The sequence below is a fragment of the Acidovorax sp. GW101-11A03 genome (genome assembly GCF_059424825.1).
Window position 1 is genome coordinate 1 of the sequence record NZ_JBWKZU010000038.1, and the last position, 55,769, is coordinate 55,769.

Genomic DNA, 55,769 nt, shown 5'->3' on the forward strand with positions numbered 1-55,769 from the left:
TTGACGGCTTCCAATTGAGGAGGTGTTACCCATGTTCCCGCACACCTGTTTCCCATGTGTCCGGTCTGAACAGGCGAAGCAAAAGAAAGTGAGTCGCCTGCCGGGGCGACAACCCGGCTCCCGCCCTCAATCCGAGCATGCTTTTCAAACCAGCACGCCAAGGCTTCGACAAGCTCAGACCGAACGGGTCCGCAAGAACAAAGAACTACAAAAATAATAGCTGCCAGCGCTTTATAGATAAGCGCTAGCAGCCAAAATCACCAAAAAAACTACTGCGACACCTGCGCCAACTTCAAAGCAGGCTGATCCCCCCACCCGCCTCCGAGCGCCCGAATCAACCCCACCGTCGCCACATACTGCGCAGTCCGCACCTGCAGCTCCTGCCGCCGATTGCGCAACTCGCTGCGGCGCGCGTCCAGCAACTCCAGCTGGCTCACCAACCCATTGCGATACCGCACATCCGACAACTGCGTGGCCCGCCGCGCGGCCGTCACCGCCCGCCCTTGCGCCTCGGCCTGGCCGGATAACAGACGCAGCGAGGTCAGCTGATCCTCCACGTCACGAAACGCGTTCAGCACCTGCCCCCGATGGTCCGCCAGCGCAGCCTCCAGGCGCGCCTTGGCGCCTTCGATCTGGGCATCACGCTGGCCGCCGTCAAAGATCGGCAGCGACAGCAGCGCACTCACGCCCCAGGCACGGGCCGACCACTTGAACAGATCGCCCAGCTCCGGCGACGCATGCCCCGCATTGCCCGTGAGCGTGACGGCCGGGAACCACGCCTTCTGCGCCACGCCCACACGGGCTTGCGCGGCCAGCACGGCGGCTTGTGCGGCCGACACATCGGGCCGGCGCGCCAGCACCGTGCCGGGCACACCGGGGGGAATCACCGGCAACGCAGCATCGCCCGTCGCGGGCGGCAGCACGAAGCCGCTGGCCACCTCGCCCGCCAGCACGGCCAGCGCGTTGGTGAGCAGGGCCTGCTGGCGCTGCAAGGCCAGGGCATCGGATTCGGTGGCGGCCACTTCGGTCTGCACACGGGCCACGTCCAGCTCGGCCACATCGCCGGCTTGCAGGCGGCGCTGTGTCAGGCGCAGGGTGTCCTGGTACGCGGCCAGACTCTCTTGCACCAGCACCTGCTCGGCCTGCACGGCGCGCAGCTGCAGGTAGGTTTGCGCCACATCGGCCTGCACCATCAGGCGCGTGCTTTGCAGCAGGGCTTCGCGCGCATCGGCGTCCAGCCGTGCGGCGTCGCTGGTTTGCGAGAGGCGGCCGAACAGATCCAGCTCGTACGAGGCATTGAGCCCCGCCGTACCCAGCGTGGCGGGGGCTGCGCTGCCCGTGGTGGCAGCGCCCGCCTGGCGCGTCACACCCGCCGAGGCGCCCACTTGCACCGAGCGTGCGGCGTCGGCAGAGCGCAGCAGCGTGCGCGCCTCGGCCAGCCGCGCAGCGGCCTGCTGGATGCTGGTGTTGGCCTGGCCCGCGCGCTGCACCAGGTCGGCCAGCACCGGGTCTTGAAAGCCCAGCCACCACTCGCCGCGCGGCTGCGCCTCGGCGGGGGCGGTGATCGTCCAGGGGGCCGTGGGCAACGCATCGCCTCCTGCCGTGAAGCTGGCGGGCACGGGCACGCCCGCATGCGGCGCGGGGGCCACGGGCTGGGTCATGCAACCGGCCAGCACCAGGGCGGCGGCCAGAGGCGCCAGCAGGCTGCGCTTGCGCACTGCGAGGGCGCTGTCGGTGGAGTGGTTCTTCAGTAGCAAATCGGTCATGGTTGGTCTCCTGCCCCGGCCGCTGCGCCCGCTGCATTCGGCAGCGCAGAGTGCTTGGCGGGGGCCACAAAGATGTTTGTTGTCACCGTGGTCAGAAGCATCACTCGTGCTCCTTGCGCGGCGCGGCCAGCACGGGGTGGGCCGTGCCACCGGTACCCGGGGCGTGCGAGATAGGCGCCACATGCGCGCCATGCTCCACCAGCGGGCGATTACCCGCCAGCTTGCGCAGCAGCACATAGAACACGGGTGTGAGGAACAGGCCGAAGGCCGTCACCCCGATCATCCCGGCGAACACCGCCACGCCCATGGCGCTGCGCATCTCAGCGCCCGCACCGGTGGACAGCACCAGGGGCAGCACGCCCATCACGAAGGCCAGCGAGGTCATCAGGATGGGGCGCAGCCGCAGGCGGCTGGCCTCAATGGCGGCCTGCACGGGGGTGCGCCCGGCAAACTCCAGTTCGCGCGCAAACTCCACGATCAGGATCGCGTTCTTGGCCGACAGCCCCACCAGCACGATGAGCCCGATCTGCGTGAACACGTTGTTGTCGCCGTTGCTCAGCCACACGCCGGTCATGGCCGCCAGGATGCCCATGGGCACGATCAGGATGATGGCAATCGGCAGCGTGAGGCTTTCGTACTGCGCGGCCAGCACCAGGAACACCAGCAGGATGGCCAGCGGGAACACCAGCACGGCGGAGTTGCCGGCAAGGATTTCCTGGTAAGTCAGCTCGGTCCACTCGAAGGTGATGCCCTGGGGCAGCGTCTCCTTTGCGATGCGCTCGATGGCTGCCTGGGCCTGGCCCGATGAATAGCCAGGTGCGGGGCCACCGTTCACGTCCGCCGCCAGGTAGCCGTTGTAGCGCATGGCGCGCTCGGGGCCAAAGCTCGGCTCCATCTTCATCAGCGCCGACAGCGGCACCATCTCGCCGGTGCTGGAACGCACCTTGAGCAAGCCCACGTCCTCGGCCCGCGCCCGGTAGGCTGCATCGGCCTGCACACGCACGCTGTAGGTGCGGCCAAACTGGTTGAAGTCGTTGGCGTAGAGGCTGCCCAGGTAGATCTGCAGCGTGTCGAAGATGTCCGTCACGGGCACTCCCAACTGGCGCGCCTTGGTGCGGTCGATGTTGGCGTACAGCTGCGGCACGTTGACCTGCCAGCTGGTGAACAGGCCAGCGAGCTCCGGCGTCTGGTAGGCCTTACCCATGAAGGCCTTCACGGCGTTGTCCATGGCTTCGTAGCCCAGCGAGGCGCGGTCTTCGATCTGCAGCTTGAAGCCGCCCGTGGTGCCCAGGCCCGCCACCGGCGGCGGCGGGAACATGGCGATGAACGCATCCTGGATGCTGCCGAACGCCTGGTTCAGCTGGCCCGCCACGGCGCCGCCGCTCTGGTCGGCGCGGGTGCGCTCGGCAAAGGGCTTGAGCGTGGCGAACACGATGCCGGAGTTGGAGCTGTTGGTGAAGCCGTTGATGGACAGGCCGGGAAAGGCAATCGCGTCTTCGACGTTCGGGTTCTCCTTCATGATCTCACCCATGCGGCGGATCACGTTTTCGGTGCGGTCCAGCGTGGCGCCATCCGGCAGCTGCGCAAAGCCGATCAGGTACTGCTTGTCCTGCGCGGGCACAAAGCCGCCGGGCACGATCTTGAACAGGCCCATGGTGGCACCCACCAGCGCGAGGTAGATCACGAACATCAGCGCCTTGCGGCCGATGACGCGCTTGACGCCGCCGCTGTAGGCCTCGGAGCCGCGATGGAACAAGCGGTTGAAGCCGCGGAACAGCCCGCCGAACACCTTGTCCATGCCGCGCGTGAGCGCGTCCTTGGGCTCGTCGTGGCCCTTGAGCAGCAGTGCTGACAGCGCGGGCGACAAAGTCAGCGAGTTGATCGCCGAGATCACCGTGGAGATCGCGATGGTCACCGCGAACTGCTTGTAGAACTGCCCCGTGAGGCCGCTGATGAACGCCAGCGGCACAAACACCGCCACCAGCACCAGCGCGATGGCGATGATGGGGCCGGACACCTCCCGCATGGCCCGGTAGGTGGCCTCGCGCGGGGTCAAGCCGGCCTCGATGTTGCGCTCCACGTTCTCGACCACCACGATGGCGTCGTCCACCACGATGCCGATGGCCAGCACCAGCCCGAACAGGCTCAGCGCATTGATCGAAAAGCCCAGCAGGTGCAGCACGGCAAACGTACCCACCACCGACACCGGCACCGCCAGCAGCGGGATGATGGAGGCACGCCAGGTCTGCAGGAACAAAATCACCACCAGCACCACGAGGGCAATGGCTTCGAGCAGCGTGTGGATCACGGACTTGATCGACGCACGCACGAACTGCGTGGGGTCGTACGCAATGCGGTACTCCACGCCTTCGGGCATGCTCTTCTGGATCTCGTCCATGGTCTTGCGCACGTTGGACGAGATGTCGAGCGCGTTGGAGCCCGGGGCCTGGAACACGCCCATGCCCACAGCCGGGTCGTTGTTGAGCAGCGAACGCAGCGAGTAGTCGGCCGCGCCCAGCTCCAGGCGGGCGATGTCGCGCAGGCGTGTCACCGCACCATCCGCACCGGTCTTGACGATGATGTCGCCGAACTCTTCTTCGGTCTGCAGGCGGCCCTGCGCGTTGATGGACAGTTGCAGGTCCACGCCCGGCAGGCCGGGCGATGCGCCCACCACACCTGCAGCCGCCTGCACGTTCTGGCCGCGGATGGCGGTCACCACGTCGCTGGCCGAAAGGCCGCGCTGCGCGACCTTCTGTGGGTCAAGCCACACGCGCATGGAGTAGTCGCCGCCGCCAAAGATCTGCACCTGGCCCACGCCCTGGATGCGCGCAAGGCGGTCCTTGACGTTGAGCACCGCGTAGTTGCGCAGGTAGTCGATGTCGTAGCGGTTGTTGGGCGAGACCAGATGGACCACCATGGTCAGGTCCGGCGCGCTCTTGACGGTGGTGACGCCCAGGCGGCGCACTTCCTCAGGCAGGCGCGGCTCGGCCTGCGAGACGCGGTTCTGCACCAGCTGCTGGGCCTTGTCGGGGTCGGTGCCGAGGGCAAACGTCACCGTGAGCGTCATCACGCCGTCGGTGGTGGCCTGGCTGCCCATGTAGAGCATGCCTTCCACACCGTTGATGGATTCCTCCAGCGGCGTGGCCACGGTCTCGGCGATCACTTTGGGGTTGGCGCCCGGGTACTGTGCGCGCACCACCACGGAGGGCGGCGCGACTTCAGGGTACTCGGAGATGGGCAGACCGCGCAATGCGATGAGCCCCCCGAGGAAGATGAGCACCGACAGCACCCCGGCAAAGATGGGGCGGTCGATGAAAAAGCGGGACAGGTTCATGGGTGCAAATTCCTGGTGTCCAGCGCGCTCAGGCGGCTGGCGACTTGACGGCGTTCTTGGCTTCCTTGCGATCACCCGCAATCTCGGCCTTGGCGGTCATGGGTACAGGCTGCGGCGCCACCACGGCACCGGGGCGCACGCGCTGCAGGCCATTGACGACGATGTTCTCGCCCGCCTTGAGGCCCGAGGTGACCACGCGCAGGCCGTCAATCGGCGCGCCCAGGGTGACCTCGCGGTACTCGGCCTTGTTGCCCTCGCCCACCACCATCACGAACTTCTTGTTCTGGTCGGTGCCCACGGCACGTTCGTTGATGAGCAGCGCCTGCGTGTTGCGGGCCTGGCCCATGCGGATGCGAGCGAACTGGCCGGGGATGAGCGAGCCGTCTTCGTTGTCGAACACGGCGCGCACGCGCACGGTGCCGCTCTTGGCATCGACCTGGTTGTCGATGAGCTGCAAGCGGCCGGCGTGCGGCGTACCGCCCGTGGTGCCGGTGCCCATCTGCACGGGGATGCGCTCGATGAGCTGGCGGGCGCTGTTGCCGCGCTGGCCGCTTTGCAGGTCAGCCAGGGCCTTCACCACGATCTGCTCATCGGTGTCGAAGCTCGCGTAGATCGGGCTCACGGACACCAGCGTGGTCAGCACGGGGGCGCCCGCACCGGCCGCCACCAGGTTGCCCACGGTGACTTCGATGCGACCCACGCGGCCCGCCACCGGGGCGCGCACCTGTGTGTACGAAAGGTTCAGCTTCGCGGTCTGCAGCGCGGCCTGGGCGGCGCGCAGGTTGGCATCAGCCTCGCGCTGGGCATTCAGGCGCTCGTCGTGCTCCCGCTGGGCGATGGCTTTTTCTTCGAGCAGGCGCGTGGCGCGCTCCAGCTCGCTGCGCGTGTACGACAGGCGGGCCTGTGCGGCCACCACCTGGGCTTCGGCACGGTCCACCTCGGCGGCGTAGGGGGCGGGGTCCACGGTCACCAGCAGGTCGCCCTGCTTGACCAGCGAGCCTTCGCGGAAGTGCACGGCCTGCACGGCCCCCGACACGCGCGGGCGCACATCCACGCGCTGCACGGCTTCGAGCCGGCCGGAAAACTCGTCCCAGAGGGCGATGTCTTTTTGCAGCACGGCTGCCACCGACACGGGCATGGCGGGGGGTGTGGCGCCTTCGCCGTTGGCCTGGGCCGCAGGCGATTGGAAAACAAGGATCAAAGCGGCCACTGCGGCCGTCACGGCGGTGGCAATGGTGGCCAGGCCCAGAGGGCGGTTCTTGAAGAGCGGGTTGGAGTTCATGGTCATTTCAATCAAACGTAAAGGCCGCCTTGGCGGGCAAGCCAATGAAGGTGTTCTTGCTGCCAGACTGCGCCCCACAGTGGGGTGACAGACGCCAAGGCAGCGGGCGGTGGGGCAGTCTCGGCATTGACACGGTGAGAGAGTCAAGCCCCCTGACCCGACGCCCCCAGTGGGTACGCGCCAGCCTTGGAAACTCAGACGCGGTGGTGCTGCGGGTTGTGACAGCCAAAGCGGCAGGCCCCAGAGAAGCGCAAGGTGTGGTTCATGCTGTTATTTCCTCCATATCGTTGACATCAATGACTCCTGCCCGCCGTCCTGCCCCTCGCGGGCACGGCTTGCAGAAAACGCAGGCAAAGCCTCTCCCTCCGGCTCGGCAAGCCGGAAAAATCAGCGTTGAAAACCAGGGTCTTGGTAGCAGGGCCGCGGTATCAAACCTCAACCTGCGTTGAGGTCATCCACGTTCAGCGACCCAAGGGGTTTGATCCCATGCTCAGGAAGGCACCGGACATCGGGTGGCTTCAAAGAACTGACGGAGCTGCTCTTGCGCACCCGCAGCACAAGGGCATTCGTGCTCACCGGTCTGCAGCAGGGCATCGGGCCACTGCGGGTTCTTGGAGAACACATGGCGGGTGACCGGCAGGCCTGCAGCCTCCAGCCGGGCCGCGTATGCCAGCGCCTCGTCATGCATGGGGTCGGTGTCGCCCACCAGGATCAGCGTGGGTGGCAACCCCGCCAGGCGCTGTGCACCGGCCGGCACGGCATAGGGGTGCTCGGCATCGCGCGGGCAGCGCAGAAAATTACGCCAGCCTTCGGTCCACTTGCAGCCGGTGGAGTCGCCCGTGGCTTCGCGCAGCGAGGCAGTGCCCACACAGGGGTCCAGCATGGGAGACAGCAGAATCTGCCCGGCCAGCGGCGGGTGCGACTGGTCGCGCGCCATCAGGCTCACGGCCGCCGCCAGATTGCCCCCCGCTTCTTCGCCCGCCAGATAGACCAAAGCGCCCTGCCCACCGAGCTTGGTGCGGTTGCGGTGCACCCACTTGAGCACGTCGTACCCCGTGTCCACGGGCTGCGGAAACGGCGTGAGCGGATAGGCCACCGACACCACCACCGCCCCTGCCCCTTCCAGCAACGACGCCACGGTGCAGCCGTTGTCCAAATCGCCCGAGGTGAAGGCGCCGCCATGAAAATGCACGACCACGGGGGACGCTTGTCCCGCCTTCTTGCGGCCATACATGCGCACGGCCACGTCCTGCCCCTTGCCCACCTCAATGGTGGAATCGGTGCAAACGGACGCTGCGGCCTTGGAGGCGGCAGAGGGCTGCGGTGTGGAGGATGGCGAAGAAGGGCGGTCGGGCTGCATGGCAGGTACCCAGTCAGTAGGTGGAAGGTCGGTTGACGATGGATGAAATGTAGTGGCTTGGGCCTTTTGGATAAACAGGTCAAACACCACCGCACTGTTTCCAAAAGCTCAACAATCAAACACCGGCTTGCGTGTGAGAATTCCCTGGAGCGTGTTGATGGCCTTTTCATGGTGCCCGTTGCCCCATCACAGTGGCAGGTGCAAGGCGCAGACCGCAGCTGGGCCGGTGGCCCTGCGAGGATCTGCAACGCCGCAAGTGCCACTGTGATGGGGCAACCCTTCGGGCAAAGCGGTAGCAAGCCGCACTCGTTGTTGCGTGCCTTGCCCAGGCCGAAAGCATGGGCTGCGGCACGCGCCTAGATTGCGGCTTGCTACCGCTTTGCGGGCACCATGAAAAGGCCGTCAACACGCTCTTGGCACCCACTGGTCGGTGCTGCAGTTTCAGATTCAAGGAGAAGCCATGGACCAGATACAGGCCATGCGCATATTCGTGCGGGTGGTGGAGGCCGGCACGTTCACCCGGGCCGCGGATTCGCTTTCGCTGCCCAAAGCCACCGTGACCAAGCATGTGCAGGCGCTGGAGGAGCGACTGCGCGTGAAGCTGCTCAACCGCACCACGCGCCGCGTGACCGTGACGCCCGATGGCGCGGCCTATTACGACCGCACCGTGCGGCTGCTGACGGACCTGGACGACATCGAGGCCAGCATGACCAACGCGCGCGCCAACCCGCGCGGGCGCCTGCGCATCGACGTGGGCACCTCGGTGGCGCAGTTGCTCATCATTCCGCACCTGGCGGAGTTCCATGCCCGCTACCCGGACATCCAGGTGGACCTGGGCGTGAGCGACCGCATCGTGGACCTGATCAGCGACAACGTGGACTGCGTGATCCGGGGCGGCGAGCTGAGCGACCAGTCGCTGGTGGCTCGGCGCATTGGCAACCTGGAATTCATCACCGTCGCGTCGCCCGACTACCTGGCACGCAAGGGCACGCCCTCACACCCGCTGGAGATCGAGGAAAAGCACACCAGCCTGCTGTACTTCTCGCCCCACTCCGGCCGGCACTACCCACTGGAGTTTCGCCAGGGCACTGAATCCATCGACATCTCGGGCCCCTACCAGCTGAGCGTGAACGAGGCCAACGCCTATGTGGCTTCACTGGTTGCCGGACTGGGCATTGGTCAGGTCACCAGCTATCAAGCCGAGCGGCACCTCCAAAACGGCACGCTGGTGCAACTGCTGCCAGAGTGGACCCAGCCCCTGCTGCCCGTGTATGTGGTCTACCCGCCCAACCGCCACCTGAGTGCCAAGGTGCGCGCCTTTGTGGACTGGGCGGCCGAGCTTTTTCAGCGGGAAGAACACCTGCAACGCAAAGCCTGACGCGCCCTGAGCAGCTTCGCGTCATCCCCCTGAAGGGATGCCTCCCGTGGCCACTCGGTGGCCCCGGGGGACATGTTCACGATTTCAGTCTGTATGCTTGGAGCCATGAGCACTCCAGAGACCCCGCCACCCGCCCCACCGGCCAACAAGCCCGCCCAGCCGCGCAATCCCCTGCACGGCGTGACACTCGAAGCCATGGTCGTGGGCCTGGCCGACTACTTTGGCTGGGATGAGCTGGGGCGGCAGATTCCCATCCGCTGCTTCCAGATCGACCCCAGCGTGGGCTCCAGCCTCAAGTTTTTGCGCAAGACCCCATGGGCGCGCGAAAAGGTGGAAAGCCTCTACCTCTTCATGCTGCGCGACCAGCGGCGCAACGCGCAGGACTGACCCAGTCCCCGCGCCGCCCCCCTTTCTGGGATGTCTCAGTCGCCGGACGTCACCAGAAAATCGCGGCTGATCCCGCCACCCAGGTCGTTCACCCGGTCCAGGAACTGCGTGAGGAACGCGTGCAGGCCGGTGGCCAGGATTTCGTCGATGCGGCCATATTGCAGGTCGGCCAGCAAGCGCCCTGCCCTGCGGCTGGTCTCGGCAGACTGGCCGTTGGCCAGCACGGCGAGGTTGTCCACCACCTCGCGCAGACAGGCGTGCAGCGAACGCGGCATGTCGCGGCTCAGGATCAGCAGGTCGGCCACGCGGCCGGGCGTGATCACGTCGCGGTAGACCTTGCGGTACACCTCGAACGCCGACACGCTGCGCAGGATGGCGCTCCAGTGGTAGAAGTCGCTCTCCTGGTTGCGGTCGCTGGGGCGGCCGAAGAAGTCGTTCTTCACAGCGTGGAACTTCACATCGAGCAGGCGCGCCGTGTTGTCCGCCCGCTCCAGGAAAGTGCCCATGCGCAGGAAGTGAAACGCCTCGTCCTGCAGCATGGTGCCCAGCACCACGCCACGCGACAGGTGCGAGCGGTACTTCACCCACTCAAAGAACTGGCCCGGGTCGCGCTCGAAGGCGCCGCCTTCCAGCTGGCGGTGCAGCTCCAGCCAGGTCTGGTTCTGCGTCTCCCACACCTCGGTGGTCAACGCACCGCGCACAGCCCGCGCGTTCTCGCGCGCAGCACGCAGGCACGACAGGATGGACGAGGGGTTGTTGCCGTCGCGCACCATGAACTCCAGCACATTGGCTGGCGTCACTTCGCCATGTTTGGCGGTGTAGGCAGGGATCAGCTCGCTGATGGACAGCAGGCCCTCCCAGCCTTTTTGCGCCACGTCGGCGGCCTGGGGCAGCAGGGAAGTCTCGTAGCTCACGTTGAGCATCCGGGCGGTGTTCTCTGCCCGCTCTGTATATCGGGACATCCAGAACAGATGATCGGCAGTGCGGCTCAGCATGTTCAGAGGCTCCCTTGCGATTGACTCTGCGACTGGCCTTGGCCCTGCGACTGAGATTGGGTTTGCGACTGGGATTGCACGGCCTTGGGTTGCGCTGCAGGCGTAACTTCGCCCAGCACCCAGGTGTCCTTGGTGCCGCCGCCCTGCGACGAATTCACCACCAGAGAGCCCTCCTGCAGCGCAACGCGCGTGAGGCCCCCAGCGGCCATCTGTACCTCGCGCCCACTGAGTACGAAGGGGCGCAGGTCGATGTGGCGCGGGGCAATGCCACTTTCCACATAGGTGGGGCAGCTGGAGAGGCTGAGCGTGGGCTGGGCGATGTAGCCCGACGGGTTGGCAATCAGCGCGCGGCGGAAGTCCTCGATCTCGGCCTGGGTGGCGGCCGGGCCGATAAGCATGCCGTAGCCGCCCGCGCCGTGCACTTCCTTGACCACCAGGTCCTTGAGGTTGGCCAGCACGTGCTGCAGGTCGTCCTGCTTGCGGCACATCCAGGTGGGCACGTTTTTCAGGATGGGCTCTTCGCCCAGGTAGAAGCGGATCATCTCGGGCACGTAGGGGTACACCGATTTGTCGTCGGCCACGCCCGTGCCCACCGCGTTGCAGATGCCCACGTTGCCCGCGCGGTAGGCCTCCATGAGGCCGTAGCAGCCCAGCGTGGAGTTGGGGCGGAAGACCTGTGGGTCGAGGAAGTCGTCGTCCACGCGGCGGTAGATCACGTCCACCCGCTGCAGGCCGCGCGTGGTGCGCATGTACACAAACTTGTCCTTGACGACCAGGTCCTGTCCCTCGACCAGCTCCACGCCCATCTGCTGCGCGAGGAAGGCGTGCTCGAAGTACGCGCTGTTGTGCATGCCCGGCGTGAGCACCACTACCGTGGGCTCGTCGGCAGCCGCCGGGGCACTGGCGCGCAGGGTTTCGAGCAGCATGTCGGGGTAATGCGCCACCGGCGCCACCTTGTGCAGGCTGAAAAGTTCGGGGAACAGCCGCATCATCATCTTGCGGTTTTCGAGCATGTAGCTCACGCCGCTGGGCACGCGCAGGTTGTCTTCCAGCACGTAGTACTCGCCGTTGCCCTGGGCATCGGGGGCGCGCACGATGTCGATGCCTGCGATGTGCGCATAGATGTTCTGCGGCACATGCAGCCCGGCCATCTCGGGCCGGTATTGCGCGTTGTTCAGGATCAGGTCGGCGGGCACGATGCCCGCGCGGATGATGTCCTGGCCGTGGTACACGTCGTGGATGAAGCGGTTGAGCGCCGTGACGCGCTGCACCAGGCCTTGCTGCATGCTGGCCCACTCGTGGGCCGGGATGATGCGGGGGATCAGGTCGAACGGAATCAGCCGTTCGTTGCCTGCGCCGCCCTCGTCCTTGGCGCCGTACACGGCGAAGGTGATGCCCACGCGCCGGAAGATCATCTCGGCTTCGGCCCGGCGGGCCTGCATCACGTCAGGGGGCTGTTTGCTCAACCATTGCGCGTAGCGCTTGTAGTGTTCCCGCACATCGCTGCCATCAAACGGCAGCATGGCGTACATCTCGTCAAATTTCTGCATGAACGGGCCTCCTGCAAACAGGATAGCAAGTTGTGCGCCCACCCCCTTGGCAACAGCCCCTGGCGCTACTGCGCCATGCTTTCGCAATCAATCGCTCCGTGGCACCATGCTGTGCTGCCAGTAACGGCGGCCGGTGTCGCGTTCACACGCCACCGCATCGGGGGCCGCAGAAACCCAGGTGGCGGCCCCGCAGCGGGACGACTCCACCACGCGGATGTTGCGCTCGCGGTAGCGCTGCAGCACATCGGGCGCCGGATGCCCGAAGCGGTTGCGGTACCCAGCCTGCACCAAAGCGGTGCGCGGCCGCACAGCCTCCAGCAAAGCGGGCGAGGACGACGTCTTGCTGCCGTGGTGGGGCACCAGCAGCAGGTCGGCCTGCAGCGCCGCCCCCCGTGCAACCAGGGCCTGCTCCTGCGCGGCCTCGATGTCCCCCACCAGCAAAACCGAGGGTGCCTGCGCCCCGGCGGCCACCACGCGCAGCACGCAGCTCAAGGTGTTGGGGCGTGGTGGGCGGGGTGCCGGGGCACCATCCCCCGCCAGCGGGTGCAGCACCTCGAAGGCCACACCATCCCACTCCCAGCGCTGGCCTGCAAGGCAGGGTCGGGCGGGCCGCAGGGCCTGCAAGCCGTGGTCGGCCTCAATGGAGCCGGTGAGTTGGGCCCCCGGCTGCTGCGCCAGCACCGCCGCTGCGCCGCCCGTGTGGTCGGCATCGCGGTGGCTGAGCATCAGCACATCCACCCGCTCGCCCAGTGCGCGCAGCAGCGGCACCAGCACACGGTGGCCTGCGTCGCTCTCACGGCTGAAACGGGGCCCCGCGTCGTACAGCAAGCTGTGGGTGGCTGTGCGCACCAGCACCGCGTTGCCCTGGCCGATGTCGGCCGCCAGCAGCTCAAACTGGCCCGGCGCAGGCCGCGCAGGCTGCCACCAGAACACCGGCAGCAGCAAAGGCAGCGCCAGCAACCGCAGGCGCCACGGCAGCCGCATGGCCAGCAGCGCACCACCTACCACGGCGGCCACGCCCGCCCACAGGGGTGCGGCAGGTAAAAACAGCACCGCCCCAGGCCACTGCGCCAGCCACTGCAGCCAGGCCGTGAGGGGCCACAAGCTCCAGGCCGCCAGACTCCACAGCGGCGCCCACACCACGCCGCCCAATGCCAGCGGCGTGACCACCAGCGTCACCCACGGAATCGCCACCAGGTTGGCCACCAGCCCCACCACCGACACCTGGCCAAACAACAGCAGGCTCAGGGGCGTGAGTGCCAGCGTGACCACCCACTGCTCACGAAAAAGTGCATAAAAATGCCCCTTTGCGCCTGTCCCATATGCCTTTTCAGCTATCGGATTGGTAGCAAACAGCACACCCACGGCCACAAAACTCAGCCAAAAGCCTGCCTGCGCCAGCGCCCAGGGGTCTGCCACCACCACGGCGGCACAGGCCAGCAGCCACACATGGGGCCAGGGCCAGCGCCGCCCGCTCCACTGCAGCAGCGCCACGGTGCACAGCATGATGACGGTGCGCTGCGCGGGCACACCCCAGCCGCTGAACAGCGCATAGGCGCTGGCCAGCACCACCCCCGCCAGCAACGCCGCCGATGGCGCAGGCACCCACAGGCACAGGCGCGTGGAGCGCCGCCACAGCGCCCGCACCACCCCGGCCGCCAGCCAGGCAAACAGCGTGATATGCAAGCCCGAAATGCTCATCAGGTGGGCTACGCCCGTGGCGCGAAACATGTCCCAGTCCGCACGGTCGATGGCGCGCTGGTCGCCCGTCACCAGGGCCGCCACCACGCCTGCGATGCGGGCGCGGCCGGGGTCGCTGGCTTCGTCTGCGCCCCGGCCCAGGCGGTCCAGGATGGCATCGCGCACGCTTTGGCGCGCCTGCTCCACGGGGTGCTGCCAGGTGGTGGCCTGGCGGCGTGGCGGCTCGTCCTTGGGGCCTGCGCGCACGTAGCCGGTGGCCTGTACGCCCTGCTCCCAGGTCCACAGCTCAAAATCGAACCCATGGGGGTTGCGCAGGCCGTGGGGCGCCTTCAGCCGCACCGTCATCTCCCAGCGCTCGCCCGCGCGCACCGGGGCGGGTTGGCGCTGCAGGTCCACCGCATCACCCGCATCGCGCATGAAGGCACCGCCATACCAGGCGACCTCGATCCGGGGCGGCAACTGCACCAGGTTGCCCTGCAGCCGCGCAGACAGCACCTCCAGGCGCAGCCGGGTGCCCGCCTCGTTGGTCTGCGGCATGGCCGACACCACCCCGGTCACGCGGATGTCCTGCCCCTCCAGCGCCGGGTCCAGGCCCTGCTGCAGATACGCCGTCGCGCGCAAGCCGCTGACCGCCGCCATGGCCATCGCCCCGGCCAGCAGCACCAGCAACGCCGCCACCGCATCGCGCCCCCCGGAATGGCGCCCCGCCTCCGGGCGGCGGGGGCGGCTGGCGGCAACCCCGCACCAGCCCACCACCAGCGCGGCGCACAGCAGTGCGGCGTAGGCGCCAGCGCTCCACAGGCCGGGTTGCTGCAACTGCAGCGCCGCCCCCGCCACCACCCCCAGCAACAGGACGGGCAGCCGCCAAGGCGCCACGGGCTGCGGCCAATCGAGCTCCCCGGCCACACCCTCGGGGTGGGGGAAGGTGGTGGCATTAGAGGCGCTTATGGCGGGCATGGGCTGATGCTAATGCCGCACTGGCCCCGGGGCGGCTGGATTCGGCGCGCGCTGCTGTGTAACACTCGTCCCCGACCCGGCGCGGGGGTCCGCCCCGCCCTCTTCACTCCATTCACTATCTCTCCACCACCCACTCCAATCCGAGGAAGACCATGAGCGTTTACGACAAGCTGAAAGAACTCAACATCACCCTGCCCCCCGTGTCGGTGCCTGCCGCCGCCTACGTGCCCTATGTGCAGACCGGCAATCTGGTGTTTCTGAGCGGCCACATCGCCCGCAAGGACGGCAAGCCCTGGGCTGCACAGTTTGGCCGCGACATCGGCACCGAAGAAGGCAAGGCCGCCGCGCGCGCCGTGGCCATCGACCTCCTGGGCACCCTGCATGCCGCCACCGGCGGCGACCTGAACCGCGTGCAGCGCATCGTGAAGGTGATGAGCCTGGTCAACTCGACAGGTGATTTCACCGAGCAGCACCTGGTGACCAACGGCGCCAGCGAGCTGCTGGGCCAGGTATTTGGCGACAAGGGCGTGCACGCGCGCAGCGCCTTTGGCGTGGCGCAGGTGCCCATGGGCGCCTGCGTGGAGATTGAGCTGATCGCTGAGCTTGCTTAACCCCCTGAGTCGCTGCGCGCCTTCCCCCTGAAGGGGGACGCTCCCGGCGCGGCGGGGCGGCCCTTGCGCGGGAGCGCTGGCCTGTGGCGTGCCAGTTGCAACCGCCGCGCTGGGGTTTAGAACGACTCCCAGTCCTCATCCGCGCCCTGGGCAAGTGCTGGTGCCTTGGCCTTGGCAGGCGTGGGTTTGCTGCCCGCAGGGGCTGCCTGGGCGATGCGCTGGGCGGCCGGTTTGCCTGCCATGGCGGTCTTGGCGGGCGCTGATGGCACGCGTGGGGCCTGGGGCGCTGGCTTGTGGGCTACATGCACGGGCGGCGCCACCCCGCCATAGGCCGCCCCGTTGACCTTGAACACCGACACCACCTGCGCCAGGTGTTCGGCCTGCTCGCGCAGGCTCTGGGCGGCGGCAGCGCTTTCTTCCACCAGCGCAGCGTTCTGCTGGGTCATCTGGTCGAGGTTGCCCACGGCCTGGTTGACCTGCGAAATGCCTGCGCTTTGCTCGGACGACGCGGCCGTGATCTCGCCGATCATGTCCGTCACACTTTGCACCGAGCGCACGATGTCGTTCATGGTCGTGCCCGCATCGGCCACCAGGCGGGTGCCGGTTTCCACCTTCTCCACCGACGCGCTGATCAGCGTCTTGATCTCCTTGGCCGCCTCGGCGCTGCGCTGCGCCAGGCTGCGCACTTCGCTGGCCACCACGGCAAAACCCCGGCCCTGCTCGCCCGCACGGGCGGCCTCCACGGCCGCGTTCAGCGCGAGGATGTTGGTCTGGAACGCAATGCCATCAATCACGCCAATGATGTCCGATATCTTCTTGCTGCTGTGGTTGATGTCTTCCATGGTGGAGACCACCTGCGTCACTACTGTGCCGCCCCGCTGGGCCACGCCCGTGGCGCTGGCAGCCAGGGTGCTGGCCTGGCGCGCGCTGCTGGCGCTTTGCGCGATGGTGCTGGTGAACTCCTCCATGGCCGCCGCCGTCTGCTGCAGGTTGCTAGAGGTCTGCTCGGTGCGTGCCGACAGGTCGTGGTTGCCGGTAGCGATCTCGGCGCTGGCAATGGCAATGCTGTCGGTGCTCTGGCGCACCTGGTGCACCATGCGCCCGAGCGATTCGCTCATCGCGTACTGCGAGCGCAGCAGATCGCCAAACTCGTCGCCGCGCGTGACCGCGCCCTGGGCGCTCAGGTCGCCCGCAGCAATCTTGGCCGCCAGGTCGTTGGCCTGCGCCAGAGGGCGCTGGATGCTGCCGATCAGGTAATAGGCCCCGGCGATGATGGCCGCCAGCAGCACGGCCACGGCCACGGCCGCGATCTTCACGGTGAGCATGCGGGACGCGGCCATCTCGGCAAGGCGCGCCTCGGCCGTGCTCTGCTGCAGCTCCACAAAGTCGCGCAGGGTCTTGATGTAAGCGGCCACGGCCGGGTTGTAGGTCTGCTTGACCAGGGTCACGGCCTCGTCGGCCTTGCCATCGGCCTTTAGCTGGCGGGCCTTGCCGCGCAGGTCGATCATGGTCTTGCGCGCCTCGGCAATCTTGGCCATCTGCGCCTTGTCGGCATCGGACAAGGCCAGGCTCTCCAGCGATTTCTGCACCTCGGTGATCTGCGCCGAGGTGGCGGCAATCACGTCCTTGAACTCGGCCTCGACTGCCGGATCGCTGCTCACGATCATCGCCTGGGTGCGCGCGGCATTGGTCTCCGTCAGACCCGCCCAGCGGATCGCGGTGCTCACGCGGGTCTGCATCTCGCGCGACACAACATCGGCCTCGGCCTGCACCTTGGCCGACCGGTAGGCAGAAAAACCCACCACCCCGGCCAGCATGACCACGATAAAAATGACGGCGAGCCACAGCTTCTGGGCGATGCGGATGCGTTTGAACATGATGGTCTCCTGTCGTTATGGGCGGCCCTGGCACCTGGATGCCTTGGTGCCTGCTTGTCTGGCTGGCGGGCCCGGAAATTGGCGGCCTCACCGCTCCCGACCCCACCGGCATGCGCGGGATCCGGGCGAGCGGCCACAGGCCAGCACAGACATTCGCTTACATATGGTGCGCCTGATCGGGCATTTCGTCCAATCCGTAGCAACCCGTGGAAACCGCAGCCCATGAAAAAAGCCACCCGGAGGTGGCTTCTTCGTCAGGCCTGGGGCTTACTCCACCCGCGTCACCGCTGTGGGCTTGAAGCCCAGGTCCGCCGCCTTGCCCTTTCGGCCGCGTGCGGCACGGGCATTGTTCAGGCTGCGGATCTCCAGCGTCTCATCCCGCTGCTTGCCGCCCCGGCCCACGCCGTCCAGGCGAATGCTGCGGGTGTAGGCCGCCGCGCCTGCCAACTGGTCCTTGTCTTCCAGGTCGATCAGCATCAGCCCCCGGCCGCCGTTGGCCATGGTTTTCAGCTCGGTGATCTCGAACGTGAGGATGCGTCCGCCCGTGGACGCGCAGGCCACATGCGTGGCGGGCACCACCGGCTTGCTGCCTGTGCTGCCTGCGGCGTGCGAAGGCACGCACACGGTTTCGCCCTCGCCCAGGGTAATGAAGGCCTTGCCGCCCTTCTGGCGCGACACCATGTTCTCCACCGCCGCCAGGAAGCCGTAGCCGCCCGAATTGGACAGCAGCAGCGAGGCGTTGGCGGGCCCCGCAAAGTAGTGCAGCAGCTGCGTGCCGGCTTCCAGCTCAATCAGCGTGGTCACCGGCTGGCCGTCGCCGCGTGCGCCGGGCAGCAGCGACACCGCCACCGAATAGACGCGGCCGTTGCTGCCAAAGGCCAGCAGGGTATCGACCGTGCGGCACTCGAACGTGCCGTACAACCCGTCGCCCGCCTTGAAGGCAAAGCTGGCGGCCTCGTGACCATGGCCGGTGCGGGCGCGTACCCAGCCTTTTTGCGAGACGACCACCGTCACCGGCTCGTCCACCACCTTGACTTCGGCCACAGCCTTCTTTTCGGCCTGGATGAGTGTGCGGCGTGCGTCGGCAAAGGTCTTGGCGTCGGCCTCGATCTCCTTGACCATGGTGCGGCGCAGCGAGCCGGGGTTGTTCAGGATGTCTTCGAGCTTGCCCTGGCTTTCGCGCAGTTCTTTCAGCTCCTGCTCAATCTTGATGGCTTCGAGCCGCGCAAGCTGGCGCAGGCGGATTTCGAGGATGTCCTCGGCCTGGCGGTCGCTGAGGTTGAAGCGTGCAATCAACGCGGCCTTGGGGTCCTCGGCCTGGCGGATGATGGCAATCACCTCGTCGATGTTGAGCAGCACCAGCTGCCGCCCTTCGAGGATGTGGATGCGGTCCAGCACCTTGTTCAGCCGGTGCTGGCTGCGGCGGGTGATAGTGGTCTGGCGGAAGGCGATCCACTCTTCCAGCATCTGTCGCAGCGACTTCTGCACCGGCTTGCCGTCCAGGCCCACCATGGTGAGGTTGATGGGCGCCGAGGTCTCCAGGCTGGTGTGGGCCAGCAGCGCGGTGATCAGCTCCTGCTGCGGGGTCTTGCCGGTCTTGGGCTCGAACACCAGGCGCACGGGCGCGTCCTTGCTCGACTCGTCGCGCACCACATCCAGCACAGCCAGCATGCTGGCCTTCAGCTGCGTCTGCTCCTGCGTCAACGCCTTCTTGCCCGCCTTGACCTTGGGGTTGGTGATTTCTTCAATCTCTTCCAGCACCTTCTGCGTGCTCACGCCCGGCGGCAGTTCGTTGACCACCAGTTGCCACTGGCCGCGCGCCAAGTCTTCGATCTTCCAGCGCGCGCGCACCTTGAGGCTGCCACGGCCCGTGCGGTAGGCGTCCGCAATGTCGCCGGGGCTGCTGATGATCTGGCCGCCGCCGGGGTAGTCGGGTCCGGGCACGATGGCCAGCAGCTCGTCCTGGCTCAGCGAGGGCGTCTTGATGAGCGCCACACACGCATCGGCAATCTCGCGCAGGTTGTGGCTGGGGATTTCGGTGGCCAGGCCCACGGCGATGCCGCTGGCGCCATTGAGCAACGCAAACGGCAGGCGAGCGGGCAGCTGGCGCGGCTCCTCCGTGCTGCCGTCGTAGTTGGGCATGAAATCGACCGTGCCTTCGTCGATTTCGTCGAGCAGCAGGCTGGTGATGCGCGACAGGCGCGCTTCGGTGTAGCGCATGGCGGCGGCGCCGTCGCCGTCGCGGCTGCCGAAGTTGCCCTGGCCGTCGATCAGGGGGTAGCGCTGGGCAAAGTCCTGCGCCATGCGCACCAGCGCGTCGTAGGCCGACTGGTCGCCGTGGGGGTGGAAGCGACCCAGCACATCGCCCACCACACGGGCGCTCTTGACCGGCTTGGCGGCAGTATTACGCGTGGGGCCGCTGTAGCCCAGGCCCATGCGGTCCATCGAATACAGGATGCGCCGCTGCACGGGCTTGAGGCCGTCGCACACATCGGGTAATGCACGGCCCTTGACGACCGAGAGCGCGTATTCGAGGTAGGCGCGCTGGGCGTAGCCCGCCAGGCCCAGGGAGTCGCCCCCGTCATCGCCTGCGGTCGTGAAATCAAGAGTGGGTTGGTCGCTCATTCGTTAGCGCTCATTCGTTCGGAATCGTCGGTAAGGGTTCAAACGCGGTCTGCGGCGCGTTGCGGGTCTGTGCCACCTGGGTGGGCGGCAGGTTGCCCCGGTTTTGCGCGCCGCCCGACAGCTCCATGCGCACACGGCCCGGCAGGGCGCGTTGTGTCTGCACGGGTGCTGGCGGCTTGAGCTGGGCATACAGGCCCAGCACGGTGCGCACATAGTTCTGGGTTTCCTTGAAGGCCGGGACCTGGTTGCCCGCCTTTTGCACGGCGCCCTCGCCCGCGTTGTAGGCAGCCACGGCCAGGTCCATGCGGCCGGGGAACAGGTCCAGCAGATGCCGCAAATAGCGGGTGCCGGTGGGCACGTTCACGGCGGGGTCGGCCAGCTTTTGCTCCACCGTGCGCTTCTTGTCCGCACTCACGCCAAAGCGGCTGGCCGTGGCGGGCATCACCTGCATCAGGCCGATGGCGCCCTTGGGCGACACGGCGGTGGCGTCAAAGCCGGATTCAGTGGCGATCACGGCCTGCAGCAGCTCGTAATCCACACCGTGCTGAGTGGATGCAGCGCGCAGGTGGTGCTTGACGCGCTTGTAGTCGGGCGCAATGTCAAAAAACGCCAGCAGGCGCGCGCCCGCTGCAGGCAGCGCATAAGGCATGGGCGACGCATTGGCCGGTGCATCGCGGGTGGAGTCAAAGTCATTGCCCCGGAAAAACAGCTGGTAGCGCGCATCGACCTGCTCGGCCGCAAAGTGCGTCACGCCGCGCTCGTCCACATGCGCCCACAGGTCTGCATGGGCGAATTGCTGCACAAAACATAGCAACAAACCCAATACAGATGCGCGGAAAGCACTGTTTTTATTCATATTTTTGCCACAGACAGCCAGTGGAGGCGTCGGTTCGGTCACACCTTCCTAGATGTCGATCTCGACCGCGTCGCCATGCAGCTCCATCAGCTCGCGGCGCGCGGCGGCTTCGCCCTTGCCCATGAGCTTGGTGATGAGGCCTTCGGTGGCGGCAAAGTCCATGTCGCCCAGCTGCACGGGCAGCAGGCGGCGGGTGTCGGGGTTGAGCGTGGTTTCCCACAGCTGCTCGGCGTTCATCTCGCCCAGACCCTTGAAGCGGCTGATCTGGCATTTCTCGCGGGGCACGCCGTCTTTTTCGGCCTTGTCCAGGATGGCGGCCAGCTCGCCGTCATCCAGCGCATACATCTTGACGGCGGGCTTCTTGCCCCGGGCGGGCACGTCCACGCGGAACAGCGGCGGGCGCGCCACGTAGATGTGGCCGGCTTCGATGAGCTTGGGGAAGTGGCGGAAGAACAGCGTGAGCAGCAGCACCTGGATGTGCGAGCCGTCCACGTCCGCGTCGGACAGGATGCAGACCTTGCCGTAGCGCAGGCCGCTCAGGTCGGGCGTGTCATTGGGGCCGTGCGGGTCCACGCCAATCGCCACCGAGATGTCATGGATCTCGTTGTTGGCAAACAGGCGGTCGCGCTCCACCTCCCAGGTGTTGAGCACCTTGCCGCGCAGCGGCAGGATGGCCTGGCTTTCCTTGTCGCGGCCCATCTTGGCGCTGCCGCCGGCCGAGTCGCCCTCGACCAGGAACACTTCGTTGTGCGCGGTGTCGCGGCTCTCGCAGTCGGTGAGCTTGCCGGGCAAAACGGCCACGCCGGAGCCCTTGCGCTTTTCGACCTTCTGGCCCGCCTTCTGGCGCGTCTGCGCGGCCTTGATGGCCAGCTCGGCGAGCTTCTTACCGTATTCAACGTGCTGGTTGAGCCACAGTTCGAGCGCGGGGCGTACAAAGCCGCTGACCAGGCGCACCGCGTCACGCGAGTTCAGGCGTTCCTTGATCTGGCCCTGGAACTGTGGGTCCAGCACCTTGGCCGACAGCACATAGCTGGCGCGCGCGAACACGTCTTCGGGCAGCAGCTTGACACCCTTGGGCAGCAGGCTGTGCAGCTCGATGAAGCTCTTGACGGCGTTGAACAGGCCGTCGCGCAGGCCGCTTTCGTGCGTGCCACCCGCGCTGGTGGGAATCAGGTTGACGTAGCTCTCGCGCATGGGCTGGCCGTCTTCGGTGAAGGCCACAGCCCAGGCGGCGCCTTCGCCCTCGGCAAAACTTTCGTTGTTGCGGTCGGCAAAACCCTCGCCCTCAAACAACGGGATCACCGGGTCGCCGTTCAGCGTCTGCATCAGGTAGTCGCGCAGGCCGCCCTTGTACTGCCAGGTTTGTGTGTCGCGCGTCTTTTCATTGACCAACTGCACCGTCACGCCCGGCATCAGCACCGCCTTGCTGCGCAGCAGGTGGGTGAGTTCGCCCATGGGCAGGGCGCTGGATTCGAAATACTTCGCGTCGGGCCACACGCGCACCGAGGTGCCCTGCTTGCGCTCGCCCGCCTCCAGCGGGCGGGCCACCAGGGGCTCGATCACATCACCGGCCGCAAACACCAGGCGCGCCACCTTGCCCTCGCGGTAGCTGGTGGCTTCCAGCCGAGTGGCCAGCGCGTTGGTGACTGACACACCCACGCCATGCAGGCCGCCGGAGAAGCTATAGGCGCCGCCCTTGCCCTTGTCGAACTTGCCCCCCGCGTGCAGGCGGGTGAACACCAGCTCGATCACCGGTGCGTTTTCCTCGGGGTGCATACCGTAGGGGATGCCCCGGCCATCGTCTTCGACGCTCACCGAGCCATCGGCATGCAGGGTGACGCGGATCTTCTTGCCATACCCGGCGAGCGCCTCGTCGGCGGCGTTGTCCAGCACCTCCTGGATGATGTGCAGGGGGTTGTCGGTGCGGGTGTACATGCCCGGGCGCTGCTTGACGGGCTCCAGGCCCTTGAGCACGCGGATCGAACCTTCGGAATATTCGCTGGCGGATGCAGAAGACGGTTTGGCAGACATAGCGGCGGATTGTAGTGCGGCAGGCGCGGCGAAGCTGGATAAAAAACCAGTTATTGGCAACCCTTACGGCGACTGTATTGGTCGCGGGTGTATCAGCGCGTTTCACGCAATCTGGCTACATTCCTGCGCATGCATATGAATACTCCCAAACTGTCCATGTTCCAGGTGCTGGCCTGCGGTGCGGCCATCGTGACACTGTCCATGGGCATCCGCCATGGCTTTGGCCTGTGGCTGCTGCCCATCACGCAAGAGATGGGCTGGACGCGCCAGTCGTTCGCGCTGGCCATCGCCATCCAGAACCTGTCCTGGGGCCTGATCGGCATTTTTGCGGGCATGGTGGCCGACCGGTTTGGTGCGTTCCGCGTGCTCATGGGCGGTGCCGTGCTGTATGGCCTGGGCCTGGCAGGCATGGCGCTGTCGCCCACGCCCACGCTGTTTGCACTGACGGCAGGCGTGCTGATTGGCGCCGCGCAGGCGGGCACCACCTATGCCGTGATCTATGGCGTGCTGGGGCGGCAGATTGCGCCCGAAAAGCGCTCCTGGGCCATGGGTGTGGCGGCGGCCGCGGGCTCGTTCGGGCAGTTCCTGATGGTGCCGGTCGAAGGCTGGCTCATCGCGGGTCTGGGCTGGCAGCAGGCGCTGCTGGTGCTGTCGATGGCCGTGTTGCTCATCGTGCCCCTGGCCTTTGGACTGCGCGAGCCGGGCTTCCAGGGCGTGGCGCCGGTGAAGCGCGAGCAAACCATCTTGCAGGCGCTGGGCGAGGCCTTCCGCTACCCCAGCTTCAACCTGCTGATGGCGGGCTACTTTGTGTGTGGCTTCCAGGTGGTGTTCATCGGCGTGCACATGCCCAGCTACCTCAAGGACCATGGCCTGTCGCCCCAGGTGGCCAGCTATGCGTTGGCGCTGATCGGGCTGTTCAATGTGTTCGGCACCTATATTGCAGGCGCGCTGGGTCAGCGCATGCCCAAGCGCCACATCCTTGCCTTCATTTACTTTGCCCGCGCGGTGGCGATCAGCATCTTCTTGCTGGTGCCGCTGTCACCACTGTCGGTGTACGTGTTCTCGGCGGTGATGGGCGCGCTGTGGTTGTCCACCGTGCCCCCTACCAACGCGACCATTGCGCAGATCTTTGGCGTGCAGCACCTGTCGATGCTGGGCGGCTTTGTGTTCTTCAGCCACCAGATCGGCAGCTTCCTGGGGGTGTGGCTGGGCGGCTATCTGTATGACGCCACGGGCAATTACGATATCGTCTGGTACATCGCCATCGGCCTGGGCGTGTTTGCCGGGCTGGTGAACCTGCCCGTCAAGGAAAGCCCCATCCAGCGTTCCGCCCCGCAGCCCGCCTGACCGGACCGCCTGATTGACCCACCATGCACCAACCATCTCCGCCCCCCACACCTCGGTCGCGCGCCCTGCGCTGGCTGGGCGGGGCCGTGGCCGTGTTGCTGTGCCTGGCGGTGTTTGGCATGTACACCATGCCCGAGTTCATGGTGATGCTCGCCGACCAGATGTGGGCCTGTTTCTGACGGCCACATCGGGTGATTTCAAGGCTTTTTTGGGCCTTTGCGCGCGCTGAAAAAGCCTTTATAGCTATAAATTAAATAGCACCATGCATGGCACTGAAGCTCCCTCCGCATGGGTCCGACGCTGGGCCCACCTGATTCCCCCCGGCAGCACGGTGCTGGACGTGGCCTGTGGCGCGGGCCGCCACCTGCGCTGGCTGCGCAGCCTGGGGCACCCGGTGGTGGGCGTGGACCGATCCGCCGAGGCCCTGGCCGCCTGCGACGGCCTGGGCGAGCTGCTGCTGGCAGACATCGAGAACGGGCCCTGGCCCCTGGCAGGGCGCCAGTTTGGCGCCGTGGTGGTCACCAACTACCTTTGGCGGCCGCTGCTGCCCACCATCGTGGACAGCGTCGCCGCCGGTGGCGTGCTGGTCTACGAGACCTTTGCCCTGGGTAACGAAACCGTGGGGCGCCCTGCGCGGCCCGAGTTCCTGCTCGCACCCGGCGAGCTGCTGGGCGCCTGCCAGGGGCTGCGCGTGGTGGCCTACGAAGACGGGTTCCTGGACGAACCCGCGCGTTTTGTGCAACGCATCACGGCCGTGCGGGAACTCCCGCGGCCTGGCGAGCCTTCCCGGCATCTTTTGTCCATCGCGGCTAGTTAGAATGCCCTTTTACCGTTTTTCACTGCGGACATGACCTCTTCCTCCGTGCCTCTTACCGGCAGCATCGTCGCCCTCGTCACCCCCATGCACGCGGACGGCAGCGTGGACTACCCCACCCTGCGCAAACTGATCGACTGGCATATCGCCGAAGGCACCGACTGCATCGGCGTGGTGGGCACCACGGGCGAATCGCCGACGGTCAATGTCGAAGAGCACTGCGAGATCATCCGCGTAGCCGTCGAGCAGGCCGCCAAGCGCGTGCCCATCATGGCCGGCTGCGGCGCCAACTCCACCGCTGAAGCCATCGAGCTGGCCAAGTTCGCCAAGAAGGTCGGCGCCGACAGCCAACTGCAGGTCGTGCCTTACTACAACAAGCCCACGCAAGAGGGCCAGTACCAGCATTTCAAGGCGATTGCCGAAGCCACGGGCGACCTGCCCATCGTGCTGTACAACGTGCCCGGCCGCTCGGTGGCCGATATGCAGCACGACACCGTGCTGCGCCTGGCCCAGGTGCCCGGCGTGATCGGCATCAAGGAAGCCACCGGCAACATCGAACGCGCCCAGTGGCTGATCCGTGACGTTCCCCAGGGCTTTGGCGTGTATTCGGGCGACGACCCGACCGCCGTGGCCCTGATGCTGTGCGGCGGCCACGGCAACATCAGCGTGACGGCCAACGTGGCCCCGCGCCTGATGCACGAACTGTGTGTGGCCGCCCTGGCAGGCGATGCACGCCGCGCCATGGAAATCCAGTTCAAGCTGATGCCCGTGCACAAGAACCTGTTCGTCGAAGCCAACCCCATCCCGGTCAAGTGGGCCATGGCCCGCATGGGCCTGTGTGGTGGCACCATGCGCCTGCCCATGACGCCGCTGACCAGTGGCAACGAAGCCGTTGTCGAAGCTGCACTGCGCAGCAGCGGCCTGCTGGCCTGATCCAACCCGGGCCACGCCCGGCTCCCTGAGACACTTCTTCCCGAGGATTTCCGCGTGAAAGCTGCTACCACCCGCCTGAGCCTGCTGGCCCTCGCCATGGCCCTGTCCGCCTGCGCCGCCCTCGAAGGCGACAAGATCGACTACAAGAGCGCCGCCAAGGGCTCGACCCTGGAAGTCCCGCCTGACCTGACACAGCTGTCGCGCGATTCGCGCTATGCCGTGCCAGGTGGCCCGGTATCGGCCGCCGCCCTGCAGGCGGGCCAGGCCGCGCAGCCCTCCGGCACGGCCAACGCCGCCGCCCTGCAGCTGGGCGATGTGCGCATCGAGCGCGACGGCAACCAGCGCTGGCTGGTGGTCAACCGCCCCGCCGACAAGCTCTGGGAGCCCGTGCGCGACTTCTGGCAGGAAAACGGCTTCAACCTGACCCAGGCCGAGTCCAACGTCGGCATCATGGAAACCGACTGGGCCGAAAACCGCGCCAAGCTGCCGCAGGACTTCATCCGCTCCACGCTGGGCAAGATGCTGGATTCGCTGTACTCCACCGGCGAACGCGACAAGTTCCGTACCCGCCTGGAGCGCAATGCCAATGGCGGCACCGAGATCTACATCAGCCACCGCGGCATGATCGAGGTCTATGGCACCACCACCAAGGACAACACGGTGTGGCAGCCCCGCGCCTCCGACCCGGAGCTGGAAACCGAATTCCTGCGCCGCCTGATGGTCAAGCTGGGCGTGAGCCAGGAGCAATCCCGCGCCATTGCCGCCGCCCCGGCGCCGCGCGCGCAGACAGCGCGCATGGCCACCGTCAACAACCAGCCAGTGGTGCAGCTGGACGAGGGCTTCGACCGCGCATGGCGCCGCGTGGGCCTGGCGCTGGACCGCACCGGCTTCACGGTGGAAGACCGCAACCGCAACGAAGGCACGTACTTCGTGCGTTATGTGGCCCCCAACGCCGACAAGAAGGAACCCGGCTTCTTCGGCAAGCTGTTCAGCAGCTCCTCGGCCGCCACACCTCCGCTCAAGTACCGCATCGTGGTGCGCAGCCAGGGTGAGTCCACCACCGTGTCCGTGCTCAACGCAGCAGGCGCCCCCGAAACCTCGGCCAATGCCGAGCGCATCGTGCGCGTGATCACCGACGACCTGAAGTAACAAACCAGGGCGCTCCCACACCACCACCCTGCCCTGGGCTCCCGGCCCCTGGCAGGGTGTGTTTTTTGAAGCCGCCGTCCGCCCCCGCCCACCACTATTCCATGCTGCGCTTCAAGAATCTGGGCAGCGGCAGCACGGGCAACGCCACCGTGGTCGAAGGCTGCAGCGGTGGGCACACCCACCGCCTGCTGATCGACTGCGGGTTCGGCATCCGCCAGCTGCAAGCCCGGCTGGCCCAGGCCCATCTGCAGCCTGAAGACCTCGACGCCGTTTTCATCACCCATGAACACTCCGACCACATCGGCTGCGCCCAGGCCCTGGCCGTGCGCTACCGCATTCCGGTGTGGATGAGCGAAGGCACCCATGCAGCCCTGGGGTTCCCGGACTTCGACGGCTTGCTGCATGTCGCGCGTGACATGCAAGCCGTGGACCTGGGCAGCTTCCAGGCCCTGCCCTTCACGGTGCCCCACGACGCCCGAGAGCCGCTGCAGCTGCGCTGCTCCGACGGCAACGCCCACCTGGCCGTGCTGACCGACCTGGGGCACGCCAGTGTCCATGTGCTGGAGCAGCTCCAAGGCTGCCATGCCCTCCTGATCGAGGCCAATCACGACCCCGGCCTGCTGCAGGCCTCGCGCTATCCGCCCTTTCTGAAGCGCAGGGTGGGCGGCCCCTACGGCCACCTGGCCAACGCCGCCACGGCCGAGATCCTGCGCGCGGTGCAACACGCGGGCCTGGGACAGGTGGTGGCCGCCCACCTGAGCGCACAAAACAATGCCCCTCGCCTCGCGCAAGAGGCCCTTGCCGCAGCACTGGGTTGGCTGGCCGAGGACATCATCGTGGCCAGCCCCACCCAGGGGACCGACTGGCTGGGCGTGGGCGATAGCGCCCCGAGCCGCTGACCAGGCTTGGCCAGGGGCGGTCAATCCCCCACCACAGACAACAAAAGCAAAAAAAAGCCCCGGACCTTGCGGTGCGGGGCCGTGACACAGGCCGACACAGGGTCAGCCCGGAGCCTGCAGCGATTTACTTGGCTGCGGAAGCGCCGGTAGCGGCGGTGGCAGCAGCGTCAGCAGCGGCCTTGGCAGCGTCGGCAGCTGGAGCAGCGGCGGCGTCAGCAGCAGGAGCGGCGGCAGGGGCTGCAGCTGCGTCGGAAGCGGCAGGAGCGGCTGGTTCGGCGGCAGGAGCGGGCGCAGCGGCAGGAGCTTCCACGGGTGCGGGAGCAGGTGCTGGAGCGGGCTCTTCCTTCTTGCCACAAGCGGCGAGTGCAGCAGCAGCGATCAGGGCGGCCAGAACGAGAGAGTTCTTCATTTCGATTTTCCTAGTTGGACAGACAGAATCTTGAAAAGCCACGGCGTCAGGCCCTCGGAAGCCCTGGTACGCATTGGCACAAAGCGTTGATTTGCACCTTTTTGGCGCAACCATTGATTATATTGATTTTTAGTCAATACTGACTAACACTGACGAAAGCTTTACACCAGCTTGACTTCGCGCATGGGACGCGAAGCCGTGGTGGCCTTGCCACACAGCAGCCCGCCCTGCCCGCCCCATCCGGGCTGCTTGCAACGCGGCGGTCTACAGGCCCAGCGTGGTCGAGGGAAACCCAGGGGTGCTCTTGCTGCGCACCCATTCATTGAGCGACTCCCGCAACAGCACCCGGCGATCGGGCTCGCTGCCCGACACCCCCACGCAGCGCTCCGGGTCAAGCCGGTGCATGACCCACTGCGGCGACCACAGAGCGCTGGGCAGGTCCAGGGGGTCGGCCGCCGGGCTGCGGCGGCAAGTGATGATGTGGTCCCAGGTGCCGCGCCAGCGCACAAACCGGGCATGGCGCCGGATCACGTCGTCATAGCTGCAGGCCAGCATGGTGAAACGTCGGCCGCTGTGGGCCCAGGCCTGCAGGGATTCGACCACGCCGCGCTCGCCCAGCGGCCAGTCGTGGAAATGGGCATCGCTGATCACAATCTCCTGCCAGCCATCCCGCGCCGCCGTGGCGAAGGCATCGCGCACCATCTGCTGGAACGCGTCCCGGCCACTGAACCGCCCGGTGGGCAGGTCGTGCAGAGGCTCGGGCGAAGGGGCTGCCATATCGGTCATCACGGACTCCTGATCAGTGGCTGCCCGTCCAGACATGGGCCCAGCCTGCATCGCACCAGGAGGACAGCAGCTCCAGCGCATCGTCGCTAGCGCGGGCCAGCTCGCGCGCCGTCAGCTGGCGCTCGTCAGCCAGACGCCGCATCAGCGTGGCATCGCGCCCGGCGGCGCGGTAGCTTTCGCCATTGATGAAGATGTGCTGCGCGTCGTACATCATGCGGCTCTTGCGGTCCAGGCGCACGCCTTCCAGCATCACGCCCGCATCCCCGGGCTCGAACCACACGCTGGGCTTTGGCTCGGTGAGGTATTCACCGAGCGCGCGCTCCAACACCAGGGGCTGTGCCAACGCGCGGGCGAGCGCCTCGCGCGCAAACTCATACAACCCTGCCGGAATGTGAGCAGGCTGCGCAACGGCCTCCTGGCCAGCATCCCGATAGAGCAGCGGTTTGTCCTCGTCGGCATCCCCGGCATCTTCCGCCAGACGCACCAGCAGTTCCTGGGCCAGCTCTGCACGCGCCGGGGCACGGAAACCGATGGAATAGGTCATGCACTCACCTTCGGCAATGCCGTCATGGGCATAGCGTGGCGGCAAGTACAGCATATCGCCCGGCTCCAGCACAAACTCTTCTTCCGGTTCGAACTGCGCCAGCACCTTGAGGGGAATGTCGTCGCGCAGCGTCAAGTCCTTCTGGCGGCCAATGCGCCAGCGGCGCTTGCCATGGGCCTGCAGCAGAAAGACGTCGTAGCTGTCGAAATGCGGCCCCACGCCACCGCCATTGCTGGCATAGCTGATCATGAGATCGTCCAGCCGCGCCTCGGGCACAAAACGAAACTGCTGCATCAGCGCATGGACCGCATCGTTGTGCAGATCCACCCCTTGCACCAGCAAGGTCCAGTCGGGTTGCTGCAATGCAGGCAACGCACGGCGGTTGAAGGGGCCGTGGCGCAGCTTCCAGGTACCCTTGACCAATTGCACCAGGCGCGACTCCACGCCTTCCTGGGCAGCCAGAGCAAACAGCTCGGAACGCAACACGGGCGGCGCAAACCGGGGGATGGCCTGGCGCACCAGCAGCGGCTTTTTCTGCCAGTGGCGGCGCATGAATTGCGCGGGGGTGAGGCCACCGAGCAGGGAAAGGGGTTGCTGGATATCCATGGAAAAACAGGGCCCCTGGGCGGGGCGGTTGGTCAAACTGCGACAATTCTCCTATGGAAATTACCCAACAATGTGTGGTCGCTCTGACCTGGACGCTCAAGGACACGCTGGGCGAAGAATTGGATGTGCTCGATGAGCCCGTGGAGTTTTTGGTCGGCGGCGACGATCTCCTGCCCCGCATCGAAGAGGCGCTGCAAGGCCACGGCCCTGGTGCCAGCCTGGCGCTGCACCTCGAACCCGAGGATGCGTTTGGCGACTTCAACGACCAGCTGCTGTTCCTGGAACCCCGTGCGTTGTTCCCCGCAGAAATCGAAGAAGGCATGACGTTTGACGGGATGGCCCTGCCGGAAGGCTGCAACCCGGATGCCCCCCGCACCGCGCTCTACACCGTGGCTGAGATCTACCCTGAACATGTGGTTCTGGACGGCAACCACCCTCTGGCGGGCATCGCCCTGCGCCTGCAGCTCACCGTACAGGCCGTACGCGAAGCCACCGAGGAAGAAATTGGCCGCGGCACAGCCGGTACGGGCTTCTTTCGCGTGCAACCCCAGGCGCCCGGCAGCTCAATGCTGCACTGAGCCTCCTGCGGCAAGGCTCCCATAAGTACACGGGCGCTCTGAAGAAATTCACAGCGCCCGTTTTCCTTCAGCCCTTCAACTCAAAGGCGCGAGATCTGGCCGTTGTACAGGCGCACGCGGTCACCAATGCGCAAATCGCCTGGGCTGCTCACGTCGTACACGCGGTAGCCACCCTGGTCCAGGTGGATGGACAGGCGGTAACCCTGCACGTACTCCTGGTTGTTGCGCCCCTCAATGGCGTTGCCAGCCACGGCGCCGCCGAGCACGCCCACCGCCGTGGCGGCCGCACGGCCCGAGCCCTTGCCCACCTGGTTGCCCAGGACACCGCCAACCACGGCACCGAGCACGGCCCCTGCGCCAGAGGTTTGCCCCTGAGAGCGCCCCTGCATCACCTCGATGTTCGACACGCGGCCATACTCGGTACCCACTGGGTTGTTGGGGTAGGCCGGTGCGGTCTGGTAGCCGCTGGAATAGCCCCCCGAATACTGGGGAGCGGGCGCCGGGCGGTTGTGGCCACAGGCGGCCAAAGATCCAGCCAGGACAACCACGCCAGCAATGGCGAGAGGGCGGCGGGTGAATTGCAGCATTTCAATCTCCTGAAGTCATGAGAGCCAGTCCGGGGCAAACTGCCAAAGCTACATACACAGCAGGCACCCCAGACACATGGTTGATTGGAACAACGCGGCAGGGTTCTGCCGCGTAGACACATGGCCCCATGCCGTGTCGGTAACAGAGACGCAAAAAAGTAAGCGCCGTCTTACAAATGCCGCGCCAACCCGGTGGCGCCGTGGACGTCAGGCCTTGCCCGTCGAGCCGTAGCCGCCTTCACCCCGCTCGGTGGCCTCAAACTCGGTGACGATGTTGAACTGCGCCTGCACCACCGGCACGATGACCAGTTGGGCCAGGCGCTCCATGGGCTCCAGCGTGAAGGCCACATTGCTGCGGTTCCAGGCGCTCACCATGAGCTGCCCCTGGTAGTCGCTGTCGATCAAACCCACGAGGTTGCCCAGCACGATGCCATGCTTGTGACCCAGGCCGGAGCGCGGCAGGATCAGGGCGGCGTACCCCGGGTCCTTGATGTAGACGGATATGCCGGTGGGCACCAGTTGCCATGCATTGGGCTGCAAGGTGAGCGGCGCATCAAGGCAGGCCCGCAAGTCCAGCCCAGCGCTGCCGGGCGTGGCATAGGTGGGCAATTGGTCCGCCATGCGCGGATCCAGAATCTTCACGTCAATCTTCACGGTTGTTTCTTCTTTCCAGTTGTGCGCTGCTGGGCCACTTGCCGCAGACGCTCCTGCAAGGGTTCCACGCCTGACGCGACCCCGGGGGCTGCGGATGATAGGGCCTTGGGAGCCACTTCCATCAAACGCCCCAGCCCCCACCAGATGGCCGCCATGACCGCCAGCCCCGGCAAAGACCCTTGGCTGAACATGAACAACGCCACCCCGTGCAACGCAATCAACACCAGCAGCACGGCGCGCACCGCACGCACAACACCCAGCAAAGGCTTCAGAACCAGCGCGAGATCCGGCGGAACCGACTGGGACACCGGGCGCCCCCCAGCTGCCGCAGCGGGCTTCTGGGCGGCAGTGGAGCCAGGCGCTGGAGTCTGCGTGCCTCGGACAGGTGCTGGCGCAGTCAGCCGCTCCACATAACGCGCAAAGTCGCCATCGGGCGGCGTGTCCCATTCAGGCTTGGTAGCACCAGTCTTCATACAGCCTCCCGGCAAAGACCCCTACGACCCCAAAGGCGGCAATCGCGCCGCAATCTCCCCCATCAGCTGCTGGGCCAGCACGCGTTTGGAGGCCCGGGGCAGCTCGCGGTGCCCCTGAGCGTCCACCAGCAACAAGGCATTGTCATCCTGCCCGAAGGTGGCCGGGCCGATGTTGCCCACCAGCAGGGGCACCCCCTTGCGCACGCGCTTGGCCGTGGCGTGGGCCAGCAGGTCATGGCTTTCGGCCGCAAAGCCCACGCAGAACAGGTCGCCCTGCAGGGCATGTGATGACTTGGCCACCGTGGCCAGGATGTCCGGGTTCTCGACAAACTCCAGGCTCGGTGTCTGGCCTGAGCCGTCTTTCTTGATCTTCTGTGAGGACTGGCTGGCAGGCCGCCAATCCGCCACGGCAGCCGTGGCAATGAACACCGACGCCGCCTGCACATTCCGCTGCACGGCCGCCAGCATCTCCTGGGCCGACTGCACATTCACACGCTGCACCCCACGGGGCGTAGGCACATGCACGGGCCCGGCCACCAGTGTGACATCTGCGCCCGCCTCGCGGGCGGCACGCGCAATCGCAAAGCCCATTTTTCCGCTCGACAGGTTGGTGATGCCCCGCACCGGGTCGATGGCTTCAAAGGTGGGGCCCGCCGTCACCAGCACCCGGCGCCCGGCCAGCGTCTTGGGGGTGAAGAAGGCGATCAGCTCCTCCAGCAGCTCCTCGGGCTCCAGCATGCGGCCATCGCCCGTTTCGCCGCAGGCCTGGTCGCCATTGCCCACGCCCAGCACCACGGCACCATCTTGCGCCACCTGGGCCAGGTTGCGCCGGGTGGCAGGATGGGCCCACATTTCGCGGTTCATCGCCGGGGCCAGCAGCAGGGGCACCGATTGCGCCGGGCGGGCCAGGCACAACAGGCTGAGCAACTCGTCCGCCCGCCCCTGTACCAGCCGCGCGATGAAATCTGCGCTGCAGGGCGCAATCAGGATCGCATCGGCCTCACGGCTCAGGTTGATGTGGGGCATGTTGTTCGGCTCACGGGCATCCCATTGCGAGCCATACACGGTGCGGCCCGACAGGGCCTGCATGGTCACCGGCGTGATGAATTGCGCGGCCGCTTCGGTCATCACCACCTGCACGGTGGCCCCTTCCTTGATGAGCTGGCGGCACAGATCGGCTGCCTTGTAGCAAGCCACGCCCCCACTCAGACCCAGAACAATGTGTTTGCCAGCAAGCTCATTCATGGGGCGAATTTAGCAGACGGGGGTGACCCTCCCCCCGGGGGTGTCGCCGGGGTGCCATCTATAATCCCAATTTCCCACCACCAAAAAAGACATGACCAAATTTGTCTTCGTCACCGGCGGTGTGGTGTCTTCCCTCGGTAAGGGAATCGCCTCAGCCTCCCTTGCCGCGATCCTCGAATCGCGGGGACTCAAAGTCACCCTCATCAAGCTTGACCCCTACATCAACGTAGACCCGGGCACCATGTCGCCGTTCCAGCACGGCGAGGTGTTTGTGACCGACGACGGCGCAGAAACCGACCTGGATCTGGGCCACTATGAGCGTTTCATCGAAACGCGCATGAAGAAAACCAACAACTTCACCACGGGCAAGATTTACCAGTCTGTGCTGGAGAAGGAGCGTCGCGGCGACTACCTGGGCAAGACCGTGCAGGTCATTCCCCATGTCACCAACGAAATCCAGGAATTCATCAAGCGCGGCGCCGGCATCGGCACGCCCGATGCCGTGGATGTGGCCATCGTCGAGATCGGCGGCACCGTGGGCGACATCGAATCGCTGCCCTTCCTCGAAGCGGTGCGCCAGATGAGTTTGCGCATGGGCCCGAACAACGCGGCCTTCGTGCACCTGACCTACCTGCCCTGGATCGCGGCAGCGGGCGAGCTCAAGACCAAACCCACCCAGCACACGGTGCAGAAGCTTCGCGAGATCGGTATCCAGGCCGACGCACTGCTGTGCCGTGCCGACCGCCGCATCCCTGAAGAAGAGCGCGCCAAGATCTCGCTGTTCACCAACGTGCCCGAATGGGGCGTGATCAGCATGTGGGACGTGGACACCATCTACAAGGTGCCTCGTATGCTGCATGAGCAAGGCCTCGATGGCCTGATCTGCGACAAGCTGCGCCTGAACACCCCGCCCACCAGCCTCAAGCGCTGGGACGACCTGGTGTATGAAACCGAACATCCCCAGGGAGAAGTCACCATTGCCATGGTGGGCAAGTATGTGGACCTGTCGGACAGCTACAAGTCCGTGAACGAAGCCCTGCGCCACGCTGGCATGCGCAACCATGTGCGCGTGAAGATCGACCATGTCGATTCCGAAACCATCGACAGCGCCGACGCAGCCGCCAAGCTGGCCCAGTACGACGCCATCCTGGTGCCCGGCGGCTTCGGCCAGCGTGGTGTGGAAGGCAAGATCGCCACGGCCCAGTTCGCCCGCGAGCGCAAGGTGCCCTACCTGGGCATCTGCCTGGGCATGCAGGTGGCCACCATCGAGTACGCGCGCCATGTGGCAGGCCTCGCCAACGCCAACAGCACCGAGTTCGACCCCACCACGCCCCACCCCGTGATCGCCCTGATCACCGAGTGGAAGGACGCTGACGGCACCATCAAGACCCGCGACGAGAACTCCGACCTGGGCGGCACCATGCGCCTGGGCGCACAAAGCTCGGATGTGTCCAAGGACACGCTGGCCCACAGCATCTACGGCGACGTGGTGACCGAACGCCACCGCCACCGCTACGAAGCCAACGTGAACTACCTGGACCAGCTGCGCAAGGCGGGCCTGGTGATCTCGGCACTGACGCAGCGCGAGCAGCTCACCGAGATCGTGGAGCTGCCGCAAAACGTCCACCCCTGGTTCATCGGCGTGCAGTTCCACCCCGAGTTCAAGTCCACGCCCTGGAACGGCCACCCGCTGTTCAACGCCTTCATCAAGGCGGCCGTGGAACACCAGCAAGCCGCGAAAAAAGCCTAAGGGGACCTCACCATGCAGCTGTGCGGATTCGACGTTGGCCTTCAACATCGCTTTTTTCTGATCGCGGGCACCTGCTCCATTGAAGGCCTGGAGATGTCACTCGACGTTGCGGGCCAGCTCAAGGAAGCCTGTGCGCCGCTGGGCATTCCGCTGATCTACAAGGGCTCGTTCGACAAGGCCAATCGCTCATCGGGCACCAGCAAGCGTGGTGTGGGGCTGGAAGTCGGCCTGAAGATCCTCGACGAAGTGCGCCGCCAGCTGCAGCTGCCCATCCTGACCGATGTGCACGACACCTCGCATGTGGCCGAGGTGGCCAGCGTGGTCGATGTGCTGCAAACGCCTGCCTTCCTGTGCCGCCAGACGGATTTCATCCGTGCGGTGGCGCAAAGCGGCAAGCCGGTGAACATCAAGAAGGGCCAGTTCCTTGCGCCCTGGGACATGAAGAACGTCATCGACAAGGCCCGGTCTGCAGCGGCCGAAGTAGGCCTGTCGGAAGACCGCTTCCTGGCCTGCGAGCGCGGTGTGAGCTTTGGCTACAACAACCTCGTGGCGGACATGACCAGCCTGGCCGAGATGCGCAACTCCGGCGCACCCGTGGTGTTCGACGTGACCCACTCGGTGCAAAAGCCTGGCGGGCTGGGCGCCGTGAGCGGCGGCGCGCGCGATATGGTGCCGGTGCTGGCCCGCGCCGGTGTAGCCGTGGGCGTGGCAGGCCTGTTCATGGAAACCCACCCCCGCCCCGCCGAAGCCTGGTCGGACGGCCCTAATGCCGTGCCGCTCAAACACATGAAGGCGCTGCTCGAAACGCTGGTGGCGCTCGACGAGGTCACCAAGAAAAACGGATTCCTCGAAAACAACTTTGGAGCTTGAGACATGAGCAGTGGTTACGTCATCGCATCCGTCACCGTCACCAACCCTGAGCAGTACGAAGAGTACAAAAAGTGGAGCACGCTGGCCATGCAGGCGCATGGTGCAGAGGTGTGCATTCGCGGCGGCAAGGTGGAAGTGCTGGAAGGCGACTGGAACCCCGGCCGTACCGTGCTGCTCAAGTTCCCGAGCTTCGAGGCCGCGCGCGCCTTCTACGACACCCCCGAGTACCAGAAAGCCAAGGCCGCCCGTGAAGGCGCGGCCATCATGCGCATGGTGTGTGTCGAAGGCGTCTGAGAAAGCGATGACTTGCTCACGCTGGTCGGGTTGTACCCGGTTCGTACCTGCAGACTGATTCCACTATCAAATCAGTAGCATAAAATGACTACAGACGCGCCCGAACGGCCATTTTTCCATTTGGCCTGAACACGCAAAGCCCGTCCGCCCGTCTGAATGAATTTCAAAAACCTCAAGGAAAATCATGAGTGCCATTGTTGACATCGTAGGCCGCGAAGTACTGGACAGCCGCGGCAACCCCACCGTCGAATGCGACGTGCTGCTGGAATCGGGCGTGATGGGCCGCGCCGCCGTGCCCTCGGGTGCCTCCACCGGCAGCCGCGAAGCCATTGAAATGCGCGACGGCGACAAAAGCCGCTACCTGGGCAAAGGCGTGCTCAAGGCCGTGGAGCACATCAACACCGAGATCAGCGAAGCCGTGCTGGGCCTGGATGCCTCCGAGCAGGCCTTCCTGGACAAAACCCTTATCGACCTCGACGGCACCGAGAACAAGAGCCGCCTGGGCGCCAACGCCATGCTGGCCGTGTCGATGGCCGTGGCCCGCGCCGCCGCCGAAGAATCCGGCCTGCCCCTGTACCGCTACCTCGGCGGCATGGGCAGCGTGCAATTGCCCGTGCCCATGATGAACGTGATCAACGGCGGCGCACACGCCAACAACAGCCTGGACCTGCAAGAGTTCATGATCATCCCCGTGGGCGCCCCCACCTTCCGCGAAGCCGTGCGCTGGGGTGCCGAAGTGTTCCACGCGCTCAAGAAGATCATCCACGACAAGGGCATGAGCACCGCCGTGGGCGACGAAGGCGGCTTTGCCCCCAGCGTCGAGAACCACGAAGCGGCCATCCGCCTCATCCTGCAAGCCATCGAAGCGGCGGGCTACACGGCCGGCGAGCAGATCGCCCTGGGCCTCGACTGCGCCGCCAGCGAGTTCTACAAGGACGGCCACTACGTGCTGGAAGGCGAAGGCGGCCTGAAGCTCACCGCCCAGCAATGGACCGACATGCTGGCCGCGTGGGTGGACAAGTACCCCATCATCAGCATCGAAGACGGCATGCACGAAGGCGACTGGGACGGCTGGAAGCACCTGACCGAACGCCTGGGCGACAAGGTGCAGCTGGTGGGCGACGACCTGTTCGTGACCAACACCAAGATCCTGAAGGAAGGCATCGACAAGCGCATTGCCAACTCGATCCTCATCAAGATCAACCAGATCGGCACGCTGACCGAAACCTTCGCCGCCATCGAGATGGCCAAGCGCGCGGGCTACACCGCCGTGATCTCGCACCGCTCGGGCGAAACCGAAGACAGCACCATTGCCGACATCTCGGTGGGCACCAACGCAGGTCAGATCAAGACCGGCTCGCTGAGCCGCTCGGACCGCATCGCCAAGTACAACCAGCTGCTGCGCATCGAGGAAGACCTGGGCGACATCGCACAGTACCCAGGCCGCGCTGCGTTCTATAACCTGAAATGAAGCTCCCCCTGAGCCGCTTCGCGTCGCCCCCCTCTCTTGCGGGAGGGGGACACACCCGGTGTCCCGGCCAAGCCGGTTCCACGGGTGCACTGGCGTGCAGCGCGCCCAGAACACAGGCATGGCCCGGTGCTGACGGCCCGGTGGCGCAGCACCGCGCAAGGGACTGAACCGCCACCATGGTCTCCCGCATCGTCCCCGTCATCCTGCTGGCCTTGTTGGGGGCGCTGCACGCCCAGCTCTGGCTGGGGCGGGGCAGCGTGCCGCGCGTGAACGAGATGCAGCGGCAGATTGATGCCCAAAAGGCGGCCAATGACCATGCCCGCCAGATCAATGCCCGCCTGACCTCCGAGGTCCACGACCTCAAGGAGGGGCTGGACATGGTGGAAGAAAAAGCGCGCAGCGAATTGGGCATGGTCCGGCCCAACGAGGTCTACGTGCAGTTCACGCCCCGCTGAGCGGCTGAACCGTCTTTTTTCCAGCGCGGCACTGGCTGCCAAGCCCGCCTCCTCGCGCTCCGCTGTCCGTGCCCACGCCCCCCGCCCTCTTGCCCTCGATTGCCTTGTTGGGTGCCCCACACACGGGCGCCGAGGCACTGGCCCGGGCGCTGCGGGCGCGCATCCCGCCTGAATCGGCGCAGATTGTGGTGGTGCCAGCCGTGCTGGCCGCCCCGCCACAGGCGCAACCCGCGCTGCCCGCAGCCACACTCACGTTGCTGATGGGCCTGGACCTGCCCTGCCCAGCCGAAGACCGCGCTATCCAGGAAGCCTTCGACGCGCAGCTGCGCGGGGCCCTGCAGCTTGCTGGCGTGACCTATCGGGTGATCTACGGGCAGGATCGCACGCGGGTTGTCAATGCACTAAATGCTATTAAATTTATAGCATCAAATGCTTTCCAAATAGACGGAGAAGGGGTATTTGACGTAGAAAACGGGATGCGCGCTCAGCGGCTGCGCGCCTGGAACTGCGAAAAATGCAGCGACCCTGTCTGCGAACACCGCCTGTTCACCTCCCTGGTGGACCAGCGGCAAGCCCGCCCGGACTGATCCTTCAGGCCCTCAGCCCTCAGCGGGCGTTGATCCCGTCCTCTGCCAGTGAGCGCACCAGCCCGCGCTGCATTTCCTTCATCAGCAGCACCACCTGGCTGGAGCCATAGCGGTAGCCGCCGTTGAGCACCTGCACCGCTTTGTCCCATTCGCCTTGCTGGGCCAGCTCGACCAGGATGGCGGCCTGCTCATGGAAATACTGATAGCGCGCCACCAGCAACGGAAACGCGGGTTGGTCGCCCAGCACCTCGCCCCCCACGCCCTGCAGCCAGCGGCCCAGCACGCTGTGGTCCACACGGCGTATCAGGGCCGGGTCCAGCCCGACGGTGGTGCGGCCCTCCAGGTAGTCCATCAGGCGGGCTTTCCAGCGTTCATGGGCGTTGATGGCGGCGTCGATGTCCAGGGTGGCCAGCAGGCTGTCGCCACGGCGCGAGTCGAGCGCTGCGGCGCTGTCGAACAGCACCTGGGCGGGTGCGGCAGCAACAGCCGGAACGGCACGGCGGACTCCCAGAAAGCGACGCAGTAACTCCATGACACCCTCGGAACAGGTTTTCTCAGATTCATCAGCGGCGATATGCCGCTGCCACAGCGCACGCGGCGCCCCTGCCCCGCGCTGCAGCCGGAACAGGCGCCGCGCGATGGCCCATGAATCTTAGGCGGGGATGGAAAAATCGAATGTCAACGATGGTCAGCCATGCAAGGACCCTGCAGGCGGCCTCTGCACACTTGCAGAAGGCTGTTTGACTGCCCCTGGGACTTACTGGATGCCTGTGGGCCCCGGCGGCTGGCTGGCGGCGGGCGAGACAAAAATCTGCGCGGCATCCACCGCATCAAACCGGTACTGCTGGCCGCAGAACTCGCAGCCCACCTCGATGTCATCGCGCTCGGCCAGGATGCTCTCAGCCTCTTCGGCGCCCAGGTTGCGCAGCATGTTGCTGACGCGCTCGCGGCTGCAGGTACAGGCAAACCGCGGGCCGCTGGCGCCCTGCTGCGGCTCGAAGCGCAGCAGCTTTTCCTCCCAGAACAGGCGGCGCAGGATCGTGTCCACATCCAGCGTCAGCAGCTCTTCGCGCGTCAGGCTGGCTGCCAGGTGCGCAATGCGGTTGTAGTCCTCGTTGTGGCCGATCTGGTCTTCGTTCTCGCGGTGTGAGAGGCCCGCAGCCAGGTTGCCCTCGCCCTTGATGGGCATGCGCTGGATCAGCAGGCCTGCGGCCACCTGGTCGTTCGCGCCCAGCACCAGGATGGTGTCGAGTTGCTCGGACTGCAGCATGTAGTGCTGCAGCACGTCCGACAGACGTTCCAGCTTTTCATGGTGGTCGCCATGCAGCGGCACCACGCCCTGGTAGGGCTGCTGGCCGGGGTGGCGGTCCTTGGGGTCGAGCGTGATGGCGCAGCGGCCGCCGCCGCCCGCATTGACCATCTGGCTCAGCTTCGCGTCCGATGGCACCTCGCCATTCACCGTGGCGGTGGCGCGCAGGCTCAGGTCGGATTGCACTTCGGTCACGGCCAGCTTGACCGGACCGTCGCCAAACACCTGCAGCACCAGCGCGCCGTTGAACTTGATGTTGGACTGCATCAGCACACCGGCCGCCGCCATCTCGCCCAGCAGCTCGCTCACAGGTGCGGGGTAAGCGCCCGTGCCGGTGTTGCTGGCGCGGCGCCGCAGGATTTCGGTCCAGGCATCGGTCAGGCGCACGATCATGCCGCGCACGGGCAGGCCATCAAAAAGAAACTTGTGGAGTTCAGACACGCAGGGGTTCCAGGAAAAGTAAGGTGGCAGGCAGCGGCAATGCCGTGCTCAGCCGATCTTGCGCAGGCCGCGTTGGAAGCGGCGCGCGTTGTCGATGTAATGTTGGGCGCTCTGGCGCAGGCCTTCGATCTGCTCGGGCGTGAGTTCGCGCACGGCCTTGGCCGGGCTGCCGATGATCATGGAGCCATCGGGGAACTCCTTGCCTTCGGTGACCAGCGCACCCGCGCCCACCAGGCAGTTCTTGCCGATCTTGGCGCCGTTGAGCACCACGGCGCCAATACCGATCAGCGATTCGTCGCCAATGGTGCAGCCATGCAGCATGACCTGGTGGCCCACCGTCACCCGCTCGCCCACCACCAGGGGCTTGCCGATGTCGGCGTGCAGCACGCTCGCGTCCTGGATGTTGGAGCCTGCACCGACGGTGATGCTCTCTGTATCACCCCGGATCACCGTGCCAAACCACACGCTGGCGTCTTCGCCCAGCACCACGTTGCCCATCACCTGGGCGCTGTCGGCCACCCAGGCCGATGCGGGCACCTGGGGCGCCACGCCATCGAGTTCGTAAATCGCCATGCAAAAGTCTCCGTGGGGGCAGGCATCGGGGCCCGCATTTTGGAATGAGGGAACTGCCAACCGGCGGCGCCCCGTAGCTGCGGGCACCGTTGGCAACGGCCTAGAATTGTAAGGATGGAGCTTCGCCAACGTGCACTGCAGGTTTTGTGCCTCGCAGACCCTGAACAAAAAGCGGCCGCTGTGCTTGACCTGTATACCCAGGCAGCTACGCTTTCAATAGCAGAAACCACCCCTACCCCGCCCGACGGCATGCACGATCTGCCCGGCCGCCCCGCGCGGCCAGAACTGCGGCGCCACACGGATGTGGCGCGGCGCTCCCCCGCCACACCCGCAGGCCGCGCGGTACTCATCCACGCGATTGCCCACATCGAGTTCAACGCCATCAACCTGGCGCTCGACGCCGTCTGGCGCTTTGGTGGCATGCCGCGCGAGTACTACCTCGACTGGATGCTGGTAGCTGCCGAAGAGGCGCAGCATTTCCGCCTGCTGCGTGACCACCTGCGCAGCCAGGGGCATGACTACGGCGATTTCCCGGCCCACCAGGGCCTGTGGACCATGTGCGAGAAAACCAGCCACGACATCCTGGCCCGCATGGCCCTGGTGCCGCGCACGCTGGAGGCCCGGGGGCTGGACGCCACGCCCCAGATCCAGGCCAAGCTGCGCCAGGTGGGCACGCCCGATGCGCTCGCCGCCGTGGCCATTCTGGACACCATCCTGCGCGACGAGGTCGGCCATGTGGCCATCGGGAACCACTGGTACCGCTGGCTGTGTGAACGTGCGGGGCACGACCCCGAAACCCACTACGGCACCCTGGTCGCACAATACGAGGCCCCGCGCCTGAAGCCCCCGTTCAACGAAACCGCCCGCCGCAAGGCCGGTTTTACCGACAACGAACTGCGCTGGCTGCAGCAGCTCTGATCTTCTGGTTACAGCCGGCCCGGCACGGGCTTCTAAAATTCACTGCGCAGGCCGCCATAGGCCACCGCTGGCACCAGCCCCCTCTTTCTTCCATACTCCCACCATGACTTCACCCACCACACCCGGGCTCTCCCTCACGCCCCCGCCCCCCGGCAACCAGTCCTCGGTCGCCATGATTGCGCGGCAGGCCATCGTGAACGCGCAGCAGGTGGTGGTGGGCTATGAGCTGTTCAACCGCTCGCGCAGCGGCGCGGCGCACACGGCGGCCACCGATGTGATCCTGGTCTTCACAGCGCTATCGCATGCGGGCACCGAAGAGCTGGTGGGCAAAAAGCTCATCTTTGTGAATTGCACGCACGAAAGCCTCTCGGGCGGCCACCTGGAGCTGGTGGACCCCGACAAGGTGGTGCTGGAAATCCCCCCCCTGGGCCATGCCGCTGCCGAAGAAGTCGCCACCCGCATGCCCATCCTGGCCGGGCTGCGCGAGCGGGGTTTTCACCTGGCGTTCAACCACACCGTGCTGCAGTCGGCCTACGCGCCCTGGCTGCCACTGGCCGACTACATCAAGCTCGACCTGTCCGTGCTGGCGCCGGATCAGCTGGCGGTGCTCATCAGCTACGCGGGGCGCCACTCGCAAGCCGAGCTGATCGCCGAAAAGGTCGAGACCGCCCAGCAGTACGACATGGTGTCCAGCCAGGGCGTGCAGATGTTCCAGGGCTACTGGTTCGCACGCCCCTCCCTGGTCGAGGCCAAGCTGCTCGCCCCCTCGCAGGCCAGCATCATCGAACTCATCAACCAGGTGCGCAAACAGGCCAGCACCGACGACATCGAGGAAACCCTCAAGAAGGACGCGGGCCTGGCCTTCAACCTCATGCGCCTGATCAATTCGGCGGGCTTCGGCCTGTCGCGCGAGGTCACCTCTTTCCGCCAGGCGGTGATGCTCATGGGCCTGAAAAAGCTGTTCCGCTGGGCGGCGCTGCTGCTCACGGCCTCGCGCGCCGGGGGCACGCCCTCGTCCGTGGGTCAGACCGCCGTGGTGCGGGGCCGACTCATGGAGCTGCTGGCGCTGGAGACCCTGCCCCCCGAAGAAGCCGACCAGGCCTTTGTGGTGGGCATCTTCTCGCTGCTCGACGTGATGCTCTCCATGCCCATGGAATCTGCCCTGGGCCTGTTGAACGTGCCCGAGCCCGTAGCGGCGGCCCTGCTGCGCCGCGAAGGCTTCCTGGGCGACCTGCTCACGCTGGCCGAGGCTTGCGAGTCGAGCGACGATGCCGTCTTCGACCGCACGGCCGGGCTGCTGCACCTGACCAGCCAGCAGATCAACTTTGCCCACCTGCAGGCGCTGGCCTGGGCGGACCATCTGGGCGACTGACCTGGCCACTGGCAGCAGCCCAGCCTGCTACCACCCATTGGTTCGCGCCAGGGCCACGGGGGTCTAGAATCGCCAGGAACTAGCCTTTCACTACAGCAGACCCCATGTCGAGCACACCTGAACAAGACACCCCGGACGCTGCATCCCCAGCGGTGGAGCCGGTGGACGAGAACCTCGCCATCATCGCCCGCCAGGCCATCGTGGACGAAAGCCGCGCGGTCTATGGCTATGAGCTGTTCGACCGCTCCACGGCCTCCGACTCGCACACCGCTGCCAGCGACGCCGCCCTGCTGTTCAACGCCCTGTCGTACGCAGGCACCGAGGCGCTGGTGGGCAAAAAAACGGTGTTCATCAACTGCACACACGACAGCCTCTCGGGCGGCCACCTGGAGCTGATCCACCCCGAAAAGGTGGTGCTGGAAATACCGCCTCTCCCTGACGGCGCCACGCCGGAGGAAATCGAAGGCCGCCTGCCCACGCTGGAGGCGCTGCGCACGCGCGGCTTCCGCCTGGCGTTTGACCAGCAGGCCCTCAAGCGCGCCTACACCAGCTGGCTGCCCCTGGCAGCCTTCATCAAGCTGGACATGCAGGCCTTCAAGCCCGAACTGGCCGCACCACTGGTCAAATTTGCCACCACCCACAGCAAGGCCACACTGGTGGCCGAAAAGGTCGAGACTGCCGAGCAGTACGAGCTGATGAAGAGCCTGGGCGTGAAGCTGTTCCAGGGCTACTGGTTCGCCCTGCCCTCGCTGGTCAAGGCCACCACCATCCGGCCTTCGCAGGCCACCATCATCCAGCTCATCAACCTGGTGCGCAAACAGGCCAGCACGGCCGAGATCGAAGACCTGCTCAAGAAAGACCCCACGCTGTCTTTCAACCTGCTGCGTTTCATCAACTCCTCGGGTTTCGGCTTGTCGTGCGAGATCACCTCGTTCCGCCATGCGGTGATGATCCTGGGCCTGAAGAAGCTGTTCCGCTGGGCAGCCCTCTTGATGACCACCTCGCGCGCGGGCGGCGCCCCACCCGCCGTAGGCCAGACCGCCGTGGTGCGTGGCCGCCTGATGGAGCTGCTGGCGGCCGAGCTGCTGCCACCGGAAGAATGCGACAACGCCTTTGTGGTGGGCGTGTTCTCGCTGCTGGACACCATGCTCGGCGTGCCGCTCGAAAAAGCCCTCGAATCCGTGGCCCTGCCCGAGCCCGTGATGGACGCCCTGCTACGCGGCACCGGCGTGTTCGCGCCCTTCCTGGAGCTGACCAAGGCCTGCGAAACCGGCGACGAAGTGGCCTTTGCCAAGAACGCCGATGCGCTGCACCTGTCCAACCGCCAGGTCAACTGGGCCCACCTGCAGGCGCTGACCTGGGCGGAAAGCCTCAACGAGGAGTAACACCCCTGCCTGCGGTGCGTATTTGCCGCAGCCTCCCCAAGCAAAAAGGGCCCTGCTCATTCAGGGCCCTTTTTTGTTCAGGGAAGCGTGTATCAGTTACTGGCCTGTATCCCCGCCGCACGGATGATGCGGGCATTGTTCTCCGATTCCTGCGCGATCTGGCGCGCAAATTCTGCCGCAGTGCCGCCGGTGGGCACGTTGTCGGTGGCTTCCAGCTTGCTGCGGATATCGGGCTGGGCGAGTGCCTTGTTCACTTCAGCATTGATGCGATCGATCACCGCCACGGGCGTCTGCGCGGGCGCATAGATGCCGAACAGCGATGACAGGTTGGCAGCAGGCTGCCCCAGCTCGGCCAGCGTGGGCACCTGGGGCAGCGAATCAAGCCGTGCAGGCGCCCCGACCGCCAGCGGCTTGAGCTTGCCCGCCTTGATGTGCTGCAGCACGGCAGGGCCCGCATTGGTGGACAGCACCTCGTACTGCCCGCCCAGCGCGTCGTTCATCTGCTGGCCACCGCCCTTGTAGGGCACGTGCGTGATCTGCACCTGGCTCTTGCCAGCGATCTGCTCTAGCATGATGTGGCCCAGCGACGCCTGCCCCGAGGTCGCCCAGCGCACGGCCCCGGGCTTCGCCTGCGCGGTGGCCAGCAAGTCCTTGAAATCTGCAGCCTTGCTGGCGGACGTGCCCAGCAGCAGCACGGGCGAATACATCACGCTCACCACCGGGGCAATGTCCTTCTGCGGGTCGAACGGCGACTTGCCCAGGTGTGGGTTCAGCGCCAGTGGGCTCACCGCCGCAAAGCCCAGGGTGTAGCCGTCGGGCGCCGCCTTGGCGACGGCATCCACGCCCAGGCTGCCACTGGCCCCGGCCTTGTTCTCGATGACCACCGGCGTGCCCAGCTGCACAGCCAGCTTGTCAGCCAGGGCACGCGCCACGTTGTCGCTCACGCCGCCAGCGGGGTAGGCCACCACGATGCGAATGGGTTTGGCCGTGGGCCAGGCTTGCGCCACGGCCAGGGTGACCGAGCTCAGCAGCAACGCGCCGACAAATAGTTTTTTCATGGGAGTTTCCTTGGGTGAATGGGGGAGTCGATCCATCAACGGGCGCCAGGGCAACCCACCCACGCTATCCACGCGGATGGTGCTGCGCATGCAGCGACTTGAGCCGCTCGCGCGCCACATGGGTGTAGATGGTGGTGGTGGAGATGTCGGCGTGGCCCAGCAACAGCTGCACCACGCGCAGGTCGGCGCCATGGTTGAGCAGGTGGGTGGCAAATGCGTGGCGCAGCGTGTGCGGGGACAGCGGCACGGTGATGCCTGCGACCTGCGCCCATTTTTTCACGATGACCCAGAACATCGCCCGCGTCATTCCGCTGCCGCGCTGGGTCACAAACAGGTCATCGGTCTGCTGCCCGCCCAGGATGGCGCCGCGCGCCTCGTGCAGGTAGCGCTCCAGCCAGGAACGCGCCTCATCGCCAAACGGCACCAGGCGCTCCTTGCTGCCCTTGCCCATCACCCGCAGCACGCCTTCGTTCAGCCCGAGCTGGAAGGTCTTGAGCGTGACCAGCTCGGTCACGCGCAGGCCGCTGGCGTACATCAGCTCCAGCATGGTGCGGTCACGCAGGCCCAGGGGGTTGCCCAGATCGGGCGCGTTGAGCAGCGCTTCCACCTGCGCCTGCGACAAGGTCTTGGGCACACGCAGGGGCTGGCGCGCCGCCTGCAGCCGCAGCGTGGGGTCGGCGGTGATGCGCCGCTCGCGCAGCGCCCAGTGGAAGTAGCGGCGCAGCACCGTGAGACGCCGGTTGGCCGAGGTGGCGCGGGTTTGTGCATGGCGGGCCGCAAAGTAGGCGTTGAGGTGCAGTTCGGCCGTATCGTCCAGCGCCAGTGCAGGCTGCTGGGCCGCGAGCCACTGCGCGTACAGCGTCAGGTCGCGCCGATAGGCCGCCAGCGTGTTGCGCGAGAGGCCGTCCTCCAGCCACAGGGCATCCACAAAGGCATCGATCGCGTTCAGGCTGGAGGCAAGCATGCAAAAACGATAGCACGTAAAAAAGCCGCCCGGGCGAAGGGCGGCTTTTCGAAGTGATGGATGGAGTGTGCAGCGCTTATTCGAGCGTCAGCTTCTGCTTGACCACCACGTCCTTGTAGACAGAGAACTCTGCCTTGATCTGCTCGGCAAACTGCTCGGGCGTGTTGCCGATCACGAGGGAGCCGGTGTCCTCGATGCGCTTTTTCACGGCCGGGTCTTGCAGTGCCGTGCGCACGGCGGCGTTGATCTTGTCCACCACGTCCTTGGGCAGGCCCTTGGGGCCCAGGATGCCGTAGTAGGCCATGCGGTTCACCGGCTCCAGGCCCAGCTCCTTGAACGTGGGCACATTGGGCAGGGCCGCCACGCGCTGCGGCGCAGCCACCACGATGGGCACCAGGCGGTTTTCCTTGATGAAAGGCAGGGCCGAAGGCAGGTTGTCAAAAATCATGGGCACCTGGCCCGCCACCGTGTCGTTCAGGGCCGGGCCCGCGCCGCGGTAGGGGATGTGGGTCACAAAGGTGCCCGAGAGGTTCTTGTACAGCTCCATCTGCAAGTGGCCGATGCCGCCCGTGCCGGACGAGGCATACGAGTACTTGCCCGGCGACTTCTTGACCTCTGCCACGAACGCCTTGTAGTCCTTGGCCGGAAAGCTGGGGTGCACCGCAATGATGTTGGGGGTGGCCGCGATGTTGATGATGGGCGTGAAGTCCGTCAGCGGGTTGTACGGCGTCTTGGGGTTGATGGCCGGATTGGCGGCCGTGGTGGACACGGTGGCCACGCCCAGCGTATAGCCGTCGGGGGCAGAGCGGGCCGTTTCGGCCGCGCCCACGATGCCGCCGCCACCGGCCTTGTTCTCCACGATCACGCTCTGGCCCAGGGCCTTGCCCAGCGGGTCGGCGATCACGCGCGCAATGATGTCGGTGGTGCCACCGGGTGCAAACGGCACCTGCAGCTTGATCACCTTGTTGGGATAGCCTTGGGCGGCAGCGGTGCCTGCTGCGGCAGCCAGTACGGTCAGCGCAAGCCATTGACGACGATGCATGGAGTTCTCCTTCGTGCGGGTAACAAACAGCGCCGATGGTATGCGCAACCGCCGCGTTGGCGCCCTGCGGATTCCACATAAGGGCTAACCCCAAGGCCTTGCCGGGGATCAGTAGGACTTACGCAAATCGGGATGCAACAGCCGCCTCGCCTAGGGGTGAACCGCTTGCCTGAACCCTGTTTTGCGCAAATCACGATCAAGTATTCTCGGCAGCGTGAACTACGCCCAGCTCCTGCTCCCCGACTTCTCCCTCATCCTCTGCGGCTATCTCATCTGCCGCTACACCGCCCTCAACCGCTCGGTCTGGCAGCCAGTGGAAAGCCTGGTGTACTACCTGCTCTTCCCGGTGCTGCTGTTCCAGTCCATCGTCAAGAGCCCCGTGGACATCAGCGCCGCGTCGGGGCTGATCGGCGCGGGCATGTTGTCGGGTGTGATCGGCATTGCGCTGGCCTACAGCCTGCCGCACTGGCCGTGGCTGGGCAAACGCATCGATGCGCGCGACCATGCGGCCAGCGCGCAGGTGGCGTTCCGCTTCAATTCCTTCATTGGCCTGGCGATTGCCGAGCGGCTGGCGGGCACGCAGGGCCTGTTGATGATTGCCGTGCTGATTGGTGTGTGTGTGCCGCTGTTCAACGTGGCGGCCGTGTGGCCCATGGCGCGGCAGGGCCAGCACAGTTTTGCGCGCGAGCTGGTGCGCAACCCGCTGATCATTGCCACAGGGTCGGGCCTGGCGGCCAACCTGCTGGGCTTCCAGATCCCCGAGTGGGCCGTACCCACGGTCAGCCGCATCAGCGCCGCATCGCTGGCCCTCGGGCTGATGGCCGCCGGTGCCGGCCTGCAGTTTGGCCTGCTCACGCGCGGCAAGGCGCTGAGCGTGGCGGTGCTGTCCATCCGCCACCTGGTGCAGCCCCTGCTGGCCTTCGCGCTGGCCCGGCTGTTTGGGCTGGACCCGGTGCAAACCACCGTGCTGCTGGCCTTCTCGGCCCTGCCCACGGCATCGACCTGCTATGTGCTGGCCGCCCGCATGGGCTACAACGGGCCCTATGTGGCGGGGCTGGTGACGTTGTCCACGTTGCTGGGCGTGGTGAGCCTGCCGTTTGCCCTGGGGTTTCTGCGATGACCGATCTTCTGAATCCTGACCTGCGCTCCACCCATACAGACTTGGCACGGCGCCGCACACTGGTGGCGAGTCTGGCGGCCATCGCCCTTGTGCCGCTGGCCGCCTGCGGGCGCAAGCCGCCCCGCGCGCAGGCGCTGCCCGCCGGTGCCACGGTGCTGGCGCTGGGCGACTCGCTGACCTCGGGCGTGGGCGCATCGGCCGACACCGCCTACCCCGCCGTGCTGCAGCGCCTGACGGGCTGGAAGGTGATCAATGGCGGTGTGTCGGGCGACACCTCGGCCCAGGCACTCGACCGCCTGCCAAGTCTGCTGCAGCAACACCAGCCAGCGCTGGTCATTGTGAGCATCGGCGGCAACGACTTTCTGCGCCGCCAGAGCAGCGCCACCACCCGCACCAACGTGCAGCGTATTTGTGCCGACGCACGCGCCAGCGGCGCCCAGGTGCTGCTGGTGGCCGTGCCCGAGCTGTCGCTGATGGCCACTGTGGGCAAACTCAGTGACCACGCGCTGTACGAAGAGGTGGCGGAGGAGTTGAAGATTCCCCTGCACAGCAAAGGCTGGTCGGGTGTGCTGGCGCAAGACCGGCTGCGGTCCGACCAGATCCATGCCAATGCGGCGGGCTACGAGCAGTTTGCGCAGGGGCTGGTGGAGACCCTCAAAACCACCGGGTTGCTGGTGCAGTAGTACCGCAGGGCTCTACATTCCGATAGCTATTATTTTGATAGCTTAAAGCGCATATCCATTGGGCGGAGAGGCCGGTTTTTATTCATATTTCCAGCGCCCAGGCCACATGCTCGCGCACCAGGGCGCTCTCGTCCTGCGCGCGCGACTGCAGCGCGGTGCGCAGCGTGGCATCGCCCGTGGCGCGCAGCGCATTGCCCAGCGCCACCGCCACATTGCGCAGCCAGCGCTCGTGCCCGATGCGGCGGATGGGACCGCCCTCGGTCATGCGCAAAAAGGTGGCCTCGTCCCACGCAAACAAATGCACGAGTTGCTGGCCCGACAGGCCCTTGCGCTCGTCGAAGTCGGGCAGGCGGCTGACCTGCGCGAACTTGTTCCAGGGGCAGATGAGCTGGCAATCGTCGCAGCCGTAGATGCGGTTGCCCAGCAGCGGGCGCAGCTCCAGCGGGATCGGTCCCGCATGCTCGATGGTGAGGTACGAGATGCAGCGCCGCGCGTCGATGCGGTGCGGCGCGATGATGGCCTGCGTGGGGCACACGTCGATGCAGGCACTGCAGCTGCCGCAGTGGGCGGTGACGGGCGCACTCTCGGGCAGCGCCATGTCCACGTAGATCTCGCCCAAAAAGAACATCGACCCCGCCTCGCGGTTGAGCACCAGCGTGTGCTTGCCGCGCCAGCCCTGGCCGCTGCGCGCAGCCAGCTCCGCCTCCAGCACCGGGGCGGAGTCGGTGAACACGCGGTGGCCAAACGGGCCAATGGCCTCGGCAATGCGGTCGCTGAGTTTTTGCAGCCGGGCACGCAGCACCTTGTGGTAGTCGCGCCCCCGGGCGTAGACCGAGACAATGCCCTCTTGCGGGCGCGTGAGGCGCGAGAGTTCTGCCGCCTGCCAGCCTTCGGGTGCATCCATGGCCGTATCGCGCGGCAAATAATCCATGCGCGCCGTGATCACGCTCACGGTGCCGGGCACCAGCTCGGCGGGGCGCGCGCGCTTCATGCCGTGAGCTGCCATGTAATGCATCTCGCCATGAAAACCCTGCGCCAGCCAGGCCGAAAGCCCGGGCTCGGCGGCAGACAAGTCCACCCCCGCCACGCCGATTTGGGAAAATCCCAGCTCGCGGGCCCACTCCTGCATTTGAGGAACGAGTTGACTGTTGCACCACATACCGGCCAGATTGTAGAAAGCGGCGCCGATGCCCCTGCCGAAGCTACACGCCATTTCATCTGGCACAGCGAGGCCGACACCGAGGCCTTTGCACGCCAGCTGGCAGCGCAGCCGCTGCTGGCCAACGCCTTCCTCACCCTGCATGGCGACCTGGGCGCGGGCAAAACCACCCTGGTGCGCCACCTGCTGCGCGCCCTGGGCGTGCAGGGCCGCATCAAGAGCCCCACCTATGCGGTGGTCGAGCCGCACGAGGCGCCCAACCTCTCGATCTGGCACTTCGACTTCTACCGCTTCGACGACCCGCGCGAGTGGGAGGACGCGGGTTTCAGGGACATTTTTGCCAACCCGGGCCTCAAGGTGGCAGAATGGCCGGAAAAGGCTGCAGCGCTTACCCCGCCTGCGGACCTTGCTATCCACATTGAAGCAATCGATGACACCGAAAGGAAGGTCACTCTGCACGCCCCCACCCCTGCCGGGCGCGCCATGCTGCAAGGACTCTGACGCACCGTGAACCAGCCCCACACACCCGCCCACCCCGCTACACTGCCCTCGCGTCGCGCCGTGCTGCAGATGGGCTCGCTGGTATTGCTGCTGGGCACGCAGCAGATTGCGCGTGGTGCCACCATCCTGGCCGTGCGCGTGTGGCCCGCCCCCGAGTATTCGCGCGTGACCATCGAGTCCGATGGCGCGCTGGTGGCCAAGCAGTTTTTTGTGACCACCCCACCGCGCCTGGCGGTGGACATCGAAGGCATCGACCTCAGCCCCGCGCTGCGCGAGCTGGTGGCCAAGGTCAAGCCCGACGACCCCAACATCGCAGGCATCCGCGTGGGCCAGAACGCGCCCGGCGTGGTGCGCCTGGTGGTGGACCTGAAGCAGGCCGCCCTGCCCCAGGTCTTTACCCTGCCGCCCGTGGCCGCCTACCAGCACCGGCTGGTGTTCGACCTGTACCCCGCCGCACCGGTGGACCCACTGGAGGCGCTGATTGCCGAGCGCCTGCGTGATGCGCCCTCTGCAGACAAGCCTGCCCCCTTGGCCCCCATCCCCACGGCCGCCACGCGCCCCGGCGCGCCCGCTGCAGCCGCCAACCCGTCGGCCGAACACGACCCCCTGGGTGACCTGATCGCCCAGCGGGCCCAGCGCCCCGGCCCGGCACCCGCACCTGCGGATGCGCCGCCGCCTGCCATAGCGGCCGCCCCCGCACAGGCCGAATCGCCTCGCACCGGCAACCGTGCCACCGCCACCCAGACCGACCGCATCATCATCGTGGCGCTGGACCCAGGCCACGGCGGCGAAGACCCCGGCGCCATCGGCCCCGCAGGCACGCGCGAAAAAGACGTGGTGCTGCGCGTGGCCTACCTGCTGCGCGACCGCATCAACGCCACCACCGTGGGGGGCAACCCCATGCGCGCCTACCTCACGCGCGACGGCGACTACTTCGTGCCCCTGGGCACCCGCGTGCAAAAGGCCCGGCGCGTGCAGGCCGACCTGTTCGTCTCCATCCACGCCGACGCCTTCACCACCCCCGCCGCGCGCGGCGCCAGCGTGTTCGCGCTGAGCCAGGGCGGCGCCTCCAGCACGGCCGCGCGCTGGCTGGCCAACAAGGAGAACCAGGCCGACCTGGTGGGTGGCATCAACGTGCAGTCCAAAGACCAGCATGTGCAACGCGCGCTGCTGGACATGAGCACCACCGCACAGATCAACGACAGCCTCAAGCTCGGCTCCGTGCTGCTGGGCGAGATTGGTGGCATGGCCAAGCTGCACAAACCGCGCGTGGAGCAGGCCGGTTTTGCGGTGCTGAAGGCGCCCGACATCCCCAGCGTGCTGGTGGAAACCGCCTTCATCAGCAACCCTGAAGAAGAAAAGCGCCTGCGCAGCAGCGCCTACCAGGAGCAGCTGGCCGATGCGCTGATGCGCGGCATCACGCGCTACTTCGCCAAGAACCCGCCGCTGGCACGCAGCCGGTCGGTATAAGGCGCGTTGCCGGTGCATCGGGATGACACGCCAACAAGGGGCGCAGCACCGGCCCACCCGGTGATTCCCCGGCCTTGCGCCACCTGCCAAGAGCGGGCAAAGTAGGCTGCACAGCCCCTCCGTCGCACGGGCATTTCGCCCGGCACCTTCGCCGTGCCGTCGATGCGCCGGGGCAAGACAGGAAGGAGAACCGCCATGGCCCTGCCCCACGCCCAATCCGGCCAAATCGTCAGCGTACGACCCCTGGGCGAGCGCCTGCCCGACACCCCGACCACTGCCATCCTCAAAGCCGGCCAGCTCGAAGTCATGCGGGTGGTGCTGCCCGTTGGCAAGTCCATGAAGGAGCACCAGACGCCGGGCGAAGCCACCGTGCAGTGCATCGAAGGGGTGGTTGAATTTGCCAGCGACGGCGCCGTGCAGCAGCTGCACCCCGGCGACTTTGTGCACCTGGCGCCGCGCGCGCTGCACGCACTCAAGGCGGTGCAGCCCGCCTCGCTGCTGGTCACGCTGTGCCTGCAGGCGGGCTGAAGGGGCGAGCCCCGCCGCGCCCGCAGCACCGGCCCTTCGGCCGCAGCCCGCTCACTGCCCCAGCCGGAAAACGCTCACGATCTGGGCCAGCTTGGCCGCCTGGTGCTTGAGGCTGTCGGCCGCCGCCGCGCTCTGCTCCACCAGCGCGGCGTTCTGCTGGGTGACCTGGTCGAGCTGCGTCACGGCCTCGCCCACCTGGCTGATGCCGATGGTCTGCTCGCTGGTGGCGCTGGATATCTCGCCGATCAGGTCGCTCACACGTTTGACCTGGGTGACGATGTCCTCCATGCTCTGGCCCGCGTTGCTCACCAGCTGGGCGCCGTTGTCCACTTTCTCCACGCTCGCGCCGATGAGGGTCTTGATCTCCTTGGCGGCAGAGGCTGAACGTTGCGCGAGGCTGCGCACCTCGCTGGCCACCACGGCAAAGCCCCGGCCCTGCTCGCCCGCGCGGGCGGCCTCCACGGCCGCGTTCAACGCCAGGATGTTGGTCTGGAACGCAATGCCGTCGATCACCGCAATGATGTCGGTGATCTTTTTGGACGCCGCCGCAATGTCCTGCATGGTGGCCACCACCTGGCCCACCACCTCGCCGCCCTTCACGGCCGCTGCCGATGCCGAGCCCGCCAGCGCAGCCGCGCGCTGCGCGGTGTCGGAGTTGTTCTTCACGGTGCTGGTGATCTGCTCCATCGACGCCGCCGTCTGTTGCAGGTTGCTGGCCTGCTCTTCCGTGCGCTGGCTCAGGTCGGCATTGCCGGTGGCGATTTCGCTGGAGCCGGTGGCAATGCTGTCGCTGCTGTGGCGCACATCGCCCACGATGCGCACCAGCGAGGTCTGCATGCCTTCCATTGCGCGCATCATCTGCGCCACCTCACCGCGCCCCTGGGCGTGGATGGGTTGTGACAGGTCGCCCTCGCCGATGCGCTGGGCCACCTGGGCCACCTCAGCCAGCGAGCGGCGGATGCGCTGCACCACCACCCACGACAGCAGCACCAGCAGCGCCAGGCCCGCCACGCCCGCCACCAGCACGGTGGTGCGGTAGGACTGGATCAGCCCCGCCGCCTCGCCCGCCTGCTCCGCCGAACGCTGCACCTGGTAGGCCACCATCTTGTCGGCCACCGCGTTGTACTGGTCCACCACCGGGGCAAAGCTGCCCAGCGCAAAACTCTTGGCCTGCGCCATGTCGCCCGCCTTCTTCAGCGCCAGCGCCTTGTCGCGCACCTCCAGGTAGGGCTTGCGCACCGCCGCCAGTTCTTCCTGGATGCGCAGGCCCTCGGGGCTGTTCTCCAGCTCGGTGTAGCGCTTTTGCACCTTGCTGGTGTCGGCCGTGGTCGCGGCCACCATGTCCTTGAAGTAGTTCTGCAGGTCATCGCCCTCGGACTGGACGATGGAAAACACGCGCGTGGAGTTGACCGCGATATTGCTGCGCCAGCGCAGTGCCAGCTGCAGCCGTTCGACCTGTTCGTTGGCCAGCCGGTCCACCGTGGCGCCCAGGTGCTGCACGCGCACCAGGCTCAGCCCCAGCACCACCACCAGCGCCAGAATGGCCACCCCCACGATCAGCCCGATCTGCTGCGCTACCGTGAGCTGGGTGCCCAGCCCTCCCCGGCTCGCCTGCTGTGCTTGTGGGTCCATGGGGTGCCTCCTTGTAAGAATGTGTATGCACAGGAAATGATCTGCCTGCGCCACGCGGTTGGCAACAGCCGCCAGTGCCACGTAAACCCTTAGGGAAGCCCCCGCAGCACCGCAAGAAAAGGCCATCTGTCCTACAACCGGCACCCCAGGCGGCCTACACCCGCACCCGGCCCCCGCGCCCATAGTCGAGGCACAGGCCCTGCATCACGGGCCAGCGATGGCGGGCTGCACGGCCTGCCCCTTCTTCAAGGACCTATGCCATGAAACTCCGCCACATCCTTCTTGCAAGCACCTGCACTGCCGCCCTCGCGCTGGGAGGCTGTGCGTCCAACCCATCACGCGCCCAGGTGGGCACCGGCGTGGGCGCTGTTGTTGGCGGCGTGGCCGGTCACGCGATTTTCGGGGGCCCGGTGGGCACCATCGGCGGCGCAGCGGCCGGTGCGCTCATTGGCC

The 55,769-nt window shown here is 66.3% G+C and carries 51 protein-coding genes (1 of these 51 running past the window's edge); 25 read left to right on the plus strand and 26 right to left on the minus strand.

The annotated features are described in order from the left end of the window. Positions 1-269 precede the first annotated feature (269 nt). From AC07Z7_RS16065 to AC07Z7_RS16080, 4 genes are all read right to left on the minus strand, one after another. Positions 270-1,766: an efflux transporter outer membrane subunit gene (locus AC07Z7_RS16065; RefSeq protein WP_494766875.1), complete on the minus strand. Its 1,497-nt coding sequence runs from the start codon at positions 1,764-1,766 to the stop codon at positions 270-272. Positions 1,767-1,866: 100 nt separating this feature from the next. Then, positions 1,867-5,100 (minus strand): efflux RND transporter permease subunit, encoded by a 3,234-nt coding sequence (locus tag AC07Z7_RS16070; RefSeq protein WP_494766876.1) that lies wholly within the window; start codon positions 5,098-5,100, stop codon positions 1,867-1,869. A gap of 28 nt (positions 5,101-5,128) precedes the next feature. Next, positions 5,129-6,382, minus strand: a complete 1,254-nt coding sequence (locus AC07Z7_RS16075; RefSeq protein ID WP_094285921.1) for an efflux RND transporter periplasmic adaptor subunit — start codon at positions 6,380-6,382, stop codon at positions 5,129-5,131. A 490-nt stretch (positions 6,383-6,872) separates the two neighbouring features. Further along, on the minus strand, positions 6,873-7,742 hold the full coding sequence (locus AC07Z7_RS16080) for an alpha/beta hydrolase (protein ID WP_494766877.1): 870 nt from the start codon (positions 7,740-7,742) through the stop codon (positions 6,873-6,875). Positions 7,743-8,202: 460 nt separating this feature from the next. On the opposite strand from AC07Z7_RS16080, the gene AC07Z7_RS16085 reads away from it, so the two are divergent. Then, positions 8,203-9,120: a LysR family transcriptional regulator gene (locus AC07Z7_RS16085; protein WP_094285918.1), complete on the plus strand. Its 918-nt coding sequence runs from the start codon at positions 8,203-8,205 to the stop codon at positions 9,118-9,120. A 105-nt stretch (positions 9,121-9,225) separates the two neighbouring features. Then, positions 9,226-9,507, plus strand: coding sequence for a VF530 family protein (locus AC07Z7_RS16090; protein ID WP_209817070.1), 282 nt, complete (start codon positions 9,226-9,228; stop codon positions 9,505-9,507). 35 nt (positions 9,508-9,542) lie between these two features. Here AC07Z7_RS16090 and AC07Z7_RS16095 read toward each other — a convergent pair whose 3' ends face one another. The 3 genes from AC07Z7_RS16095 to AC07Z7_RS16105 form a co-directional block, all read right to left on the minus strand. Beyond that, positions 9,543-10,502, minus strand: a complete 960-nt coding sequence (locus AC07Z7_RS16095) for an alpha-E domain-containing protein (RefSeq protein ID WP_094285797.1) — start codon at positions 10,500-10,502, stop codon at positions 9,543-9,545. 2 nt (positions 10,503-10,504) lie between these two features. Then, on the minus strand, positions 10,505-12,052 hold the full coding sequence (locus AC07Z7_RS16100; RefSeq protein WP_094285793.1) for a circularly permuted type 2 ATP-grasp protein: 1,548 nt from the start codon (positions 12,050-12,052) through the stop codon (positions 10,505-10,507). A gap of 87 nt (positions 12,053-12,139) precedes the next feature. After that, positions 12,140-14,710, minus strand: a complete 2,571-nt coding sequence (locus AC07Z7_RS16105) for a DNA internalization-related competence protein ComEC/Rec2 (protein ID WP_494766878.1) — start codon at positions 14,708-14,710, stop codon at positions 12,140-12,142. Positions 14,711-14,862: 152 nt separating this feature from the next. On the opposite strand from AC07Z7_RS16105, the gene AC07Z7_RS16110 reads away from it, so the two are divergent. Then, positions 14,863-15,321 (plus strand): RidA family protein, encoded by a 459-nt coding sequence (locus AC07Z7_RS16110; RefSeq protein ID WP_494766879.1) that lies wholly within the window; start codon positions 14,863-14,865, stop codon positions 15,319-15,321. A gap of 116 nt (positions 15,322-15,437) precedes the next feature. Here AC07Z7_RS16110 and AC07Z7_RS16115 read toward each other — a convergent pair whose 3' ends face one another. From AC07Z7_RS16115 to AC07Z7_RS16130, 4 genes are all read right to left on the minus strand, one after another. Further along, positions 15,438-17,198 (minus strand): methyl-accepting chemotaxis protein, encoded by a 1,761-nt coding sequence (locus AC07Z7_RS16115; protein ID WP_494766880.1) that lies wholly within the window; start codon positions 17,196-17,198, stop codon positions 15,438-15,440. A 267-nt stretch (positions 17,199-17,465) separates the two neighbouring features. Then, the gene (parC, locus tag AC07Z7_RS16120) at positions 17,466-19,823 is read right to left on the minus strand and encodes a DNA topoisomerase IV subunit A (protein WP_494766881.1); all 2,358 of its coding nucleotides are present in this window, start codon (positions 19,821-19,823) and stop codon (positions 17,466-17,468) included. A gap of 10 nt (positions 19,824-19,833) precedes the next feature. Further along, complete coding sequence (locus AC07Z7_RS16125) at positions 19,834-20,679, minus strand: lytic transglycosylase domain-containing protein (RefSeq protein ID WP_494766882.1); 846 nt, start codon at positions 20,677-20,679, stop codon at positions 19,834-19,836. A gap of 48 nt (positions 20,680-20,727) precedes the next feature. Further along, on the minus strand, positions 20,728-22,710 hold the full coding sequence (locus tag AC07Z7_RS16130) for a DNA topoisomerase IV subunit B (protein WP_494766883.1): 1,983 nt from the start codon (positions 22,708-22,710) through the stop codon (positions 20,728-20,730). A gap of 129 nt (positions 22,711-22,839) precedes the next feature. Between AC07Z7_RS16130 and AC07Z7_RS16135 the strand changes: the two genes are divergently transcribed. From AC07Z7_RS16135 to AC07Z7_RS16160, 6 genes are all read left to right on the plus strand, one after another. Further along, positions 22,840-24,057 (plus strand): MFS transporter, encoded by a 1,218-nt coding sequence (locus AC07Z7_RS16135; RefSeq protein WP_494766884.1) that lies wholly within the window; start codon positions 22,840-22,842, stop codon positions 24,055-24,057. A 23-nt stretch (positions 24,058-24,080) separates the two neighbouring features. Beyond that, positions 24,081-24,236, plus strand: a complete 156-nt coding sequence (locus AC07Z7_RS16140) for a hypothetical protein (protein WP_494766885.1) — start codon at positions 24,081-24,083, stop codon at positions 24,234-24,236. 83 nt (positions 24,237-24,319) lie between these two features. After that, a complete protein-coding gene (locus AC07Z7_RS16145; RefSeq protein WP_494766886.1) occupies positions 24,320-24,874 on the plus strand; it encodes a class I SAM-dependent methyltransferase in 555 nt (184 codons plus the stop codon). Positions 24,875-24,904: 30 nt separating this feature from the next. Then, positions 24,905-25,804, plus strand: coding sequence for a 4-hydroxy-tetrahydrodipicolinate synthase (dapA, locus tag AC07Z7_RS16150; protein ID WP_494766887.1), 900 nt, complete (start codon positions 24,905-24,907; stop codon positions 25,802-25,804). A 54-nt stretch (positions 25,805-25,858) separates the two neighbouring features. Continuing rightward, positions 25,859-26,953: an NlpB/DapX family lipoprotein gene (gene bamC, locus AC07Z7_RS16155; RefSeq protein WP_494766888.1), complete on the plus strand. Its 1,095-nt coding sequence runs from the start codon at positions 25,859-25,861 to the stop codon at positions 26,951-26,953. Positions 26,954-27,054: 101 nt separating this feature from the next. Further along, positions 27,055-27,852, plus strand: coding sequence for an MBL fold metallo-hydrolase (locus AC07Z7_RS16160; RefSeq protein WP_494766903.1), 798 nt, complete (start codon positions 27,055-27,057; stop codon positions 27,850-27,852). A gap of 124 nt (positions 27,853-27,976) precedes the next feature. Here the strand turns inward: AC07Z7_RS16160 and AC07Z7_RS16165 are convergent, their stop codons facing one another. From AC07Z7_RS16165 to AC07Z7_RS16175, 3 genes are all read right to left on the minus strand, one after another. Then, positions 27,977-28,261 carry a hypothetical protein gene (locus AC07Z7_RS16165; RefSeq protein WP_094285769.1) on the minus strand — a complete coding sequence of 95 codons (285 nt, stop codon included), beginning with the start codon at positions 28,259-28,261 and terminating at the stop codon, positions 27,977-27,979. Between the two features lie 264 nt (positions 28,262-28,525). Beyond that, positions 28,526-29,047 (minus strand): hypothetical protein, encoded by a 522-nt coding sequence (locus AC07Z7_RS16170; protein ID WP_494766889.1) that lies wholly within the window; start codon positions 29,045-29,047, stop codon positions 28,526-28,528. A 13-nt stretch (positions 29,048-29,060) separates the two neighbouring features. Further along, positions 29,061-30,197, minus strand: coding sequence for a JmjC domain-containing protein (locus AC07Z7_RS16175; RefSeq protein WP_494766890.1), 1,137 nt, complete (start codon positions 30,195-30,197; stop codon positions 29,061-29,063). Positions 30,198-30,250: 53 nt separating this feature from the next. Here AC07Z7_RS16175 and AC07Z7_RS16180 point away from each other — a divergent pair, with 53 nt between their 5' ends. Further along, positions 30,251-30,775: an FKBP-type peptidyl-prolyl cis-trans isomerase gene (locus AC07Z7_RS16180; RefSeq protein WP_094285763.1), complete on the plus strand. Its 525-nt coding sequence runs from the start codon at positions 30,251-30,253 to the stop codon at positions 30,773-30,775. An 80-nt stretch (positions 30,776-30,855) separates the two neighbouring features. On the opposite strand, the gene AC07Z7_RS16185 is transcribed toward AC07Z7_RS16180, so the two are convergent. The 4 genes from AC07Z7_RS16185 to coaBC all read right to left on the minus strand — a co-directional run bounded on the left by AC07Z7_RS16185 (position 30,856) and on the right by coaBC (position 33,734). Further along, positions 30,856-31,362, minus strand: coding sequence for an outer membrane lipoprotein (locus AC07Z7_RS16185; RefSeq protein WP_094285761.1), 507 nt, complete (start codon positions 31,360-31,362; stop codon positions 30,856-30,858). 207 nt (positions 31,363-31,569) lie between these two features. Continuing rightward, positions 31,570-32,016 (minus strand): dUTP diphosphatase, encoded by a 447-nt coding sequence (gene dut / locus AC07Z7_RS16190; RefSeq protein WP_094285759.1) that lies wholly within the window; start codon positions 32,014-32,016, stop codon positions 31,570-31,572. Continuing rightward, complete coding sequence (locus AC07Z7_RS16195) at positions 32,013-32,489, minus strand: hypothetical protein (RefSeq protein WP_252657885.1); 477 nt, start codon at positions 32,487-32,489, stop codon at positions 32,013-32,015. The genes dut and AC07Z7_RS16195 overlap by 4 nt, the downstream gene beginning before the upstream one ends. Positions 32,490-32,510: 21 nt before the next feature. Further along, the gene (gene coaBC / locus AC07Z7_RS16200) at positions 32,511-33,734 is read right to left on the minus strand and encodes a bifunctional phosphopantothenoylcysteine decarboxylase/phosphopantothenate--cysteine ligase CoaBC (RefSeq protein ID WP_494766891.1); all 1,224 of its coding nucleotides are present in this window, start codon (positions 33,732-33,734) and stop codon (positions 32,511-32,513) included. Between the two features lie 91 nt (positions 33,735-33,825). Here coaBC and pyrG point away from each other — a divergent pair, with 91 nt between their 5' ends. The 6 genes from pyrG to AC07Z7_RS16230 all read left to right on the plus strand — a co-directional run bounded on the left by pyrG (position 33,826) and on the right by AC07Z7_RS16230 (position 39,161). Next, on the plus strand, positions 33,826-35,484 hold the full coding sequence (gene pyrG, locus AC07Z7_RS16205) for a CTP synthase (protein WP_252657883.1): 1,659 nt from the start codon (positions 33,826-33,828) through the stop codon (positions 35,482-35,484). Positions 35,485-35,496: 12 nt separating this feature from the next. After that, on the plus strand, positions 35,497-36,354 hold the full coding sequence (gene kdsA / locus AC07Z7_RS16210; protein ID WP_494766892.1) for a 3-deoxy-8-phosphooctulonate synthase: 858 nt from the start codon (positions 35,497-35,499) through the stop codon (positions 36,352-36,354). A 3-nt stretch (positions 36,355-36,357) separates the two neighbouring features. After that, entirely contained in the window at positions 36,358-36,648 is a 291-nt protein-coding gene (locus AC07Z7_RS16215) for a DUF1330 domain-containing protein (protein ID WP_056640013.1), read from the plus strand. 184 nt (positions 36,649-36,832) lie between these two features. Further along, entirely contained in the window at positions 36,833-38,119 is a 1,287-nt protein-coding gene (eno, locus tag AC07Z7_RS16220; RefSeq protein WP_094285751.1) for a phosphopyruvate hydratase, read from the plus strand. A gap of 176 nt (positions 38,120-38,295) precedes the next feature. Beyond that, positions 38,296-38,574, plus strand: a complete 279-nt coding sequence (locus tag AC07Z7_RS16225; RefSeq protein ID WP_063462085.1) for a septum formation initiator family protein — start codon at positions 38,296-38,298, stop codon at positions 38,572-38,574. Positions 38,575-38,642: 68 nt separating this feature from the next. After that, complete coding sequence (locus AC07Z7_RS16230; RefSeq protein ID WP_494766893.1) at positions 38,643-39,161, plus strand: hypothetical protein; 519 nt, start codon at positions 38,643-38,645, stop codon at positions 39,159-39,161. Positions 39,162-39,180: 19 nt separating this feature from the next. Here the strand turns inward: AC07Z7_RS16230 and AC07Z7_RS16235 are convergent, their stop codons facing one another. From AC07Z7_RS16235 to AC07Z7_RS16245, 3 genes are all read right to left on the minus strand, one after another. Beyond that, positions 39,181-39,693, minus strand: a complete 513-nt coding sequence (locus AC07Z7_RS16235) for a CZB domain-containing protein (RefSeq protein WP_494766894.1) — start codon at positions 39,691-39,693, stop codon at positions 39,181-39,183. Between the two features lie 225 nt (positions 39,694-39,918). Further along, positions 39,919-40,911, minus strand: coding sequence for an Hsp33 family molecular chaperone HslO (hslO, locus tag AC07Z7_RS16240; protein WP_494766895.1), 993 nt, complete (start codon positions 40,909-40,911; stop codon positions 39,919-39,921). Positions 40,912-40,959: 48 nt separating this feature from the next. Continuing rightward, positions 40,960-41,484, minus strand: coding sequence for a gamma carbonic anhydrase family protein (locus tag AC07Z7_RS16245; protein WP_494766896.1), 525 nt, complete (start codon positions 41,482-41,484; stop codon positions 40,960-40,962). A 114-nt stretch (positions 41,485-41,598) separates the two neighbouring features. Here AC07Z7_RS16245 and AC07Z7_RS16250 point away from each other — a divergent pair, with 114 nt between their 5' ends. From AC07Z7_RS16250 to AC07Z7_RS16260, 3 genes are all read left to right on the plus strand, one after another. Beyond that, positions 41,599-42,402, plus strand: a complete 804-nt coding sequence (locus AC07Z7_RS16250) for a ferritin-like domain-containing protein (RefSeq protein ID WP_494766897.1) — start codon at positions 41,599-41,601, stop codon at positions 42,400-42,402. Positions 42,403-42,505: 103 nt separating this feature from the next. Beyond that, positions 42,506-43,774, plus strand: coding sequence for an EAL and HDOD domain-containing protein (locus AC07Z7_RS16255; protein ID WP_094285739.1), 1,269 nt, complete (start codon positions 42,506-42,508; stop codon positions 43,772-43,774). A gap of 104 nt (positions 43,775-43,878) precedes the next feature. After that, positions 43,879-45,159 carry an EAL and HDOD domain-containing protein gene (locus AC07Z7_RS16260; protein ID WP_494766898.1) on the plus strand — a complete coding sequence of 427 codons (1,281 nt, stop codon included), beginning with the start codon at positions 43,879-43,881 and terminating at the stop codon, positions 45,157-45,159. A 92-nt stretch (positions 45,160-45,251) separates the two neighbouring features. Here AC07Z7_RS16260 and AC07Z7_RS16265 read toward each other — a convergent pair whose 3' ends face one another. The 3 genes from AC07Z7_RS16265 to AC07Z7_RS16275 all read right to left on the minus strand — a co-directional run bounded on the left by AC07Z7_RS16265 (position 45,252) and on the right by AC07Z7_RS16275 (position 48,223). Next, the gene (locus tag AC07Z7_RS16265; RefSeq protein WP_094285735.1) at positions 45,252-46,217 is read right to left on the minus strand and encodes a Bug family tripartite tricarboxylate transporter substrate binding protein; all 966 of its coding nucleotides are present in this window, start codon (positions 46,215-46,217) and stop codon (positions 45,252-45,254) included. Positions 46,218-46,281: 64 nt separating this feature from the next. Further along, entirely contained in the window at positions 46,282-47,181 is a 900-nt protein-coding gene (gene xerD, locus AC07Z7_RS16270; RefSeq protein WP_094285733.1) for a site-specific tyrosine recombinase XerD, read from the minus strand. A 76-nt stretch (positions 47,182-47,257) separates the two neighbouring features. Beyond that, complete coding sequence (locus AC07Z7_RS16275) at positions 47,258-48,223, minus strand: tripartite tricarboxylate transporter substrate binding protein BugE (RefSeq protein ID WP_094285731.1); 966 nt, start codon at positions 48,221-48,223, stop codon at positions 47,258-47,260. A gap of 214 nt (positions 48,224-48,437) precedes the next feature. Between AC07Z7_RS16275 and AC07Z7_RS16280 the strand changes: the two genes are divergently transcribed. Together AC07Z7_RS16280 and AC07Z7_RS16285 are read left to right on the plus strand one after the other, a co-directional pair. Next, a complete protein-coding gene (locus AC07Z7_RS16280) occupies positions 48,438-49,343 on the plus strand; it encodes an AEC family transporter (protein WP_063462097.1) in 906 nt (301 codons plus the stop codon). Continuing rightward, on the plus strand, positions 49,340-50,026 hold the full coding sequence (locus AC07Z7_RS16285) for a GDSL-type esterase/lipase family protein (protein WP_494766899.1): 687 nt from the start codon (positions 49,340-49,342) through the stop codon (positions 50,024-50,026). Before AC07Z7_RS16280 ends, AC07Z7_RS16285 begins: the two co-directional genes overlap by 4 nt. Positions 50,027-50,108: 82 nt before the next feature. On the opposite strand, the gene queG is transcribed toward AC07Z7_RS16285, so the two are convergent. Next, positions 50,109-51,155, minus strand: coding sequence for a tRNA epoxyqueuosine(34) reductase QueG (gene queG / locus AC07Z7_RS16290; RefSeq protein ID WP_094285727.1), 1,047 nt, complete (start codon positions 51,153-51,155; stop codon positions 50,109-50,111). A 12-nt stretch (positions 51,156-51,167) separates the two neighbouring features. On the opposite strand from queG, the gene tsaE reads away from it, so the two are divergent. The 3 genes from tsaE (at position 51,168) to AC07Z7_RS16305 (ending at position 53,684) form a co-directional block, all read left to right on the plus strand. Further along, positions 51,168-51,686, plus strand: coding sequence for a tRNA (adenosine(37)-N6)-threonylcarbamoyltransferase complex ATPase subunit type 1 TsaE (gene tsaE / locus AC07Z7_RS16295; RefSeq protein WP_494766900.1), 519 nt, complete (start codon positions 51,168-51,170; stop codon positions 51,684-51,686). 6 nt (positions 51,687-51,692) lie between these two features. Further along, positions 51,693-53,156 carry an N-acetylmuramoyl-L-alanine amidase gene (locus tag AC07Z7_RS16300; RefSeq protein WP_494766901.1) on the plus strand — a complete coding sequence of 488 codons (1,464 nt, stop codon included), beginning with the start codon at positions 51,693-51,695 and terminating at the stop codon, positions 53,154-53,156. Between the two features lie 195 nt (positions 53,157-53,351). Beyond that, positions 53,352-53,684 carry a cupin domain-containing protein gene (locus AC07Z7_RS16305; protein ID WP_094285721.1) on the plus strand — a complete coding sequence of 111 codons (333 nt, stop codon included), beginning with the start codon at positions 53,352-53,354 and terminating at the stop codon, positions 53,682-53,684. Between the two features lie 51 nt (positions 53,685-53,735). On the opposite strand, the gene AC07Z7_RS16310 is transcribed toward AC07Z7_RS16305, so the two are convergent. Next, a complete protein-coding gene (locus AC07Z7_RS16310; RefSeq protein WP_494766902.1) occupies positions 53,736-55,316 on the minus strand; it encodes a methyl-accepting chemotaxis protein in 1,581 nt (526 codons plus the stop codon). A 260-nt stretch (positions 55,317-55,576) separates the two neighbouring features. Here AC07Z7_RS16310 and AC07Z7_RS16315 point away from each other — a divergent pair, with 260 nt between their 5' ends. Beyond that, positions 55,577-55,769, plus strand: partial view of a YMGG-like glycine zipper-containing protein gene (locus AC07Z7_RS16315; RefSeq protein WP_094285717.1) — the 5' portion only. Its footprint extends 47 nt past the window's final position; 193 of the gene's 240 nt are visible here — the first part of the coding sequence; its start codon is at positions 55,577-55,579; its stop codon lies beyond the right edge, outside the window.

What these genes read in the sequence shown, in the direction of transcription:
- AC07Z7_RS16065 (WP_494766875.1), bottom strand. Translation starts at nt 1,766, where the DNA reads ATGACCGATTTGCTACTGAAGAACCACTCCACCGACAGCGCCCTCGCA.
- dapA (WP_494766887.1), top strand. Translation starts at nt 24,905, where the DNA reads ATGACCTCTTCCTCCGTGCCTCTTACCGGCAGCATCGTCGCCCTCGTC.
- kdsA (WP_494766892.1), top strand. Translation starts at nt 35,497, where the DNA reads ATGCAGCTGTGCGGATTCGACGTTGGCCTTCAACATCGCTTTTTTCTG.
- AC07Z7_RS16100 (WP_094285793.1), bottom strand. Translation starts at nt 12,052, where the DNA reads ATGCAGAAATTTGACGAGATGTACGCCATGCTGCCGTTTGATGGCAGC.
- AC07Z7_RS16080 (WP_494766877.1), bottom strand. Translation starts at nt 7,742, where the DNA reads ATGCAGCCCGACCGCCCTTCTTCGCCATCCTCCACACCGCAGCCCTCT.
- AC07Z7_RS16285 (WP_494766899.1), top strand. Translation starts at nt 49,340, where the DNA reads ATGACCGATCTTCTGAATCCTGACCTGCGCTCCACCCATACAGACTTG.
- AC07Z7_RS16070 (WP_494766876.1), bottom strand. Translation starts at nt 5,100, where the DNA reads ATGAACCTGTCCCGCTTTTTCATCGACCGCCCCATCTTTGCCGGGGTG.
- AC07Z7_RS16160 (WP_494766903.1), top strand. Translation starts at nt 27,055, where the DNA reads ATGCTGCGCTTCAAGAATCTGGGCAGCGGCAGCACGGGCAACGCCACC.
- parC (WP_494766881.1), bottom strand. Translation starts at nt 19,823, where the DNA reads ATGAGCGACCAACCCACTCTTGATTTCACGACCGCAGGCGATGACGGG.
- AC07Z7_RS16145 (WP_494766886.1), top strand. Translation starts at nt 24,320, where the DNA reads ATGCATGGCACTGAAGCTCCCTCCGCATGGGTCCGACGCTGGGCCCAC.
- AC07Z7_RS16225 (WP_063462085.1), top strand. Translation starts at nt 38,296, where the DNA reads ATGGTCTCCCGCATCGTCCCCGTCATCCTGCTGGCCTTGTTGGGGGCG.
- AC07Z7_RS16110 (WP_494766879.1), top strand. Translation starts at nt 14,863, where the DNA reads ATGAGCGTTTACGACAAGCTGAAAGAACTCAACATCACCCTGCCCCCC.
- AC07Z7_RS16265 (WP_094285735.1), bottom strand. Translation starts at nt 46,217, where the DNA reads ATGAAAAAACTATTTGTCGGCGCGTTGCTGCTGAGCTCGGTCACCCTG.
- AC07Z7_RS16175 (WP_494766890.1), bottom strand. Translation starts at nt 30,197, where the DNA reads ATGGATATCCAGCAACCCCTTTCCCTGCTCGGTGGCCTCACCCCCGCG.
- AC07Z7_RS16075 (WP_094285921.1), bottom strand. Translation starts at nt 6,382, where the DNA reads ATGAACTCCAACCCGCTCTTCAAGAACCGCCCTCTGGGCCTGGCCACC.
- AC07Z7_RS16090 (WP_209817070.1), top strand. Translation starts at nt 9,226, where the DNA reads ATGAGCACTCCAGAGACCCCGCCACCCGCCCCACCGGCCAACAAGCCC.
- pyrG (WP_252657883.1), top strand. Translation starts at nt 33,826, where the DNA reads ATGACCAAATTTGTCTTCGTCACCGGCGGTGTGGTGTCTTCCCTCGGT.
- AC07Z7_RS16135 (WP_494766884.1), top strand. Translation starts at nt 22,840, where the DNA reads ATGCATATGAATACTCCCAAACTGTCCATGTTCCAGGTGCTGGCCTGC.
- AC07Z7_RS16180 (WP_094285763.1), top strand. Translation starts at nt 30,251, where the DNA reads ATGGAAATTACCCAACAATGTGTGGTCGCTCTGACCTGGACGCTCAAG.
- AC07Z7_RS16255 (WP_094285739.1), top strand. Translation starts at nt 42,506, where the DNA reads ATGACTTCACCCACCACACCCGGGCTCTCCCTCACGCCCCCGCCCCCC.
- AC07Z7_RS16165 (WP_094285769.1), bottom strand. Translation starts at nt 28,261, where the DNA reads ATGAAGAACTCTCTCGTTCTGGCCGCCCTGATCGCTGCTGCTGCACTC.
- AC07Z7_RS16275 (WP_094285731.1), bottom strand. Translation starts at nt 48,223, where the DNA reads ATGCATCGTCGTCAATGGCTTGCGCTGACCGTACTGGCTGCCGCAGCA.
- AC07Z7_RS16115 (WP_494766880.1), bottom strand. Translation starts at nt 17,198, where the DNA reads ATGTTCAAACGCATCCGCATCGCCCAGAAGCTGTGGCTCGCCGTCATT.
- AC07Z7_RS16245 (WP_494766896.1), bottom strand. Translation starts at nt 41,484, where the DNA reads ATGGCGATTTACGAACTCGATGGCGTGGCGCCCCAGGTGCCCGCATCG.
- AC07Z7_RS16310 (WP_494766902.1), bottom strand. Translation starts at nt 55,316, where the DNA reads ATGGACCCACAAGCACAGCAGGCGAGCCGGGGAGGGCTGGGCACCCAG.
- AC07Z7_RS16125 (WP_494766882.1), bottom strand. Translation starts at nt 20,679, where the DNA reads ATGAATAAAAACAGTGCTTTCCGCGCATCTGTATTGGGTTTGTTGCTA.
- AC07Z7_RS16140 (WP_494766885.1), top strand. Translation starts at nt 24,081, where the DNA reads ATGCACCAACCATCTCCGCCCCCCACACCTCGGTCGCGCGCCCTGCGC.
- coaBC (WP_494766891.1), bottom strand. Translation starts at nt 33,734, where the DNA reads ATGAATGAGCTTGCTGGCAAACACATTGTTCTGGGTCTGAGTGGGGGC.
- AC07Z7_RS16185 (WP_094285761.1), bottom strand. Translation starts at nt 31,362, where the DNA reads ATGCTGCAATTCACCCGCCGCCCTCTCGCCATTGCTGGCGTGGTTGTC.
- AC07Z7_RS16130 (WP_494766883.1), bottom strand. Translation starts at nt 22,710, where the DNA reads ATGTCTGCCAAACCGTCTTCTGCATCCGCCAGCGAATATTCCGAAGGT.
- AC07Z7_RS16235 (WP_494766894.1), bottom strand. Translation starts at nt 39,693, where the DNA reads ATGGAGTTACTGCGTCGCTTTCTGGGAGTCCGCCGTGCCGTTCCGGCT.
- AC07Z7_RS16095 (WP_094285797.1), bottom strand. Translation starts at nt 10,502, where the DNA reads ATGCTGAGCCGCACTGCCGATCATCTGTTCTGGATGTCCCGATATACA.
- queG (WP_094285727.1), bottom strand. Translation starts at nt 51,155, where the DNA reads ATGCAGGAGTGGGCCCGCGAGCTGGGATTTTCCCAAATCGGCGTGGCG.
- AC07Z7_RS16085 (WP_094285918.1), top strand. Translation starts at nt 8,203, where the DNA reads ATGGACCAGATACAGGCCATGCGCATATTCGTGCGGGTGGTGGAGGCC.
- AC07Z7_RS16215 (WP_056640013.1), top strand. Translation starts at nt 36,358, where the DNA reads ATGAGCAGTGGTTACGTCATCGCATCCGTCACCGTCACCAACCCTGAG.
- AC07Z7_RS16195 (WP_252657885.1), bottom strand. Translation starts at nt 32,489, where the DNA reads ATGAAGACTGGTGCTACCAAGCCTGAATGGGACACGCCGCCCGATGGC.
- AC07Z7_RS16305 (WP_094285721.1), top strand. Translation starts at nt 53,352, where the DNA reads ATGGCCCTGCCCCACGCCCAATCCGGCCAAATCGTCAGCGTACGACCC.
- AC07Z7_RS16105 (WP_494766878.1), bottom strand. Translation starts at nt 14,710, where the DNA reads ATGCCCGCCATAAGCGCCTCTAATGCCACCACCTTCCCCCACCCCGAG.
- AC07Z7_RS16170 (WP_494766889.1), bottom strand. Translation starts at nt 29,047, where the DNA reads ATGACCGATATGGCAGCCCCTTCGCCCGAGCCTCTGCACGACCTGCCC.
- AC07Z7_RS16260 (WP_494766898.1), top strand. Translation starts at nt 43,879, where the DNA reads ATGTCGAGCACACCTGAACAAGACACCCCGGACGCTGCATCCCCAGCG.
- eno (WP_094285751.1), top strand. Translation starts at nt 36,833, where the DNA reads ATGAGTGCCATTGTTGACATCGTAGGCCGCGAAGTACTGGACAGCCGC.
- xerD (WP_094285733.1), bottom strand. Translation starts at nt 47,181, where the DNA reads ATGCTTGCCTCCAGCCTGAACGCGATCGATGCCTTTGTGGATGCCCTG.
- AC07Z7_RS16250 (WP_494766897.1), top strand. Translation starts at nt 41,599, where the DNA reads ATGGAGCTTCGCCAACGTGCACTGCAGGTTTTGTGCCTCGCAGACCCT.